We start from the raw sequence: 57,671 nt of genomic DNA, 5'->3' as shown, positions 1-57,671 counted from the left end.
TGTGCCAGACGCGGGCCCTGTCCCCCGAGGGCCGTTCCAAGTCGTTCCTCGCCTCGGCCGACGGTTACGGGCGCGGCGAGGGCGTGGGCGCGATCACCCTGATGCGGCTGGACGACGCGCTGCGCGAGCGGCGGCCGGTGCTGGCCGTGATCCGCGGTACGGCCGTCAACCACGACGGTGCCGCGTCCGCGCTGACGGCGCCCAACGGCAGCGCGCAGCAGGAGGTGATCCGGGCCGCGCTGGACGACGCCCGGATCGGCCCGGGGGAACTGGGCTGGGTCGAGGCGCACGGCACCGGGACCGTCCTGGGCGATCCGATCGAGATCGGGGCACTGACCGGTGTGCTGGGCGAGGCGGTGCGCGCACGGGGTGTCCCGCTCGGGCTGGGCAGCGTCAAGTCCCGGCTGGGCCACCTGGAGGCCGCCTCGGGAATCGCCGCGGTCATCAAGACCGTCCTCATGCTGCACCACGGGGAGATCCCGGCCGCACGCGACGCGTCCGACGGCGAGCTGAACCCCCACATCCCCTGGCAGGACCTGCCGTTGCGGGTGCCGTCGCGGGGCGCCCCGTGGCCTGCGGAGCTGCCCCGCAGGGTGGCGGGGGTCAACTCGTTCGGCATGAGCGGCACCAACGTGCACGTGGTGATCGAGGCGCACGACCACCGGGCGGCCGAGGGTCCCGCCGTACCGCCGGTCGGCGGGGCGGAGCTGCTGACCGTGTCGGCCCGGGACGAGCGGGCGCTCGCCGTACTCGCCGAGCGGCTGCGGGACCGCCTGCGGCACACACCGGAGGCGGAACTGCCCTCGCTGTGCCACACGCTGCGCAGCGGACGCGTCGCCTTCGCCCGGCGCCTGGCGGTGGTCGGCACGAGCGCGGCCGGACTCGCCGAGGCGCTCGAACGGGCGGAGCGCGCCGTCCCGGAGCCGGCCGGGGCGGGCGAAGCGGTCCGCTCGGTCGCGGTGCGGGTGGCGGACGACGCCGAGGGCCTGGCCCGGGCGCTCGCCGCGCTGACCGCCGCCTTCCCGCAACTGGCCGACGGCGGGGAGCGGGCGGCGGAAGACCCCACGGCCCTGCTGTGCCGGCTGCTCGCCCGGCTCGGGCTGCGCGCCGGCCCCGCGACCGGCTCGGCCGCGCCGGGAGCCCTGGCCTCGGTGCACTGGGGCGCCGAGGGCGACGTGTCGTACCCGCTGCTGGTCTCCGACACGGCCGAGGCGCCCGCCCGGTTCCTCCAGGCGCTGGCCGCCCTCTTCACCGCGGGTGCCGACCTGCGCTTCGACGCCCTGTGCGGGCCGTCGGCACGGCTGCTCGGCGATCTCCCCACCTATCCCTTCCAGCACCGGCGGTACTGGGTGGACGAACCGCTGACAGGCGTGCGCGGCGGGGCCTCGGAGGGCGGCCCGGCCGCCTCCCGCGACGGCCTGCCGGAGCCGCACGACCGGGCAGCCGTCCACACGTACCTCCAGACGCTGCTCACCGACGTCCTCCAGACCCCGGACCCCTCGGACGCCGGGACGTCCTTCCTGGACGCCGGCGGTGACTCCTTCACGGCGACGGTGTTCATCACCCAGGTCGAGGAGAACTACCGGGTGAGTCTGTCGCCCGCCGACCTGCCGCTCGACCTGCCGCTCGACGAGCTGTGCGGCCGGCTCGCCGACGACATCGCCGCGTCCGCCGACGCCACCGCCGCGGCCGGGCCCGTGCAGGCGGTCGGCGCATGAGCCCCTTCGTCCGGCCCCGGCGCCCGGCCGGCCCCGCCGTACGGCTGGCGGTGTTCCACCACGCCGGGGGTTCGGCCGCCGCGTACCACCCCCTCGGCCGGAAACTCCCGGCGGACTGGGACGTCCTGCTCGCCGACCTCCCGGAGCGGGCGACCGGCGAGGCCGCGCCTCTGCCGTGGGACCTTCCCGGCGCCGTCAAGGAGCTGGCGGAGGACCTGCTGCCGTGGGCCGACGGCACACCGCTCGCGCTGTTCGGCCACAGCCTGGGCGCGGTGGCGGCCTTCGAGACCGCCCACGCCCTGCGGGAGCGGGGCGTCCCGGTCGCCTGGCTCGGTGTCTCGGGACGCGTCGCGCCGGGCGGCCGGGTGCCGGTGCCCTGGCTCGACCCGCGCGGCACGGACGAGGAACTGAGCCGCGCCCTGGCCCGGGTGGGCGGTCTGCCGGCACGACTGGACGCGTATCCCGCTGTCCGCCGCCGGTTCCTGCGTCTCATCCGCAACGACCTGTGGGCGCTGGACGGCTACCGCGCCGACGTGTCCCGGCGGCCGCTGACCACGCCCCTGACCGCCTTCGGCGGGGCGGCCGATCCGCTCGCTCCCCCGGCGGCCCTCACCGCCTGGGCGCGGCAGACCACCGGCCGGTACGGACAGCGCACGCTGCCCGGCGGTCACTTCGGACTGTTCGCGGACGGGTTCGAGGAGTTCGCCGCCGTGCTGGCCGACGAGGTGCGCACGCACGTACCGGCACCGCCGTCCGCCGTCCCGGAAACCGCCGTCACCTACGAGAGGGCATGACATGACGACCGAACCGGCCGGCCTCACGGGCGACGACGGCCCGCCCGCCGACCTGCGCACTCTCATGGCGGCCTTCCCCACCGGGGTCTCCATCATCACCACGTCGGCCCGCGACGGCGCCAACTGGGGCATGACCTGCACCTCGCTGTGCAGCGTCTCGCTCGACCCGCCGGTGCTGCTGGTCTGCCTCCGCTGCGGCAGCCCCACGCTGGAGGCGGTGAGCGACAGCGGCCAGTTCGCCGTGAACCTGCTGCACGCGCAGGCCCGGCCGACGGCCGAACTGTTCGCCTCCGGCGCCCCGGACCGCTTCGAGCGGGTGGTCTGGCGCGCCCCGGCCGGCGCGGCCGGGCCGCACCTGACGTACGCGTCGCACACCATCGCCGACTGCTCCGTGCTCAGCACCCAGGTGGTCGGCGACCACACGGTGGTGCTCGGCAAGGTCGACGTGGTCACCCCGATCCGGCTCCAGCGGCCGCTGCTGTACGGGCTGCGCTCCTACGCCTCCTGGCCGGAGCCCGCCCCGGTGCCGTCCCGGGCGCCGTCCCGGGTGGCGTCCCCGGCGGCGTCCTCGGTGCCGTCAAGAATTTCGCCAGAGCGTCCGGCGAAGCTGAGCTCGGCCCCGACCCCGAGGAAGCACAGTGACCGCTGATCAGATGGTGGCCGAACGCGGCCTTGCGACAACCGTCCGGCCGCAGCCGGGCACCACGGTGCCCCGGACCGCCGGCCGGACGACCCTGGACGGCGCTTTCGCCGTGACCGCGCTGCGCCGCCCCGGCGCGGTCGCCGTGCAGGACGCGCGCGGCCCCCTCACCTACGGCCGGGCCGACGCACAGGCGGGCCTGCTCGGCTCCCTGCTCGTGCGCGGCGGCGTACAGCTCGGCGACCCGGTGATCGTGCACTGCGACGACCACCGGCAGTCCCTGGTGGCGCAGCTCGCGGTGCTCAAGGCGGGCGGCGTGTGCGTGCCCGTGCCGCCCGGCACGGACGAGCACCGGCTCACGGCGGTGGCCGCGCTCACCGGCGCGTCGGCCGTCGTGTGCAGCGCCGCCACCCGGGACCGGTGGCGTTACCGGCCGGTCCTGGTCCTCGACGACCCGCGGACCCTGCGGCTGACGGCGGCCCGCCGCCTGGAGCGGGCCCTGCCCCGCTCCGCGCCCCACGAGGCCGCCCACCTCCTGGTGTCCGGCACAGGCCGTTCCGTCACCGGTCAACTGGCGGACCACGTCGCCTGGCGGCTCGCCCTCACGGGGCGGAGCCGCGCGGCCGGGGTGCCGGTGCGCCAGGTGTCGGTGAGCGGGCCGCCGGGCACGCCGCACGCGCTGTCCGCCCTGTGGTGGGCGGTCGCCTGCGGCGGCACGCTGTACGCGCTGCCCGCTCCCGGGGCTCCGGTGCCCGTCTCCGTCCGGGCGGGCGTCATGGTGTCGAGCCCCGACGCGTACGCCGGGCTGGTGGCGGATCTGCCCATGCGGCCCCGGCTCGTGCAGCTCCTCGGCGGCGCCGTGCCCGGAGAACTGGCCGCCCGGCACTTCGCGGCGCTGCCCGGGACGCCGTTGCGGGCGGAGTTCGCCCCGGGAGGCGGTGCCTTCCCCTGGACCGTACGGGACATCACGTCCCCGGAAGACACCCTGGACGAGCGGGTGATCGGCCGCGCGGCGCCGGACGTACGCATTCGGGTGCTGGACGGGAACCACCGTGCGGTGCCCGCCCGGCGCTCGGGCGAACTGTGCGCCAAGGGCGCGGCGCTGCCCTTCGACACGATCCACCAGCTCGGCCGTGGGACGTCGCCCACGGGCCACCCGGGGCTGCCGGGCCACCCGGCACTGCTGCGGTCCGGGACGCCGGTCCTGCGGCGCGCGGACGGCCGGCTGGAGCTGGCCGGCACGGCCGCTCCGGCCGGCGCCACCGGCCGGAACGACACCGCCGACCGGCCCGCCCCGCCCCGCTGACCCGTACCGCCACGCACCACCCGAGCCCTTCGCGAAGCAGGTACCGCCCCCAGAGAGGAGACCGGCATGCCGACACGGCCCGGCCGGGGTTCAGACACAGTCGGTCAGCACGGCCTCGTCCTCGGCGGCGGGTTCGCCGGCATGCTGACGGCACAGGTCCTGGCCCAGTACATGGACTCCGTGACCGTCGTGGAGCGCGACGTCCCGCCCGACGGTCCCGAACCCCGCAAGGGGCTGCCCCAGGCGCGCCAGTCGCACCTGCTGATGGGCGCCGGTGCCCGTACGGTCGAAGAGCTGCTGCCCGGCACCCTGGCGGCCTGGGCCGAGGCGGGCGCCCATCTGCTGGGCGCGCCCGGCGACGTGGCCTTCCTGACCAAGTTCGGCTGGCTGCCCCGGGTGTGGCACGAGGAGTTCGTGGTGTCCTGCGGGCGCGACCTGCTCGACTGGGTGGTACGCCGCGAGGTCCTGCGGAACCCGAGGGTGCGCCTGCTGCCGCACACCGAGGTGGAGGGCCTGGTCGGCGATGCGGAGCGGGTGACGGGCGCCCGGGTGCGCGAGCGCGGTACGGGCCGGTCCACGACGGTCGGGGCGAGCCTCGTGGTGGCGGCCACCGGCCGCTCCTCGCACGTCGAGACCTGGCTGGCGGGGATCGGACTGCCGGCGGTCCCCGACGAGGTGATCGACGCGGGCACCGCCTACGCCACCCGGCTGTTCCGCCCGTCACCCGAGCAGCATCGCCGTACGCCGGGCATCGTCATGATCGCCAACGTCACCGGGGACGCCACCGGCGGCGTGCTGCTGCCCCTGGAGGACGGCCGCTGGTCGGCAACGGTGATCGGCATGCGCGGCTCCGAACCCCCGGCGGACGACGACGCGTTCCTCGACTTCACCAAGCGGCTGCCCCACCCGGCCCTGGCCGAGCTGCTGGCCGACGCGGCTCCGCTGGGGCCGAGCCGCGGCTTCCGCCGCCTGGTCAACCGGCGGCTGCGCTTCGACCGCCTCCCCCGGCACCCGGACGGGTTCGTCGCGCTGGGCGACGCCGCCTGCGTCCTGAACCCTTCGCACGCGCACGGCATGACGGTGGCGGCGTTCGGCGTGGCGGCGCTGCGGGACCTGCTGCGCCGGTACGGCAACATCCCCGGCGTCGCAGGGCGCGTCCAGCGCGCGGTCACCCGGGCCGCCGAGACCGCCTGGCAGCTCTCCGTCGGCGACGACCTGCGCCACCCCTCCGTGATCGGCCCCCGCCTCTCGGCGGCGGCCCGGGCACAGAACGCGTACGCCGACCGCGTCACGCGCGCCGCCACCACCGACCCGGCCGTGGCGCGCTCGCTGGTCGACGTCATCGCCCTGGCCCGGCCGGCGACATCGCTGGCCGCACCCCGAGTGCTGGTCCCGGCGCTGCTCGGTCGCGGCCGCCGGGCCACGGGGCACCCCGGCCCCGCCGACCCGCTGGCCCCTCGGGACGCCTGAACACCCTCCGTCGGACACGACCCGGCCCAGCCCGCGCCCGACGGCACACCCCACCCCTGGAAGGGAGCGACATGCCCCAGCACCGCACGGTCGAAGTCAACGGTCTCCGGCTGCATCTGGCCGAGGAGGGAGAAGGCCCCCTCGTCCTGCTGCTGCACGGCTTTCCGGAGTTCTGGTACGCCTGGCGCCACCAGCTGAGCCCCCTGGCCGCGGCCGGGTTCCGGGTCGTCGCGCCCGACCAGCGCGGCTACGGCGACAGTGACCGCCCGGCGGCTCCGGAGGCGTACTCCGTCCTGCACCTGGCCGGTGACGTGGTCGGACTGATCAAGGCGCTGGGCGAAGAGCGGGCGGTCGTGGTCGGGCACGACTGGGGAGCCCTGGTCGCCTGGCAGAGCGCGCTGCTGCGGCCGGACGTGGTGCGCGCGGTGGCCGGGCTGAGCATCCTGCCGATGCCCCGCGGCCCGGTGCCCCCGCTGCTCAGTACGCGGGAGAAGACGGGCGGCCGGTTCTACTGGAACTACTTCGAGGAACCCGGCGTCGCGGAGGCCGAGTTCGGCAAGGACCTGGACCGCACGTTCCGGCGTCTGCTCTACGGTGCCTCCGGCGACCGCCCGCAGCCCCCGGCCCCGCCCCTGGTGCCGCCGGGCGGCGGTTTCCTGGACCTCGCGGCCGACCCCGACCCGCTGCCCGGCTGGCTGACCGAGGAGGACATCGCCGCGTACGTGGCCGCGTTCGGCCGCTCCGGCTTCACCGGGGGCCTCAACTGGTACCGCAACCTCGACCGCAACTGGGAACTCACCGCCGCGTGGGAAGGCGCCCGCATCGAGGTACCGGCCCTGTACGTGGTGGGCGACCGCGACCGGGCCTTCCCCGGCGACGACGGAATCGTGCCCGCGCTGTCCGGCCCGGCCCCGCACCACCGCGCCCCGGTGGTCGTCCGGGGTGCGGGCCACTGGGTCCAGCAGGAGCGCCCCGAAGCCGTGAACACCGCGCTGCTCGGCTTCCTCCGCTCCCTCGCCTGACGGCCGGCATCCCTGTCGCCTGCACCTCAGGCCCCCGACGCCCGGCCTCAGACACTTCTGCCGCTCGGCCTCCGGCCCCTATCGAGGAGACACCTTGGCCACCGAAGCCCCTCTCGACCTCGCCGCGCTCGGCGACGACTTCGCCCGGGACCCCTACCCGACCTACGAACGGCTGCGGGCCCAAGGCCCGGTGCACCGGGTGTGGATGCCCGAGGGCGCCGAGGTCTGGCTCGTCGTGGGCCACGCCGAGGCCCGCGCCGCGCTCACCGACCCCCGGCTGTCCAAGCAGTGGAAGAACGCCGCGGCGGACTTCCCGATCAGCAGTCCCTCGGGCAGCCACATGATGAACTCCGACCCGCCGCAGCACACCCGGCTGCGCAAGCTGGTGGCGCGGGAGTTCACCCCGCGGCGCATCGAGGCACTGCGCCCCCGCGTGCAGGAGATCACGGACGAGTTGCTGGACAAGATGCTCGCCGCGCCGGACGGCCGGGCCGACCTGGTGGACTCGTTCTCGTTCCCGCTGCCCATCTCGGTCATCTGCGAGCTGATGGGCGTGCCGTTCCTGGACCAGGCGGAGGTACGCCGCTGGGCCGACGCGGCGATCTCCGCACCGGACCCGGCGGTACGGCGCGCGGCGGCCGCCGACGCCGCGAAGTTCATCGCCGCCCTGGTCGAGGAGAAGCGCAGCCGGCCCGGCGAGGACCTGCTCAGCGCCCTCATCCGCACCGTCGACGAGGAAGGTGACCGCCTCTCGCTGGACGAGCTGATGGGCACCGTCTTCCTGGTGATCGTGGCGGGACACGAGACCACCACCAACCTCATCGGCAACGGTGTCTGCGCGCTGCTGGAGAACCCGGACCAACTGGCGGATCTGCGTGCCGACTTCGCACTGCTGGAGGGCGCGGTGGAGGAGATGCTGCGCTACGACGGGGCAGTCGAGAGCGCGACGTTCCGCTTCGCCGTCGAGCCCCTGGAGATGGGCGGCCGCCGCATCGAGCGCGGGGAGGCGGTGATGGTGGACCTCAACGCCGCCAACCGGGACGGGGCGCGCTTCGCCGACCCGGACCGCTTCGACATCCGCCGCCCCACCGCCGGCCACGTCGCCTTCGGCCACGGCGTCCACCACTGCCTGGGCGCGCCGCTGGCCCGGATGGAGGCCCGGATCGCGATCCGCAGCCTCCTGGAGCGCTGTCCGCGGCTGGAGCTGGACGCGGACCCGCACCAGGTGCCGTGGCGGCACGGCATCCTGGTCCGGGGGCCGCACCACCTGCCGGTCCGCTTCGGCGCCGCCTGAGGCACCGGCGGTCCGGGCCGGGCGCGGTCCGGGCCGGGCACGGCCGGGGCCGCGGGGAGGGCTCCCCGCGGCGCGGCCGGCCCCCGGTCACGCGGGGGCGGCGCCGGCCCAGGCGGTGTCCCGGCCGGCGGCCGGCTCCGTCAGCGGCCCGGACACCCACTGCTCCGCCTCCAGCACCCGGGTCAGGGCCGCCTCGCGTAACGGCTGCGACTCCCGCTCGGCGCACTCCGCGGCGAAGATCCGGATCAGGTCGTGGAACCGGTACGTCTGCCGGTGCACCTCCTCCAGCAGGTGGCTGTCGACCAGCAGGTCCAGCAGCCGGCGGGCGGTGTCCCGGCCGGTGCCGGCGAGCGCCGCGGCGCAGCCGACCGTGATCGTGCCGCCCCGGTACAGGCCCAGGTAGCGGAACATCCGTGCGGCTTCGGCGGGCAGCGCCAGGTACGACGTCTCGAAGACGGTGCGTACGCTGGCGGCGGCGTCGTCCTCCACGGCGAGGCGGTCGAGCCGGCCGCGCTCGGCGCCGTACTGCTCGGCCAGCGAGGCCGGTGACACGTCCGGGCTCGCGGCCAGCTGTTCGGCGGCGATGCGCAGGGCCAGCGGCAGTCCGCCGCACAGCCGCACCAGCCGCCGGGCGACCGGGTCGTGGCCGTGCAGCCGGCCGCCGCTGAGGTCGGCCAGCAGCCGCACCGAATCCGCTTCGTCCAGCGCCCGGAGGCGGACCAGGTGCGCGCCGTCGCGCACCGCCAGGCCGGTCAGCCGTTGCCGGCTCGTCGCCAGCAGGCAGGACGGGCCGCGGGGGATGAGCGGACGTAACTGGTCGGCGTTGAGGACGTCGTCGAGCACCACCAGCATGCGCCGGCCGTGCAGCAGGCTGCGGTAGAGGGAGGCCCGTCCGGCCAGGTCGGCCGGGATGTGGCTGCTGTCGACGCCGAGGCCGTGCAGCAACTGCCCCAGGGCGTCCGCGGCGCTCAGCGGCCGGGCGCGCAGGCTGGTGCCGCACAGGTCGACGTAGAGCTGGCCGTCCGGGAAACGGTCCAGCAGCCGGTGTGCCAGGCGCAGCACGAACGCCGTCTTGCCGACACCGGCCGCCCCGTCCGCGACGACGACGGGTGTGGTGGCGCCCTGCTGGTCGCACGTCTCGTCCAGCAGGTGCTCCATCCGGGCCAGTTCCGTGGTGCGGCCGACGAACCCCCGGGCCAGCGCGGGCAGCTGGGCGGGCCGGGGAGGCGCCGTCACAGCGGTATCGGTGTCGGCGGACGGTGTTTCGGGGGCCGGGCGGCCCTCGGCGGGTGCCGTCCGCCCGGTGAGGATCTGCTGGTGCAGGCTGCGCAGCTCGGGGCTGGGCTCGATGCCCAGCTCCCGGTTGAGCAGCCGCCGGGTCTCGGTGTACACCGACAGCGCGTGGGCCTGCCGGTCGCTGCGGTACAGGGCGAGCATCAGCAGCCAGCGCAGCCGTTCCCGCAGCGGTTCCTCGGCCACGGCGGCGGACAGCTCGGCGACCGCCTCCGCGTACCGTCCGCCGGCCAGCATGCCCGCGGCCCACTCCTCGACGGCCGTGAGCCGGAGGTCGTGCAGGCGGGTGCGTTCCATGGCGGCGAACGGTCCGGGGACTCCGGAGTAGGCGGCGCCGCGCCACCGTGCCAGGGCGTCCGCGTACAGCGTCAGGGCCTTCGCCGTGTCGCCTTCGGCGTCCGCCCGGCGGGCGGCGGTGTGACAGCGGGTGAAGAGGGTGGCGTCCACGTCCTCGGCGGCCACGCTCAGACAGTAGCCGCCGGCGGCCGAGGTCAGGACCGAGCTGGTGCCCCTCCTGCCCCGTCCCGGGTCGAGGACGCGGCGCAGACCGGCCACGTAGGTGTGCACGCCGTTGGCGGCGCTCTGCGGGGTGTCGGTGCCCCAGACGGCGTCGATGATGTGCTCCACGCACACGACTTCGCCCGCGCGGCTGGCCAGCAGGCCCAGCACGGCGCGTTGTTTGGGCGGTCCGGTGTGCAGCTCCCTGCCGTGCCGCCAGGCCCTTATCGGCCCCAGGAGCTGGATTCGCAGGGTCTCCCCCGTACTCGACATGGGTCAGTCGCCTCCTGAAGTTGCGTCTTGCCTGTCTCTGCCGCCAAGGCCGTTCAGCAGTGCGACCGTCCGTCCGCCGCGGCGGCCAGCCGCAGCGGCTCCGCGGGGCTCTCCGCGCGCGCCACGAGCGTGTGGGCCACACACCGCAGCTTCTCCCTGGTCTCCTCCAGTTCGCGCTCCGGCTGGGAGTGTTCGACGACCCCCGCGCCGGCCCGCAGCCAGGTCCGGCCGCCTTGTGCGTAGACGCTGCGCAGGACCAGGGCGGCATCCATGCCGCCGTCCTGCGTCACTCTCATGACGGTGCCCGCGTACGGCCCGCGCGGCTCCGGCTCGTACTGCCGGATGGCCTCGTACGCGGGACGCTTGGGCACTCCGGAGGCGGTGACGGCGGGGAAGACGGCGGCGAACGCGTCCCAGGGGCCGGCCCCCTCGGGCATCCGCCCCACCACCCGGGACGCCAGGTGCTGGACCGAGCCGCGTTCCTTGACCGTCATGTACTCCTCGACCACCACGGTGTCGGGCTTGCAGGGGCCGGCGAGTTCGTCCACCGCCACCTTCACCGAGATGGCGTGCTCGTGCAGTTCCTTGGGGTCGGCGAGCAGGTCCTCGCGCAGCCGGCGGTCGGTGGCGGCGTCCCCGGTCAGCGCGCGGGTGCCGGCCAGCGGCTGGCTGGCGACCCGGCCCGTGGCGTCCACCTCCACCACCGTCTCCGGGCTGAAGCCGAAGCACTGCAGGTCCCCCATGCGCAGCAGGAAGGACCGGGCCGGGGTGTTGGCCCTGCGGCCGGCCGCGTAGCTCGCGGGGAAGTCGAGTTCGGCGTCGACGGGGACGACGCGGGAGAGCACCGCCTTGTGCAGAGCGCCCGCGCGGATGTCGCTCACGACGGACGTCACGGCGCCCCGGTAGGCGCCGGCGTTAGCGTCGAGATCGACTTCGACGGTCCGGCGGGCCGGGCGGGCCGGGGCCTCGGCGCGGGCGATGACGTTCTCCACGGCGGACAGCGTGCCGCTGTGGATGCTGCGCAGCAGGGCCCGGCCGCCGTCCAGCACGACTTCGGTCTCGGGCACCACCAGGTGCAGCAGGACACCACCGGCCAGGGGCATTCCCGCGACGGCGTAGGCGAGTTCGAAGGCGCACCAGCCGTACGCGGCCCAGCCGGCGACCGGCAGCGTGTCCAGGAACTGCTGCACCTTGGCGAGCGGGTCGCCGTACCAGGGCTCCTCGGTCGTGCTGCCCTGCCAGGTACATCGGACGCTGTCGGCGGTGACGACGACCTCCGCGACGATGCCGCCGGCGACGCACCACCCGGCGGCGTTCTCGTGGACCACGTAGGTGCCGAACAGTCCGGACTCCGCGAGAGCCACCGCGGTGTCCAGCGGTTCGTGGCCGGTTTCCGTCACGGCGGTTCGGTAATGGATCATTTTTCTCATCCCTCTGAGGCAGGGGCGACCGCACGGGACGGCAACCCATGAGTTTCGGCCGATTTCGCTTGATCGAAAAAGCGGATGCGGGCCGAGGAGGAACGCTGCCGAGAATGCCGCGGACGGCAGCACCGAACCGCGGCCAGCAGGCGTAGAACTGCGTGATCCCACCTGCAAAAAGCGCGCACAGCAAAGGAATGACGCAGCGGCCACCTACAGGCAAATGCGCGGCACAAAGAGGGCGACGCAGGGAGACGACTCCCTGCGGGAAAGCAGCCGAAGGCTGCTGACAATAGGCATCAGTAATCCGGAATACGCAATTCCGGTAAAGCCCTTGAGATACGGGCCATCACACGGACACCTGCCACGACCGACCGTCTGACCTGGGGTCGGGCATCCCTCGTGGTGCACGCACTGGCAACATCGCAAACCTCGGATTTGAAGATGCGCGTATCGGCCTGAAATGTCAGGCCGAGTGACCGAGGCTCAATCTACCCAGTGAATGTGACGGCAGCAATAAGTACAGGGGAAGGCTTCGAAAGAATTGCCGAGCGTAAAGCGCCCCTCACTCTCCGTTCTGGCGGGTGCACCCCGCGAAGATGTTTAGCGTTAATCGATCTGCCGGGAATCCCGGCGGCTGTTCTTGCGTGCCGTCGGCACCTTGTTGCAAAGTCTTCCGGCCAACTCGACAGACGCCCGAAAACTCATGGCGTTCCGGATGAACGCGCGGTGGCGGAGGCCGCACGGGGGATTCGAACCCCCGCCACCGCGTCCATCGGCTCCGGCGCGCGGGGCGCTTGCCGGAGCCGACACCCGCTCACCCCTTCGGGGTGATCCCGCCGGCCGCGACGTCCGGAGCCGGGGCACCGGCACCGGTGTCACCGGCATCGGCCGGAGTCCCGGCACCGGGCTGCGGTGCCGCCGCGGCCGGCGCGGCAGCCGGCCGGGGACGGCGCGGGAGCACGAAGACCGCCACCAGGACCGCCAGCACCAGGAACCCGCCCGCCAGCACGAAGCCGAGGGAGTACCCGTCGACCGCCGCCTGGTCCGGGGAGACACCGGCGGCCAGGCGGCTGTCGGTGCGTGTGGTCGCCGCGGTCACCAGCACCGCGAGGCCGAGCGCGCTGCCGACCTGCCGCGAGGCGTTCAGCAGGGCCGAGGCCGTACCGGCCTCCTGCGGCGGCAGCCCGACGGTGGCGGCGGCCGTCAGCGGCACGAAGGCGATACCCACTCCGAGACCCGCCAGCAGGGACGGCACGAGCACGTCACCCAGGTAGCTGCCCGAGGCGTCGGCCATGCCGCTCCAGGCGAACCCGGCGGCGGCGATCAGACCGGCCGGGATCAACAGGGTCTTGATTCCGGCCAGTTGCCGGCGCAGGACCCGGGTGGTGACCTGGATCGCGACCATCGCGGTCAGGCACAGGGGCAGGAAGGCGGCGCCCGCCTCGGCCGGACCCAGCTTCAGGATGCGCTGGAGATACAGCGACAGGAAGTAGAACACCGCGAGCTGTCCGGCCGCCAGCAGGGCCATGTACAGGTTGGCACCGGCGACGTTGCGCTTGGCCAGCAGTCCGAGCCGGATCAGCGGGTCGGTCATCGGGCCGTACTTCTCCCACAGCACGAAGGCGACGAGCAGGACGACGGCCGCCGCCAGCGTGACGACGGTGGTGGGCGACGTCCACGACAGTTCCTCGGTGCGCACCATGCCGAGGATCAGCAGGCCCACACCGCCCGTGGCGAGGATGGCGCCGAGCACGTCGAGCTTGCCCCGGCGGTTGCCGAAGGTGCCGGCCGGGACGCTGTGCAGGGCCAGCAGGACGACCGCGAGCGCCATCGGCAGGTTCACCAGCATCACCCAGCGCCAGCCGGCGTACTCGGTGAGCAGACCGCCGACCAGCACACCGGCGCCACCGCCGACCGCCGCGACGGCCGCGTACACGCCGAGCGCCTTGGTGCGCTCCTCGCCCTCGCGCTGGGTGAGGGTGAGGACGGCCAGCGCGGACGGCGCCATCACCGCGGCGCCCACGCCCTGGACCGCACGGGCGGCGATCATGTGCCACGGCTCCTGGGCCAGCCCGCCCGCGAGCGAGGCGATCGCGAAGGACCAGGTTCCCCACAGCAGCACGCGCCGCTGACCGAACAGGTCCGCCGCCCGGCCCCCCAGGAGCAGGAAGCCGCCGAAGAACAGGGCGTAGATGTTGACCACCCAGGGAAGCTGGGCGGGGTCGAAGCCCAGACCGGCTCCCATGTCGGGTAACGCCACGTTCACGACCGTCATGTCGAGGGTCACCATGAACTGGGCGAGGGCGACGGCCACCAACGCCTGTCCCCTGTTCAAGGCCGTTTCGGACATCCGCCCCTCCAGAGTTTTCTTACTTGTATTCAATACGCGTAAGATAACTCTAGCCGGGACCCGCTGGGTTGTCACCCGGTACCGGCCGGAGGCACTGTGCCCCGGCCGCGGGACACGTACGGAAGGCGGGTACTGATGCGGTCGGACGAACCGGTCGGCACGGCCCGGAAGCCGGTCACCACGGCCCGGAAGAAGGTCGGACGCCCCTCCCGGCTGTCCCAGCCGGCGATCGTCGAGGCGGCCCAGCGGATCGTGGACACCGAAGGCGACGGCAGCCTCTCGATGCGGCGGCTGGCGCGGGAGCTGTCCATCACGCCGATGGCGCTCTACCACCACGTACGCGACCGCGACCAGCTCCTGCGGCTGCTGCTGGAGACCAAGGCCCGGCACCAGCCACGGCCCACGCTGCCCGACGACCCCCGCGAACGGCTGACGGCCGCGGCCCAGCTGCTCTACGACGTTCTGGCCGAATGCCCGTTCCTCGGTGAGATCCTGACCTCCGAGGAGCTGCTGAACGCTTCCAGCCGGTGGGTCACCGAGGCGGTCCTGGAGGCGGCGCTCGGCTGCGGCTTCTCCCTGGAGGAGGCCGTCGCCCTCTACCGCGCCGTCGCCCACTACACCGGCGGCGAACTGCTGATCCGCCTCACCCGGGAGCGGCACCTCGCCCACCTCGACCACCCGCCCTACCGGTCGCACGCCATGGCCGCGCTCCAGCCGCAGACCCACCCCCGGCTGACCGCCCTGGCCGACCGCTGGCCCGTGCTCACCGCGCGCGACACGCACGAGGCCGGCCTCGAAGCCCTGCTCGACGGGTTCTTCCGCACCCTGGACCGGAGCGGGCCGCCACCCCCGGCGCCCTCCTGACCGCGCCCGCCGACGCCCCCGCACCGGCCCGGAAGGCGTCCAGAAACCGCCCAGACAGGTACGGGACAGTGAACGGGCCGGGCGGGACGACCGCGCGGCCGGTGCGCCGGGCGCCGTGGTGTCCCCGCGTACGCGCTGCGGAGCCCCGTACGCGCGGACCGGGGCGTGACGGAAGATGGACGGATGCAGCACCGAACCCGACGTGCCGGCAGGACCGGCCGCCCGCCCCGGCTGGCGCGCGAAGCGATCCTGGCCGCCGCCCAGCGCATTCTGGACGAGGAGGGCGCGGAGAACCTCTCCATGCGCCGTCTCGCCAAGGAGATGTCCAGCACGCCCATGGCCCTGTACCACTACGTACGGGACAAGGACGAGCTGCTGCTGCTCCTGTTGGAGGAGCACGCCGCGAAGTTCCCCCGGCCCGAGCTGCCGGCCGAGCCGCGCGCCCGGCTCCTGGCCGCCGCCCAGGTCCTGCACGACATCCTGGTGGACTGCCCGTGGATCGTCGAAGTCCTCGCCTCCGACGACCTCTTCGCCGTCTCGGCGATGTGGATCGTGGAGAGCATCCTGGACGCCGCCATCGAGAGCGGCATGACCCCCGAGGACGCCGTCTACGCCTACCGCGTCATCTGGTACTACACCGCCGGTGAACTGACCGTCCGCTTCAACCGCGAGCGCCGCCTGGCGCACCTGGACCGGCCGCCGCACCGCGACCAGATCACCGGCCTGGACCCCGGGGAGTTCCCCCTCATCACCTCGCTGGGCCCGCGCTGGAGCGAACTGACCGTCCGGGACACCCACCGCCGGGGCCTGGAGGCGGTCGTCGAGGGCCTGCTGGCCCAGGCCACCTGACCCGTCCCACCGCCGTACGCGCACACGGAACGGGCCCGGAGCGGGGACGCCCCGGGCCCTTCGTGCCGTACGGCCCTCAGTCCGCCAGGCCGTCCCGCAGCGCCCGCTTGTCGATCTTTCCGACGCCGGTGAGCGGCATCCTCGGCAGCGCGACGAGGCGGTCCGGCAGCTTGTACGCGGCGGCCCCGCGCTCCCGCAGGACGGCCTGCACCTGACGTAGCGTCAGTTCGGCCTCGGCGTCCCGGAACACCACACAGGCGCAGGTCTGCTCCCCCATCAGCGGGTGCGGCAGCGCCAGGACCGCGGCGGAGACGATCCGCGGGTCCGCCAGCAGATGCTCCTCCACCTCCTGGCAGGGCACCTTCTCCCCGCCGCGGTTGACCACGTCGTTCGTCCGGCCCACCACCTCGAAGTTGCCCGCGGCCGTACGGCGCACGAGGTCACCGCTGCGGTAGTGGCCCTCCTCGGTGAACCGCAGCCGGTTCAGCGCGTCGGCCCGGTAGTAGCCGCGTAGTGTGTACGGGCCCCGGGTGTACAGCTCACCCACCTCGCCGGGCGCGGCGTCCGTGCCGTCCTCCCGGACCACCCGCACCTCGTCCGCAGGCGACAGCGGGCGCCCCTGGGTGTGCAGCACCTCCTCCTCCGGGTCGCCGGGCCGGGTGAAGTTGAGCAGGCCCTCGGCCATGCCGTACACCTGCTGGAGGGCGCACCCGAGCCCGTCCGCCACCCGCCCGGCGGTGGCCGGGTCGAGCCGCGAGCCGCCGACCTGGAGGAGCGCGAGGGAGGACAGGTCGCTGTCGGTCCACTCGGCGGCGTCCAGCCACAGCGGCACCAGCGGCGGCACGAGCGAGGTGACGGTCACCCCGGCGCGTTCGATGAGCGGGAAGCACTCCTCCGGAGTGGGCGCCGGTGCGAGCACCGCCGTGCCGCCGGCCCGCAGCGTGCCGAGCACGCCGGGGCAGGCCAGGGCGAAGTTGTGGCCCATGGGCAGCGCGCACAGGTAGCGGCTGTGCGGGCCGACGCCGCACAGCGCCGCACTGGCCCGTAGCTGGTAGGTGTAGTCGGCGTGGGTGCGCGGGATGAGCTTGGGCGGCCCCGAGGTGCCCCCGGAGAGCAGGAACAGCGCCACGTCCTCCGGGTCCGGCAGCGGCAGCCCCACCGGGTCCGCGTCGGCGTCCGCCAGCGCGGTGAACGGGCCGGGGTCCCCGGCCACCAGGACGTGCTTGAGGGAGCCGGTACGGGCCAGGACCTGCCGGGCCAGCTCCCGGTGGTCGCAGTCCAGGTCCCGGTCGGCGCAGATGTAGGCCACCGCTTCGGCGGACTCCACGAGATGGGTGATCTCCGCGGCCCGGTGCGCGGGCAGCGCGAAGACAGGCAGCGCGCCGAGCCGGAACAGGGCCAGGCACACCACGGCCAGGTCGGCGCCGTTGGGCAACTGGACGACGATCCGGTCCCGCGGGGCGATGCCCAGGGCACCGAGCCCGGCGGCGAGCCGGTCGGCGGCCAGGTCGAGCCGGCCGTAGGTCAGGGTGCGGTCCGGGGTGACGACCGCGGTCCGGGCGGCCAGGCCGGTGTCGCCGGACCGGCGGCCCAGCAGTTCGCCGGTCCAGTACCCCTCGGCCCGGTACCGCGCGGCCAGGGTTTCGGGCCAGGGCGTACAGCCGTCGAGCATGGGAGGACCCCCGTTTCTGTGCGGTTCTCTGAAGCGGACGGTGAGACGGGCTGTGCGGTGGACGGCGGGCGCCGGGGTCAGGGCAGTGACGGCCAGGCCGCGCCCGCGGCGGGCAGCGCCGCGCGGACGCGGGCCACGACGCGGGCGAGGACGGCCTCCCGCTGCTGTTCCAGATAGAAGTGACCGCCGCTGAACACGCCGACGTCGCAGGGCCCGTCGGTGACCTCGCGCCAGGCCGCGGCCTCGGCGGCGTCGACCTCGGGGTCGTCGTCGGCGTACAGCACGGTCACCGGTGCGCCGAGGCGGCGGCCGGGGCGCGGGCGGTAGGTCTCGATGAGCCGGTAGTCGCTCCGGATCGTCGGCAGCAGCGCCCGCAGCAGAGCGTCGTGGCCCAGCACACCGGCCGATGTGCCGCCCAGCCTCTGCACGTCAGCCAGCAGTTCGGCGTCGCCCGCGCGGTGCAGGGCGCCGCCGCGCGTGCGGTGCGGGGCGGGCTGGCCCGAGACGACGAGGGCGGCCGGCGGGTGCCCGGCCGCGGTCAGCCGGCGGGCCGTCTCGTAGGCCACGGAAGCCCCCATGCTGTGGCCGAACAGGACGGTGACGCGTTCGGGCCGGGCCGTCGCCTCGCGGAGCAGGTCGGTCCCGATCGCGTCGGCCAGGTCGCTCATGACGGACACCGGCGGCTCCGCGAACCGGTCCTCGCGCCCCGGGTACTGCACCGCGGCGACCTCGACGTCCCAGGGCGCGTCGAAGCCCCACATCCGGTAGGCGCCGGCCCCGCCGCCCGCGTGCGGGAAGCACACCAGCCGGGCGCGGGACTGCGCCCGTACGGCGAAGGTCCGCAGACTGGATCGGGGGGCAGCGGCGGAGGGCACAGCGCTCACAGCGCACCTTCCTCGTACTCCTCGGCGGCCGGTGCCCCGGCCGCCGGGTGCAGACGCTCGATCAGTGCGCCCATGGCGGCCACCGTCGGCGCCCGCAGCACCTGACGCATCGGCAGTTCCACACCGAGCCGACGGCGGATGCCGGTGACCAGGCGCGTCGCCAGGACACTGTCCCCGCCCTGAACGAAGAAGTTGGCGTCGCGCCCGGCGGCGGGCGCGCCCAGCACCTCGGCCCAGAGCTCCGCCACGGTCTCCTCCACGGCGCCGCGCGGCGGGTCGCAGCTCGCGCCGGGCCGCTCGGCGCCGGACGTGAGCAGTTCCTGCACCCGGCGCCGGTCCACCTTGCCGTTGGCGTTCAGCGACAGCTCGGGCAGGCCCACCAGCCTGCCGGGGATCATGTGCGCGGGAAGCCGCTCGGCGAGCTGTTCCCGCAGCGTGGCGGCGTCCAGGCGAGGGGCGTCCGGGGAGCGCCGGGCGGTGAGCAGCACGGCGCCGTCCGGTTCGGTGTGCGCCCGGCGGACGTCGGTGAGGCCCTCGCGGGTCAGCAGGCCGGCCCACTGCCCGGCGTCGAGGCGGTCGCCGGTACGGCCCGCGGGCAGACCGAGCGGGGAGACGGCGGCGCGGGCGACCAGGAACAGGTGACCGCCCGGGGCCAGCAGCAGCGGCAGGGCGGCCGCGACCGCGTACGGGTCGGGCAGGCCGTGCAGTGCGTCGTTGACGGCCATCGCGTCGAACCGGTTCAGGCGCGCCTCGGGTATGCCCGGCGTGGTCTGGAGCACCGTGCGTGCCGGGTGGCCCGCCGCTGACAGCCGCGTGTCGGCAGCCGTACGCCGGGTGTCCGACTCCGCCAGCAGGAGGTAGTCGGCCGTGCCGGGCTTGAGTGCGTCGAGCAGCCGCACGGCGGTGCGGCCGCTGCCGGTGCCCCATTCGGCCACGGCGAGCGGCGCGGGCCGCTCCTCGGCGAGTTCTTGCAGCGCCCGGGCGGTCCGCTCCAGGCAGACGCGGGCTCCGGGCAGGGCGTCGGCCAGGGATTCGGGGGACAGCTCCGGGTCGTCGAGCAGGACGGTGGCGGACGTCTCGCCGCGCAGTACCGAGAGCAGCACCGGCATGGCCCGGGCCCAGGCGTCGGCCACGCTCTCCAGCCGGCCGCCGCTGATGTGCGCGCGCAGCCCGGCCGCGCGGTCCCCGTCGCGGACCTCGGCCCAACGCCGTCCGGGTGCGGACGTTCCCGCCGTGCGCACCAGGACGTCGCGCTCGACCAGTTCGCCGGCCATCTCCTCCAGCAGCAGCCGGTTCGCCTCGGGCAGGCCCGACGCGTCCCCGGTGCCGGGGAGGCCGGGCTGCCCCGCGGTGCCGTCGGACAAACCCGGGTCCAGGGCGGCGAAGAGCGCGGCAAGCACGGTTTCGGTGAGGGTGCGTTCCAGCTCCACCTCGGCCGGCACTTGAGAGGCCCGGTGGGTGCTCCCTGCGGCGTCCAGCTCCTCCCCGGCCGCCGGCCGCGCCGGTACGACGGCGACGGCGAGTTCCTTGCGCGGCTCGCCCACCACCGCGGCGACCGCGTGGGCCACGGCGGGGAGGCTCTGCAACGCCGCCTCGACCTCACCCAGTTCCACCCGGAAGCCGTTGATCTTCACCTGCTGGTCGGCGCGCCCGAGGAACTCCAGCGTGCCGTCGGGCCAGTAGCGGCCGAGGTCACCGGTGCGGTACCAGCGCTCGCCCGCCACCGTGGGGAAACGTTGCGCCGTCAGCGCGGGGTCACCTCGGTAGCCGAGCGCCACTCCCGTACCGCCGATCCACAGCTCGCCGGGCACCCAGTCCGGGCAGTCCCGGCCCTGCGGGTCGACGGTCCGGAACTTCTGGTTGCCCAAGGGGGTGCCGTACGGGATGGACCGCCAGTGCGGCGGCAGCTCGCCGACCTCGTGGAAGTTGGACCAGATCGCGGCCTCGGTGGCACCACCGAGCGCGACGCACCGGCACCGGCCGGCACCGGCCCGGGCCAGCCGCCCCGGCAGGTCCAGGCCGATCCAGTCGCCCGAGAGCAGCGCAAGGCGCAGGGACTCCGGAAGCGGCTCGGGCTCGGCCGCGGTCAGCAGCATGTCGAGGAGGGCGGGCACCGAGTTCCACACCGTCACGGCGTGCCGACGGCACAGGTCGAGCCAGCGCTGGGCGTCGCGCCGGTCCTCCTCGGCCACCAGCACGAGCGCGCCGCCCGCGCCGAGCAGCCCGAAGATGTCCCACACGGACAGGTCGAAGTCCAGTGCGGAGACGGCCAGTACGCGGTCCGCCGGGCCGATGCCGAAGCGTTCGCCGATGTCCTCGACGGTGTTGACCGCGGCCCGGTGGCTGATCTCGACGCCCTTGGGGACGCCGGTGGATCCCGAGGTGAAGATCGTGTACGCGGGGTCGTCCGGGGCCACCGGCACCGGCGCGGCCGGCGGGCGGAACCGTAACGCCTCGGCCAGCGGGAGCACTTCGGCCGGGGATTCGGCCGGTGCGGGCGTCCCGGTGCCGTCCAGGACGAGCCGCGCCCCGCTGACCGCGAGAATCCGCGCGCGCCGCTCGGCGGGCTGGTCGACGCCGACGGGTACGTAACTCCCGCCCGCCGCCAGCACGCCCAGGACGGCGGCGATCTGGTCGGGGCCCTTGGGCGCCGTGACGAGCACGGGGGCGCCGTCGCGGATGCCCCGGTCGGCGAGGGCACCGGCGATGCGCAACGCCCGCTCCGCCAGTCCGCCGTGGGTGAGAACTCCGTCCGCACCCCACAGCACCGCCGGAGCGTCCGCCCGCTTCCCGGCGCGGGCGAAGAACTCCTCGTGCAACGACCGGCCGCTCTCCGGGCGGTGCGTGGCGTTCACCTCGTGCCGCCGCCGCAGTTGCTCTGCGGGCAGCGGAAGGTCGGGTACCTCGGTCCAGTCGGCCGTGACGAGATGGTCCAGCAGGGCAGCGCAGGCGGCGGTCAGCGCGTCCATCAGCCCGGCCGGGAACAGTTCCTCCACCGCGTCCCAGGCGAGCAGCAGGCCGCCGTCGCGAGTGCGGTAGATCTGGTGGTCCAGCCAGACCTGCGGTGTCTGGGACACCATCCAGGACAGCTCGCCGAAGCGGTCGGCGAAGGCGTCGGGGACCAGCGGGGCGTCGATGTTGCAGGCGAATACCACCGGCGCGGTGCGCGGGTGGTCGGCGTCGGCGCGCGCCATGTCGCGCAGCACGTCGACGCCGGTGTAGGCGGCGTGGCCCACGTCGTCGTGCAAGCGCTGCTGCACGGCCCGGGCGCGCCCGGCAAAGCCCGTACCCCGGGTCAGGTCGATCTCCAGCAGGACGAGGCTCGTGAAGTCGGCGACGATCCGGGCCAGGTCGGGGTGGGCGTCGTGCTCACGGTCGAACAGCGGCACGTTGAGCAGGAAGTGCCGCTCACCGCTGAACCGGGCGAGCACCTCGGCGAAGGCGGTGGCGAGCAGCACGGAGGGCGTGACGCCGTGCTCGCCCGCTCGCGCGCACAGCCGCTCCCAGGTGTGCGGGGCCAGCGTGTGCGTACGGCGCACGAAGCGCGGCCGGACGACGTCCTCGGGGTCGGTGGCCAGCGGCAGCCGCGGCCCGCCGGGGAGGCCGGCCAGGCGGTCGGTCCAGTACTCCTTGGCCCGCCCCCGCTCGTCCGCGCGTGCCGTGGCCCGTGCGGCGAGGTGGCTCGGGAAGTCGTAAGCCGGCTCCCCCAGCGCGTCGGGGTCGTCGTACAGCTCCGCGAGGTCGGCGAGGAGCAGCCGGATGCTGTGCACGTCGGCGACGAGCAGGTCGACGCCGACGTGGATGCGGTCGACGGGGCGGGAGCCCGCGCCGGCCGGCAGACGGCTCAGCTGGATGTCGAAGACCTCGCCCTCGCCCACCCGCAGCCTGCGGTGGGACAGCCGCTCACGCAGGTCAGCGACCGCCCCGTCGGCCTCGGCGCGCGTCCCGGCCGTGTGGTCGTGGACGGTCAGGCCCGGCCAGGGCGAGGCGTCCAGGACGCGCTGGGTGCCGTCGTCGTCGATACGGGCCCGCAGCATCGGGTGCCGCCGGGTCAGGGCCCGTACGGCTTGTTCGAGGCGGCCGGGGTGCACGTCCGCCGCGTCGATCTCCAGGTAGGCGTGGCAGCCGACGCCGCCCAGCGGCCGGTCGTCGCCCCGGCCGATCCAGTAGGCCTGCTGGACCGGGGTGAGCGGGAACGGCTCCCGCCCCGCGGCGACGGACGCAGCCGTGGCGGGCGGGCGCGCCGGTCCGGGCCGCGCGCCGGCCGTCCCCGTACGGCTGCTCAGCAGCCGGTACCAGGAGCCGACCCGTGGGTCCCTGGCCAGTTCCGTGAACCCGGCCCGCCCGCCCGCGCGGTTGAGCCGGTTGGTGAACTGCATCAGCTGGAGCGACTGCAACCCCAGGGCGAACAGGTCGCCGTCGTCGTCCACCTCGGCCGGCTCGGCGCCGAGCAGCGCGGCGACCTCGGCGCGGAGCGCTTCCAGGGTCCATGCGGGAGCGGCCGTACCGGTACAGCCGGACGGGTCCGTCGACGTGCCCTTGCGTGCCATCCCTACCTCGGTTCCTCTCAGGCCGGCTGGTGCGTGGCGATCTTCCAGAACGCGGCGTACTTCCCGTCGCGTCCGAGGAGTTCCTGGTGGGTGCCGGACTCGACGATGCGGCCGTCCTCCAGGAAGGCGATGGTGTCGGCGTCCCGGACGGTGTGCAGCCGGTGCGCGACCATGACGACGGTGCGGCCGCGCATCAGCCGGTCCAGCCCTTCCTGGACGGCCTGCTCGCTCTCCGGGTCCAGCGCGGAGGTGGCCTCGTCGAGCAGCAGTACGGGGGCGTCCTTCAGCAGGGCGCGGGCGATCGACACCCGCTGGCGCTCACCGCCGGACAGGGCCGCGCCGCCTTCGCCGACCTCGGTGTCCCAGCCCTGCGGCAGCCGGGCGACCACCTCGTCCAGGCGGGCGGCGGTGGCCGCCCGGCGCACGTCGTCCTGGGTGGCGTCGGGACGGCCGAGCCGTACGTTGTCCTCGATGGTGCCCTCGAACAGGTAGACGTCCTGGAAGACGATGGACAGCCGGGACATCAGCTCGTCGCCGTCGATGTCCCGCACGTCGACCCCGCCGAGCCGCACCGCGCCCGCGTCCACGTCGTGGAACCGCGCGGCGAGCTGCAACAGCGTGGTCTTGCCGGCCCCGGAGGAACCGACGAGCGCCAGCCGCCGGCCGTCCTCCGCCTTCAGGCTCAGCCCGTCCAGTACGGTGCGGCCGCCGCGCCGGAAGGTGGCGCCGTCCAGTTCGAGGCTGTTGTCGACGGGCGTCTTCGGCTGCTCGGGCAGCGGCAGCGGCTTCTCCCGCAGCACCGCGTCGATGCGTTCCAGCTCGCCGCGCGAGGCCCGCATGACGCCGCCCAGGTCGGCCAGCGACAGCAGCGGGTCGACGCAGCGCGCGCTCAGCACGAGCAGGGCGAGTACGGACGCCGCGTCGGCGGAGCCGTCGAGGGCAAGGTAGGCGCCCAGCGCGAGGACCAGCGTGAACACGGTCTGCACGGTGAGACTCAGACCGAGGACGCCGGGCAGCCCCTTCACGGCGGCGCGCCGCTCGCTGCGCCACTGCGCGTGCAGCGCCTCGTCCAGCTGCTGGAAGCGCTCGCCGGTACGGCCACCGGCCCGCAGCACCGGCTGGGCGCGGACGTACTCCACCACCCGGGCGGAGGCGTCGTCACTGCGCCGCGCGCGCTCGGCGTCCTCGCGTGCGGTGGCCCGCGCGGTGGCGTGCTGCACCGCCGCGATCAGGGGCGCCGCGAGCAGCGCCGCCAGCGCCAGCCGCCAGTCGAAGAAGAACATGACCACGACGATCGTCAGGGGGACGAAGGTGGCGTCGACGAGCGGGCCGAGCCGGTGCGCGGGCACCGACATCACTTCCATCACGCTGCGGCTGGTCAGGCCGGAGACGTCCCCGATGCGCGAGGACGTGAACCAGCCCAGGGGCAGCCCGGCGAGCTGGTCGCCGAGGCGGTGGTGCAGTCCGCGGGACAGCTCACCACCCGTACGGAAACCCGTCAGGACACTGCGGTAGCCGAGGACGGCGCACAGCAGGAACGCGGCGGCGAAGGCGCCGAGCCACGGCCAGGCGCCGGCGGGCCGCGGCCCCAGCAGGGCGCGCAGCAGCGGCACGAGCAGCGCGTAGGACAGACCTTCCACGACGGCCCGAGCAGCCATCAGGACGAGCGTGCGGCGTACGGGGCGGCCGTGTGTCTCGCCCATGACCCGCAGGAGCAGTCGGATCATCGGCCGGTCCCTTCGTGCGTGCCGTTCCCGTGGCGGTGCTGGGCCCGCCACATCTGGGCGAGCTTGCCGCCCGCGCCCATGAGTTCCTGGTACGTTCCGCTCTCCACGATGCGGCCGCCCTCCATGACGACGATGCGGTCGGCGCGGGTGACGGTCTCCAGCCGGTGCGCGATGACGAGCTGGGTGCGTCCCGCGCGCAGCACGTCCAGGGCGCGCCGGAGCTCCGCCTGGGTCTTGGCGTCGGCGAAGGACATGGCCTCGTCGAGGACGAGCACGGGGGCGTCGATGAGCAGCGCGCGGGCGATGCCGAGCCGTTGCGCCTCGCCGCCGGACAGGCCGATGTCCTCGCCGAGCACGGAGTCGTACCCGTGCGGGAGGGCCGCGACGCGCTCGTGCAGGCCCGCCGCGCGGGCGGCGGCGACGACCGCGGAGCGATCGGCGTCCGGCACCGCCAGCGCGATGTTCTCGGCGACCGTGGCGCGCAGCACCCGGACGTCCTGGAAGATGAACGCGACCCGCTGGTAGAGCTGTTCGTCGCCGATGTCGCGGACGTCGACCCCGCCGAGCAGGACCGCGCCGCGCGTCGGGTCGAAGAAGCGGGGCAGCATCTGGGCGAGGGTGGACTTGCCCGCGCCGGACGGGCCGACGAGGGCGGTGGTGGTGCCGGGCTCCAGGACGAGGTCGATGTCGTGCAGCACCGGGTGGCCGTCGTCGTAGGCGAAGCCGACGCCCCGGTACTCCACGCGGTCCCCGTCCGGGAGAGCCGGGTGGTCCGGGACCGGCAGCGGCCGGGCGCTGAGCATCTCGTGGATGCGGTCGGCGGACCGCTCGGCGGCGTGGATGTTGTCCATGCCGTGGCCCAGCGCCGCGACCGGCGCCGTCAGCGCCACGGACAGCAGCAGGAAGGGCAGCAGTTCGGCGGGGGGCATGGCGCCCTGGGTGATCAGCAGGGTGCCGCCGGTCAGGATGAGCAGCAGCACGAACGGCGGTGCCAGGACGAGGGCGGACAGCGACGCCAGGCCCGCGCTCCCGGCGACGTAGCCGAGGAAGAAGTCGGCGAAGTCGTCGGCGGCCCGCCGGTAGCGCTGGTGGACCCGGCCCGCGCCGCCGAAGGTCTTCACGACGGAGATGCCCTGGACGAACTCCACGGACGAGGCGCCGATACGGCCCATGGCCTGGCCCACGGCCATGCCCTGGCGGCGCCGTTCCTCGCTCGACAGCAGGCGGTGCACGGCGATGCCGAACAGGACCGGGATCAGCGCGACGAGCGTCAGCCGCCAGTCCACCCAGGCCAGATAGGCCAGCGAGGCGACGGGGACGACGACGGCGGAGGTGAACTCGCCGGGTGTATGGGCGATCAGGTGGTGCAGCGTGTCGACGTCGCCCTGCACCACGCCGTTCACCTCGCCCGAGCTGCGGCGCGAGAACCAGCCCAGGGGCACCCGCCCGAGGCGCTGGGCCAGTGACTTGCGCAGCGACAGGTGCAGGTCCCCGTCGACGAGGTGGCCGCACCCTCCGGCGGCCGCGGTGAACAGGACCCGTACCAGCAGGCCCGCGGCGCCTGAGGCGACGGCGGTCCACACGGCGGTGCGGTCGGCCGGCCCGGGGGCGAGCAGTTCCCGGCCGATCTCGGCCAGGGCGAGCAGCGGGGCGAGGCCGGCCAGGGCACCGACCGCCTGTAGCACCAGGACGGCGACGAGCCGTCCCCGGTACGGGCGTAACAGCCGGACGAGCATCCGGCGGCCCTGTGCCGCCTGTTCCTCCGGGCCGCCGCGCGCCGCGCCGGGCGGCTCACCCGCCGCGGTGGGGTCGTCGGCCGCGCGGCCGCCGGTTCCGTCGGTGAGCGTGCTCACCTGTTCTGTCGTGGCCATAGAAAAGTCCCGCCCTCCAAGGCCGGGTCGGCGGCTCGCGCGGCGTACGGCCGCGTCGACAACCGCTCATGACTGGGCTCCACCCAGAAACTATACGCGTATAAGAACTGGAGTGGCAACCCGCCCCGGGGCCACCGGCGGCACCCGGGCCCCGGCGCCCGGCCACCGCCGGGGCCCGGGCCCGGTACCGCCCGTCACAGCGGATCGAGGCACAGCTCCCGGCCCTCGGGAGCCGGCTCGATCCCGACCGAACGCAGCTGGTCCAACTGGGTCCGCATGGCGTGCGCCCCCTCGTCCGGATCGGTGAAGTCACGCGGCGTCATGGCGAGCAGTTCCAGGCTCTTCTCGACCGCGAGGTTGGTCTTGCGGTCGTGCTGCGGCAGCAGCCAGTGCTGGTAGTTGTGCTGCCAGAACTTCAGCACCGCGCGGTCGTTGGTCCGCCGCACCTTGTCCAGGGTCTCGGTCAGCAACTGGCCCGCCCGGTCGCTGTCCATCCCGATGTGCGACCACGGCGACCCGGGGTCGTTGGGGTCCTCCGCCTCGATCCGGAACTTCTCCCGGTCCTGCCACATCGGCATGTTCTCGTCCGTGATGGTGAAGCGCGCCATGGAGAAGTGGCCGATGTACTCCTCCATCAGGAAGTCCTGGGTGTCCTGGAACGTCTCGGGGCTCTCCCCCGGATATCCGACGATGAACAGGCCGTAGGTGTTGATCTCGCTGCGGCTGAGCAGTTCGTGGGCCGTGAGATTCTGCTTCACCGACACCCGCTTGCTCATGTTCTTCAGCGTCTGGTCGTTCATGGACTCGAAGCCCACATGGATCTGGAAACAGTGCGCCGCTTCCAGACCCGCCACCACCGCTTCGGAGTTCAGCGTGTTCGCCCGGCTGAACCCCTCCCAGACCGGTATGCCGGAACCCGGCAAAATCTCCAGCAGCTTGCGGAAACGCACCGGCGGGATGGTGAACGTGGAGTCCATCGCGTACATCATCTCGGTGCCGTTGTCCGCGGCGTACCCGGCCCAGTCGTCCCGGATCTTCTCCGCCGACTTGTAGCGCCATTTCGGCGAAGCCGCGGGAAAGGAACAGAACTTGCAGTCGAAGGGACAGCCCCGCATCGACTCGTACGGCACCACCGCGGCCCGCCCGGAGACACTGGGCGAGGGGAACCCGTCGAGGTCCACGTACTCCACCGGATTGACCCGGACCCGGTCCCCGTCGCGCCAGACGACGTTGGGCACCGACTCCAGGCTCTTGCCGGCGGCGAGGGTGTCCAGCGTCAGGGGCAGCGAGACCTCCCCGTCGCCGCGCACGACCGCGACGATCTCCGGGTGGTCGCGCAGGGCCATCATGAACTTGAGGTTGGTGAACTGCCCGCCGGCCACGATGCCGGTGCCCGGCAGGTTCTCCCGTATCCAGGCGACCGCCTGCCGGAGGATCGGCTCGTTCCAGATGTAGGTCGTCGACAGCAGCACCAGATCGAAGTCCCCGGACGGCACCTGCGCCGCACCGGTCCACACCTCGGCCAGATCCACCCGGGCGAAATCGTAGTCGCCGGTCTCCAGGATCGAGTGCAGCGTCACCGTGGTCAGGTGCGGCCCCGCCGCGGCACGCGGGCGCAGCAGGGCGTAAGGGCGGCCCGACGACGCGAAACTCAGCCGGTCGAGCCGCAGTTCCTCGTGTCCGGCGCGGCGCAGCATCTCCCGGCCCAGTTCGCTCGGGTTGTCCCCGAAGAGCGTCCCGGCCATGTACGGGGAGTTGAAATGCGTCGGGCCGAGTTCTCCGGGGCCGAGCCCGCTCAAAAGTAGGAAACGCATGAGATCCCATTCCTGTGACGACACCGGGAGCGAGGACGAGGGCCGGCCGCACACCGGAATCCCCCGCCCGGAGAAGAGCGTGGCAGGCCCCTCTGCACGAAATCTGGCCGCCGCCTGCCGCTCAGTGGCCGTGCCGCTGTTCGATCAACGTCCCCTCGGCCCGCAGCACCACCAGCATCTCGGTGGGTGCCTCCAGCTCCACCCGGTGCCAGGCGTCCGACGGCACGACGAAGGCCTCCCCCGCGCCGACGCGGACCCGCAGTTCACCGTCGGTGTCCTCGGGGCCGCCCGTGCGGTAGTAGATCCGCATCGCGCCCGACAGGACGCACATCACCTCGTCGCCGTCGGGGTGACGCATCCAGTTGGCCGCCGACTTCAGGTCCGCCGTCGTCTCGGCACGCATGGTCACGGCCGTCCAGCCGTCCAGGTCGGGCCGCATGGTGAACTCCTCGGCATGGACGGTGCCGTCGTGTCGCAGCCGGAACATGGAGGAGAAGAGGTCTACGGCGGACATGGCGAATCCTCTCGGGGCAGTGCGCGGCGGCCGGGCCGCCCGGGCTCACCGGATGATGGCAGGGCCGACTGGACGGAATCTGGAGCTGCCGAAAGGCGCCCGCCGCGTCACAGAGCGCCCTCTTCCTCCGCCTCGTCCACGAGGTCCGCACCGGATGCCGCCCGCGCGTCCCGCTCGGCCACCACGAGACCGCCGGCGACCGCGCGCAGCCGGTCCACCACGCGCCGGGGCGAGAGCACCTCGGCCGCCCGGTGCACCCCGGCGGGCACCCTTCCGTCACACACCTCGGACACCGCGAACGCGCCGACCTCACCGGTCAGTTCCGACCCGTCCGCGCCCCTGATCAGTACGGTCCGGCGCATCTCGGCACCCTCGTGCCCGATACCGTCCAGGCTGCCCCACAGGGCGTGGTACGGCGTCCGCCCGGCCGCGTCCAGAGCGCCCGCCCGCACCAGTTCGGCCGCGCGGGTGTCGAGGTCCGGGCCGTCGCCGATCCGTACCCGGTTCAACGCGTCGTACAAGAAGTTGCCGTCGAAGGCGTTGTACCAGCGCGCCTCCACAAGCCCCAGCGCCTCGGCCCGCTCCACCACTTCGGCGGTGAGGAAGGGAACCGCCGTCACCGGCCGGGGCAGACCCGGTACCCGGACGCCGTCGTCGGTACGCAGCGCCCCGGGTACCGTACGGCCACGCCAGAGCCCCATCGGGACGCCGAAGCCCCGGTCCAGGCTCAGCAGGTAGTCGACGGCGCCCGTATGGGTGAGAGCGCCCAGCCCGGCGTAGCCGCCGGTGAACCGCAGCGGGCGGGCCATCGACCCGGCGAGCAGGCCGGGCAGCAGCCCGGACAGGCCGGGTACGAGGCCCGCCGACAGCACGGCGGTACGTGGGCCGCCCGGCGCGGAGGCCGTGCCGTCGTCCATCACGTCCACGTAGTCGGCACCGGCGGTGAACGCCGCCTGCCGGACGCGGTCCAGCAGCAGGTAGGCGGGCCCGGCGCAGTTGAGCACCACCCGACACCCTTCAGCGAACGCCGCCAGACTCTGTCCGTCCCGGGCATCCACCGCCCGCGCGCTGGCCAACGGCCCCAGCCCGGCCGCAAGCCGCCGGGCGGGCTCCAGGGCACGGCCTCCCAGACGCAGCCGGCAGCGGCCCTCGGCGGCCAGCCGACGCGCCGCGGCCGACCCCACCGCGCCGTACGCACCGAGAATGCCGACCAGCGGCGCGGCCATCAGCCCTGCCTCCGCGAGTCTCCGTCCGCCTGCGGCTCTCCGGCGAGCAGGGCCGCCACCGCCTGGGCATGCGGCGGACGCACACACGTGAAGTGGTCCCCCGGCACGTCCACGATCCGCAGGTCACCGGTGCACACCTGCTGCCAGTACTCGCCCATGTCCCGGTGCATGCCGGGGAAGACCTCGGCCTCACCGACCTGCCGTACCAGCGTGGCGCGTCCCTTGTACGGCGTCGCCTCGTGCAGGGCCACCGTCACCAGACTGTGCCGGACGGTGCGGTAGAGGCGGGTGAGCCGCTCCAGTGAGCTGAATTCCGCCTCGTCCTGGGACATGTGGGACCCGATGGCCCGCAGCCGTTCCTCCTGCGGCCGTTCGGCCAGCGTCCGCAGGGCGCGCTGGGCCGCCGCCGCGTCCGGCCCCAGTCCTTCGGCGCAGTGTCCGGTGAGGCTCCCGTGCGGCACCCGCCCGCCGTGCTCGGCGGCGACCGCCTCGACGAGGGCGCGGGTCGTCCCCTCGTCCTCCGGGTAGCCGAGCCGTACGGTGTCGGCGCGCATCATGCGGGCGAAGACGTACTCGGCCAGCAGATCGTCCTCCACCAGATAAGGCACCCGGTAACTGCTGACGACCGTCACATCGGTCACCTCGGTGCCCGCCCCGGCGAGCCGGTCGGCCAGTTCGGTGACCAGCAGACCACCCATGCAGTAGCCGACGAGATGGACCTTGGCGTACCCCTCCTCCAGCAGCACCCGCGCGTACCGGTCGGCCAGATCACCGACCAGCGTGCCGGGCGCGGCGGCGAGATAGGAGTCGAGGTCGTCCACGACGAGCCCCGCCAGCGGCAGCCGCCCGGCCAGTTCCTGGACCAGGGCGCGGTACGGCGCCACCGTCCCGGTGCCGTCGTGGACCAGGACGAGCACCGGCGCGTCGGCCGCGTCGGCGGGCCGCGGGGCGAGTTCCACCAGGGGCGAGTCCTTTGCGCCTCCGGGGGCCCCGGTGGCCCGCAGCCGGTCGGCGAGCGCCGCCACGCTGGGCCGGTTCAGCACCATCCGCAGCAGATCGTCCCAGGTCACCGCGGCCGCCTGCGGCAGTTGCCGGCGCGTCCGGCCGACGAGCTGGGCCACCAGCAGCGAGTCACCGCCGAGGGCGAAGAAGTCGGCGTCCCGGCCGACGGAGGGCACGTGCAGCACCTCGGCCCACAGCCCGGCCAGGGCACGCTCCAGCTCGTCCCGCGGTGCCGCCCCGCCGTCGGCGGCGGTGCCGGGCGCGGCCGGTCCGGCCAGGGCGGCCAGCCGGTTCCGGTCCACCTTGCCGTTGCCGGTCAGCGGGATCGCGTCGACCACCTGGAGGTCCGCCGGGATCATGTAGGCGGGCAGGCGTTCGGCGAGCCGGGCGTGCAGTTCGGCCGGGGTGACGGCGGCGCGGTCGGCCTTGAAGCGGGCCGCGAGGACCTGCTGGCCGATCTCGGCCAGCGCGCTGTCCGGCGCCGGCAGGCACAGCACGTCGGTGGCGCCGGCCGCGTCCAGCAGGCCCAGCCACTGCTCACGGGTGAAGAAGGTGGCCCCCGTACGGGCGCGTCCGTCGGTGAAGCCGGTCAGCCCGTCGTTGAACTCCATGGACGTCATGCCGCGGCAGGTGTCCCGGGTCGCGTCGATGAACACCATCCAGCCGCCCGGTGCCACCAGCTCGCGCAGCCGGTCGAACATCTCCCCCGCGTGCACGGCGTTGTGCAGCACGTTCGCGGCGACGACGACGTCCGCGCCGTTCGGCCGGAGCCCTTGGGCGTACGGCTCCGCGTTGAGGTCGAACAGCCCGTACCGCACCCACGGATACGCGGCGAAGGCTTCCTGTGCCGCGTTGAGGAAGAAGTGCGACACGTCCGTGAAGTGGTAGTCGACGGGCAGGTCCGCCAGGGCCGGGATCAGCTCGGCGCTGGTCCCGCCGATCCCGGCACCGATCTCCAGTACGCGCACGGGCCCCGGGCCGCCGTGCCCGGCCACGATCGCGCGGACCGCGGCGACGGCGGCCGCGTTGTTGTACCGGCTGATCAGATTGTCCCGGTAAGCCGCCGCCGCCGTCTCCAGACCACCCTCGGGAAAGAGCAGTTCGCGCAGCGGCAGTTCTCCACTGAGCAGCTCGCCCAGCCGCCGCTCGCAGTCCCGATGGAAGCGGACGAGGGCCGCGCCCCAGCCGGTCAGCGGCTCCAGCGCGTCGATGCGCTCATGTACGGCCCGGACGCGCTCCTCGTCGGCCGGCGCCAGCCCGTGCCAGCGGTCCCCCGACGGATCGTGCGTCAGGCGCCCGTCGGCGGCCAACGCGGCGAGCCAGCGCCGTACGAGGTAGTGATGGCCTGGGGAGGCACCGGAAGCAGCCATGATCTCGTCCGTGGAGTGCCCGTCGTCCGGAGCGCTGAACAGCCCACGGGCGCGCAGCAGCCGGGCCATGGACAGCAGCGCGGACTCGTCCAGCGCGGCGCACATCGCCCGTACGTCAGCGTCCCGGACGCCCTCCGCGACGCGCGCGGCCTGTTCGGTCACCGCGGCCGGCCAGCCGGCGGGCAGCGGACCCGGCTCCGTACGGGCGGTCTCCGCGAAGGCGACCAGCCGACGGCTGCCGCCCTCGCCGTGGACGACGGCCGCCGCCAGGTGTACGGCGGGGTGCCCCTGGAGCGCCGCCTCCACCTCGGCCAGTTCGACGCGGTGCCCGTTCAGCTTCACCTGGCCGTCCACCCGGCCCAGGAACTCGATCTCACCGTCGGCCAGACGGCGGCCCATGTCGCCGGTGCGGTACAGCCGTTCACCGTCGTGCGGATGCTTGACGAACCGCTCGGCGGTGCGCTGCTCGTCACCGAGGTATCCCAGCGCCAGCCCGGCTCCCCCGATGTACAGCTCGCCCGTGACGTGCTCCGGACAGTCCCGCATCAGCGGATCCAGCACCCGGAAGGTCTGGTTGGCCAACGGCCGCCCGTACGGAATGCTGCCCAGGCGGGAATCAACCGCACCCACCCGATGGTGGATGGACCAGATCGCGGCCTCGGTCGCCCCACCCAGACTGACCACACTCAGCCCCGGCACCCGGGCCCGTACGGCGTCCGGCAGCGTCACCGGAATCCAGTCGCCGGACAGCATCGCGAGCCGCAGCCGGCCCGTACCGGCGGCGGGCTCGGCACGCAGGTACTCGTGGAACATCACCAGCTGCGCGGGCACGGAGTTCCACACACTGACCCCGTGCTCGCGCACCAACTCAGCCCAGTGCACGGGGTCACCACGGCGCGCGGCATCGGGCAGCACGAGGGCGCCGCCCACTGCCAGGGGGCCGAAGATGTCGTACACCGACAGGTCGAAGCCCAGCTGGGCCAGGCCCAGGACCCGGTCGTCCGCACCCACGCCGAAACGGGAGTTGATGTCGTCCACGGTGTTGCGCGCGGCGCCGTGGCTGATCATCACGCCCTTCGGGGTACCGGTGGAGCCGGAGGTGTAGATCACGTAAGCGAGGTCGTCCGGATCCGCCACCACCTCGGCGACCGCCGGTGCGTCTTCCGGGGCGCCCGGCTCCACCATGTCCACCACGAGGGCCGTCATACCCGCCGGCAGACCGAGCCCAGGCTCCAGCCAGGACTGGGTGAGCACCCGCCGCACCCCGGCGTCCGCCAGCAGGGTGTCGCGGCGCAGCGGCGGCTGGGTGGTGTCGACCGGCAGGTAGGCACCCTGGGCGAGGAGCACGCCGAGGACGGCGACGACCTGCTCCCAGCCCTTGTCCATGACGACCGCCACCCGTTCCCCGCGAACGCTTCCGGAGGCGGTCAGTGCCGCCGCGACGGCTCGGGCCCGGGCGGCCAGTTCCGCGTAGTCCAGGGTGCGGCCGGGCGTGACGACGGCCGGGCGGCCCGGGGTGCGCCGCGCCTGGGCCATGACTTCGGCGTGCAGCGGGTCGGCGGAGCGGGGCGCCTCGGTGGCGTTGATCCGCGCCAGCCGCTCGCGCTGGTGGGCGGGCAGCTGCACGGGAACGGTCCGCTGCCAGGCCCCGTCCCCGCCCCCGTCGGCCAGCCCGGCAACCAGTCCGGCGAACGCGCCGAACATATCCTCGACCACACCGTCCGGGAACAGCCCCTCCCGGACGTCCCAGTGCACCAGGAGCCCGCCCGTGTCCTCCATGATCTGGCAGTCGATCCACACCTGGGGGGTCTGGGTGATCCCGTGCACCAGTTCCGCACCGCGCATCAGAGCCGCCGGTTCGAAAGCGCCGGGCCCGCCGGCTGTCGCTGTCGCGGCCGCGCTACGGGCCCCACTGACCGTACTGGTGAATGTCACCGGCATCAGGGCTTCGGCCCGCCCCCGTCGCCGAGCCAGTTCCCGCAGCACCTCGACCCCGGAACACAGCTTGTGATCCATGTCGTCCCAGAGCCGCGCCTGCGAAGCGCGCACCCGGTCCAGCAGGGTGTCCCCCTCGGTGAGGTCCACCGCGAGCAGGCTGGTGGAGCTGAAGTCACCGATCACCCGGTCGATCCCCGGGTGCAGCGGCAGCCGATTCTGCAGCGTCAGACTCAGTGAGAATCGCGGCTTACGACTCCACCGCCCCACAGTCTCCGCGAACGCCTGAAGCAGCACCACCGAGGCCGTCACACCCGCGTGGGCCGCACGCCGGTCCAGGGCCCGCCACTGCTCGGCGGTGAGCCGGGTGCCGTGCCGCCGGAACCTGGGCGGCGCTTGAAGGGAGTCGGTGCGCAGCGGCAGTTCGGGCGCCGGGGGCAGATCGTCGATACGACTCCACCAGTACTCACGGTCCCGCTGGTAACGGGTGCCCTCACGCGCGGCCCGCGCAGCCAGCACATAATCCCGGAACGTCGGAGCCTCTCCACCGGCCCCGTCGGAATCCGTGCCCGTGAGACCCGAACCGACCCACAACTCCCGCAACTCGCCGAGCAGCGTCCGAATACTGCCGTAGTCGCAAATGAGCAGATCAACCGCGACGTGCAGGAGAAGTCCGCCGACCGTACGAGTGGTACGCAGTTCGAACAACGGCCACTGGTCGGTCGCCCGCACCTGGTGGGACATCTCCGTACGGATCTCGTCAACGACCAGCCGCGCCCGCTCCCCATCCGCCTGCCGCGTATCCGTACGGCGTATCGCATAGCGCGGCACCTCGGCCAGCACCCGCTGGTACCCGTCGGCCGAGACCACCGCCCGCAGCATGTCGTGCCGCCGGACCAGGAGGTTCCAAGCATCTTCCAGCCGCTGCTCGTCCCCGTCCGGCAACGCCAGTTCCAGATACCCGTGACAGGCCACGCCCCCGTAGTCGAACGCCTCGCTGCGCCCGAGCAGGTACGCCGACTGGACATCGGTCAGCGGGAACGGCTCATGCCGGGCCGCCGCATCCACCACCAACCCCGGCCCGAACTCCTGGGCCCGCAGATGCGCCAGCACAGCATCCTTCCGGTCCTTCAGCTCCCGCAGCCGCTCCTCGGTGAGGATTCCCTTCGGGGCCCGGTACCGCAGCTTGCCGTCCTCCTCGTAGAGCGTGACACCCAGTGCGGTGAGCCCGTCCACGTACTCGCCGGCATTCATACCGCTGCTCCTCCTGCGCCTTCGTACCGAGACTCGGAACCGATGTACGGAGAACGCCCAGCGTGGCAGCACCGGCTGGCGAGAATCTGGATGCCGGTGCTGCGGACGGATTGTCAGTGGCAGGTGGTTACCTCGTAGGCAGGCGCCAAGCGAGCCCGCACCTGCCAAGGCGAGGAGACCGCCCATGACATCCGAGCCCGTAACCCATGAGACTCGCCCTGCCCGCTGGCGGCCGCTGGCCGGGGCGGCCGGCACCGCGACCGTCCTGGCCCTGACAGCGGCGGCCCTCAACACCACCTCACCGACACTGTTCCGAGGGCTGGCCACCCTCTCGGCTCTCCTGCTGCTCGGCTCGTACCGGGTCACGGCACCATGGTTCGTCGCCCGCTCGGAAACCTGGCACCGAGTGATCACGTTCCTACCGATGACGGCATACGTGGCGGCCGTCGGCCTGATCGTGGTGACGGCAGCCGCTTTCCTGCCGGACCAGCCCGTGACGTCCGGCTCGGCCTTACTGATGATCTGGATCTTCCACCACATCGGCGGCGGGATACGGGAACCCACGTCGTTCGCCTACGAGCGCCTGCGGGGACGTCTCACATGGGCGGCGGCCCTCCAGGTCGCCGCGACGTGCTGCGGCACGGTGGGCGCCGTCTGCCTGATCCGCACGTTGCCCGTCCCCGGGCGTTACGCGCCCGCGGTCTTCGCGACGTGCCTCAGCGTGGTGATCGGACTCGTGGTCTCGTCGAAGAAGGTGTTCGAGCGCGTCAGAAAGCTGGCCACACAACTGGACGACCGCGCCGAAAACTTGGAACGGTGCCTGACCCGCCTGTCCCACGGCGCGGCAGCAGACCGCGACCAGCTCCGAAACGCCGCCGAGGACGCCTGGGACGACCTGCACCGCACCCTCCGCAACAAGGTGGAAACCGGCTTCCACCTGTACGGGACGTTCGTCCTCCCGCCGGCAAGACTCAGGACGTTGGAGGCGTTGGTGACGGATGCGATCCGCAGCCCCGGCGGGCCGGCGTACCGGGAAGCGACCGCGCGGTTGACCGTGATACGCGCGGCGTGCGCTTCCAAGATCGACACTGTGGCGTGAGGAGGCACCCGTCGCCGCCTCGGCGGTTCACCTCAGTCTGAGCCCTGAGGTCCGTGACAGTCGCAACTCAAGATCTGCGTGAGCGGAGCAGCCAGTCGACGCTGGGAGGTATGCCAGGTATGCCGGTTCCCGTGAAAGTAAGTAAAATCCGCCGCCTTCACTGAGAGACGCGCTGGTCAGGGCCTGTGGTCCCCGCGTGTGCGGGGTCGACCCCGACTGATCGACCACATCTCGCCCCCCCGGCCATCCCACCACCCGCACCCCCTCAAGCAGCCGAAGCCACGCCCCCAGCCCCCACCCCCTCCACCTCCCGGCTCGTCTTGGTCCACCCCGTTTGGCCGCGCAGCATGCGGAACAGGGCTCTCCAGGCGCAGAGGAAGGACATGTAGTTCATGACGACGAAGGAGTGGCCGAGGAGCAGGGCGCGGGGTAGGCCGACGTTTTTGTCGCGGCGTAGATAGGTGCAGGAAGTGAGCAGGGCGGGGGCGAAGGCCAGTAGGTACCAGGCCAGGAGGTTCAGGGGGAGGCGTAGGCAAGTGCCGTTGACCGCGGTGGCTGGTTTGCCTCGTAGGACCAGGACGTCTGGGCTGCGGAGGAAGAAGTACAGGCAGTACTGGAAGAGGAGGGACCAGGGCAGGTCCAGCGCCCACGGCACCAGCAGGTAGGCGAACATCTCCAGGGCCGCCAGGTGTCCCATGCGCGGGGCGTGCCAGATCTCGCCCATGCGGCCGATTGCGGTCATGTGGCCCTGGTACCAGCGGGTGCGCTGGCGAATGAGGCGGCGCAAGTCGCTCACGCCCTGCTGGTCGACGGAGGCGTGGGCGGTGGTGCGCAGGCGCCAGCCGCGTACGGCGAGGCTGATGGCCAGGTCGAGGTCTTCGGTGAGGGACTGGGACCAGGGGCGTTCGCCGAGGGCGTCGAGGGCGGAGAGGCGGGTGAACTGACCGTTGCCGCCGAGGCTGACGGTTCTGGTGAGGTTGCGGCCGAACTGGGTGACGGCGGCCATCGCCCAGAACTGGTAGTCCTGGAACCAGGTCAGGAAGTTGGCGCGGCGGTTGCGGATGCGGACGCCGAGTTGGACCCCGCCGACCCGTGGGTCGTCGAAGAGCGGCAGGACGTGGGACAGTGCCCGGTCGGAGAGGCGGCCGTCGGCGTCCATGACGCACACCACGGTGTGTGAAGGGTCTTGGCCACGTGCCGTGACGCGTTCGCGCACCAGGCGAATGGCGTGGTTGAGGGCCTCGCCCTTGCCCTGCCGGGCGTTGGGCGGCTCCCGTCGCAGTACGGTCACTTCGCCCTGGTGACCGGCCTCGCGGGCCGCCGCGCCGGCCTGCGAGGCGGTCGCCCCGGTGGCGTCGTCCGAGCCGTCGTCGACGACCACGACGGTGGTACGCGGGCCGAGGAGGCCGCTGACCGTGGTGCCGATCACCGACTCCTCGTTGAGGCAGGGAACGAGGACGTAGAGGTGGTGGCGGTCGTGGCGGCCGAGGTGGGGCCGGCCGTAGGAGGTGTCGCCCTGGACCCGTAACTTGGCTCGCTGGCGGCGTAGTTCGAGCAGGCCCGCGCCCATGGCCAGGGCGAGGTAGCCGACGGAAAGTCCGATGACGGTGCTGCCGACGGCGTCGACGGTCCTGAGCAGAGCGTGTTTCACCTGGACGTGCTTCAGGGGGTGTCTCATCCGGGGGACTTTCATCTGGGCGCCTTCCCTTGTGGCCCCCTGTGGCGACGGGGCGTGGCGGCTCCGGCAAGCGTGGGAAGAGCCGGCCGGGGGCGGACGGGTGCCGTCGGGCGGCCGGGCCGGGGTGGCTGCGCGGAGGGCACGGGCACAGGTGCGGGCAGGGGCATGGGGACGGGCCGGGCGCCGCGGCCCAGTCTGCGCTGGAGTTCTCGTCCCAGGACGAAACCCAGCGGTACCACGGCCGCGCCGATGGCGGCGGTGAGGACTCCCCGTCCACCGGACGTTCCGGCGCGTGCCGCTGCCACGCCGCCGGCCAACGGCCAGGTGGGTCCCAGGTACATGGAAGGGCGGCACCTCCGGGTGGCAGGACAGGAAGGGCAGGGAGGGCAGGGAGGGCAGGGAGGGCAGGGAGGGCAGAAAAAGGGGTGTGCGCGGTCGGCGGGTGGGCAGGCCGGGCACCCGGGCGGACTGCGGGGTGCGGGCAGTGACCACTGTGAATGATCAGGCGGGCGATGGCCAGACCCCTCCGTAGCGTTCCGACGATGCCCGGAGACGGGCAGAGACGGTTTTGCGTCGATGGCTCGGGCGGGAGAAACCACGGGCGGCCTGGGACACCTGGGTTTTTACATTCTCTCAACAGTCACATTGTTCCGATCCGGCCAATCACATGACTCGGGAACCATTGCCCACGGCATGTTCCTACGCCTAGCGTCAGCGGACGCGAATGGTTGCCGGATCACACCTGCATTCCCCCGCGCCATCACCTGCCACAGGTGTAACACGTCGCTCGTTCAACGTCTGTGGACCGCCTCGCCCTTACGTGAACCTGTCGTATACCGACGCGATGAACGGTGTCTCTATGCCCCTGATCTTTTCTCCTGCCCCCGCCACGGAAACGACCCGGCATTGAGCGGCCGCCGGCGCATCGCCATTGTCGTGGGCACCCGCCCCGAAGCCGTCAAACTCGCCCCGGTCGTCCGGGAATTGCAGCGCACGCGGTGGGCCGAGCCGGCCGTGCTCACCACCGGCCAGCACGGCACGGTGGTACGGAACACCCTCGCCTGCTTCGGGCTGCGCCCCGAGGCCGAACTCGCCCCGCCCGCAAATGCGCGCGGCCCGGCCCCGGTCACCGAGCTGACCGCCGGTCTGCTCAGCGGGCTCGGCAGCCGGCTGCGCGCGACCGACGTGCACGCGGTGCTCGTCCAGGGAGACACCTCGTCCGCCCTGGCCGGGGCGATGGCCGCCTTCTTCGCCAAGATTCCTGTCGTGCACGTGGAGGCGGGGCTGCGTTCCGGCGACGCGCGCAGCCCGTTCCCGGAGGAGGCCCACCGCCGGATGATCGCCGAACTGAGCGATCTCCACCTGGCGCCCACCCGGGCCGCCCGCCGGAACCTGCGCGACCAGGGGGTGGCGGCCGACCGGATCGTGGTGACGGGGAACACCGTGATCGACGCCGTCGTCGCCGCGAGCCGGAACCCGTGCCACCGCACCGTACCCGAACTCCGGGAAATCGAACAGGATTCCGCTCCACTGGTCGTCGTGACCGCGCACCGGCGGGAGAACTGGGGCGAGCCGATCCGGCGGGTGGGCCGGGCGGTGGCGGCACTGAGCCGGCAATACCCCGACGTGACGTTCGTCGTCGCCGCGCACATGAATCCCGCGGTCCGGACCGCGATCGAGGAATCCCTGCGGGACCGGCCCAATGTCCGGCTGCCGGGCCCCATTCCGTACGACGCCTTCGCCCGCCTGCTGTCCCGGTCCGTTCTGGCCATCACCGACTCCGGCGGAATTCAGGAGGAGGCGGCGGCCTTCGGCCTGCCGATTCTGGTGACACGGGACAACACCGAGCGGACCGAAGGGATCGATTCCGGTCTGGCCCGGCTCGTCGGTACGGACGAGACGGAGATCGTGGCGGCGGCGGAAAAGGAATTCGCCCGCGAGGGGGTGCTGGACGTCCGGAAGCCGAATCTGCCTTTGCCCCGGCCCAACCCGTACGGCGACGGACGGGCCGCCCGGCGCTGCGCCGCCGCCTGCGGCTGGCTGCTGGGCCTGGCCCCCAGGCCGTCCGACCTCACCGATCAGGAGACGTGATGACCACTCCCGCCAGCGTGCCCGTCGGCACGATCGTCACGGTCGCCGGCACCGGCGCGGCCGGCTTCGAGGGGGACGGCGGACCCGCCGTCCAGGCGAGACTCAACGGCCCGCGGATCGCCTTGGACCGGGCCGGGAACCTCTATGTCTCAGAGGTCAACAACCACCGCGTGCGCAAGGTCGGCACCGACGGCGTCATCTCCACGATCGCGGGAACCGGCACGTATGGTTTGAGCGGTGACGGTGGCCCCGCCACCGCCGCCCAGCTCGCCCAGCCACTGGGCATCGCGGTGGACGGCGCCGGCAACGTGTACGTAGCGGAGTGGGCCAACGGCCGGGTGCGCAAAGTGACGCCGCAGGGGATCATCACCACCCTGGCGGGCGGCGGGTCGGGCGGGGACGGCGGACGCGCCGTGGACGCCTCGCTCAGCTATCCCTTCGCCGTGGCCGTGGACACGGCCGGGAATGTGTACGTCACCGAGCGGTTCGGCCAGCGGGTCCGGAAGATCACGGCGGACGGCGGCATCCACACGGTCGCGGGCTCCGGCACGGCCGGATTCAGCGGGGACGGAGGGCCCGCCACCGCCGCCCAGCTCAACAGCCCCAAGGGACTGGGCGTGGACAGCGCGGGCAATCTCTACATCGGCGACCAGGACAACCAACGGCTGCGCAAGGTCGATACGCGAGGCGTCATCACCACCGTCGCGGGCACCGGGTCGCCCGGCTACGTCCGGGACGGCGGCCCGGCCGCCGACACGCGGGTGAACACCCCCGAGGGCTCGGTGGTGGACAGCGCCGGCAACCTCTACTTCGCCGACGGCGGCAACCACCGCGTCCGCAAGATCCGTACCGACGGCACCGTCGTCACCATCGCGGGCAACGGCACGGGCGGCTACGAGGGGGACGAGGTACCCGCCGACTCCACCACGCTCTACTTCCCCACCACGCTGGCGCTGGACGACGCCGGCGACCTGTACGTGGCCGACGGCGGCAACCAGCGCATCCGCAAGATCGTGGGAGCGACCCGGTACGACCCCGCCGCCCCCGCGGTCGCCGACCTCTTCGGCGAGGTCGTCAGCCCGCACACCGTCCAGCGCGGCCGGCAGTTCGACCTCGGTGCCCGGATCAGGAACCGGGGCCCGGCCACCGTCGACGGGCAGCAGGTCACGGTCGTCCTCACCCTGGCCGACGGTCTGGCCGGCGGCCCCGGCACCACCGGGCCGCGCCTGACCCGCACCTTTCCCGGCGCCCGGCTCATCCCGCACTACGCCTCGCTGGACGGGGTGTTCCGTGTCTCCGCGCCCGAGACCACGCCCCCCGGCTCGTACGAGTCCACCCTGGAGATCCAGTACGCCGGGGAACTGAACCTGAAGGACAACACCTTCACCCTGCCCGTCGTGGTCGTCGCACCGGCTCCCGTGACGGACGAGACCGCGCTGGTCATCCGCCAGGAGAGCGTCCCGCGGGCGGCGGCGGGCCAGGCCGCCAAGTTCAACGTCGTCCTCGACTCGCCCACCGGCGAGCCGGTCAACCCCGGGGACATCGTCCAGCGGTTCTCCGCGCCCACCGGCTTCGTCTTCACCGGCCAGCCGTCGTACGGCTACTACAACACCATCCACGGTGTGATCGCCGGAAACCTGCCGTACGAGATCGAGGACGCCGGCCGGACCCTGGTCGTCACGGCCAACCCGCACGTCAACACCACGTCCAGCGACACCGGACCGCTCGTCTACACGCTCGGGGTCCGGGCCCTCGCCGACGCCCGGCCCGGCGTCCACCACGACGGCACCGCCGTCGTCGGCAAGCACGCGCCCGTCCAGCTCTCGGCCGAGGTCACCGGCGACTCCCAGGACGAGCTGGCGCTGCGTCCGGCTCAGGAGAGCGTGCCCGAGGCGAAACCGGGCGACACCGTCTCGTTCAACGTCGAGATCCGCTCACTGGGCGACCAGCCGGTCAACCCCGGCACCATCGGACAGCGCTTCACCGCTCCCACCGGTTTCGCGTTCACCGGTGGCGCCTCGTACGGCTATTACTACGTCCAGCCCGCTGTGACCGGGAACCTCCAGACGCAGCTCGAAGACGGCGGCCGGACGCTGGTCATCACCTCCAACCCGCACCTGAACACCGGCGCCACCGACCGGACCGCGTTGCTCTACACGATCGGCATCCGCGCCCTGCCCGACGCCGCACCCGGCTCACGGCCCGCCGACGGCAGCGCCGTCATCGGACGCCTGGCACCCGTACCGCTGTCCGCCCACGTCCTCTGACCCACGACAGGAGCAGCGATCATGACCACCGCATCCAGCACCGGAACCGGCCCGCAGCCGGCGGGCCTGCTCGACGGCTCGATAGCCACCGTCGCGGGCAACGGCGTGGCCGGATTCATCTCCGACGGAGGGCACGGCGCGCTGACCCGGCTCCACTACCCCCACGCGCTGACCGTCGACAAGAACGGCAATCTCTTCATCGCCGACCGGTACAACCACCGCATCCGCAAGGTCACCCCGAACGGCATCATCACCACCGTCGCCGGGGACGGCACCGCCGGATACGTCTCCGACGGCGGACCCGCGCTCGCCACCCGGCTCCACTATCCCTCGGACGTGGCCGTGGACGACGCGGGCAACCTCTACATCGCGGACACCAACAACCACCGGGTCCGCAAGGTCACCCCGAACGGCATCATCACCACCGTCGCGGGCAACGGCGAGGCCGGGTACATCTCCGACGGCGGACCGGCCCTCGGCACCCGGCTCCACTACCCCCACGCGCTGACCGTCGACGGCTCGGGCAACCTCTACATCGCGGACTACGGCAACCACCGGGTCCGCAAGGTCACTCCCAACGGCATCATCACCACCGTCGCGGGCAACGGCACCGCCGGATACATCTCCGACGGCGGACCCGCGATCTCGACCCGGCTCCACTACCCCATGGGGCTGGCGGTGGACGGCGAAGGAAGCCTGTACATCGCCGACCGGCACAACCACCGCATCCGCAAGGTCACCCCCAACGGCATCATCACCACCGTCGCGGGCAACGGCACCGCCGGATACATCTCCGACGGCGGACCCGCCCTCGGCACCCGGCTCCACTACCCGTGGGGCCTGGCGCTGGACGAGGCCGGGAGCCTGTACATCGGCGACGGACACAACCACCGCGTCCGCAAGGTCACCTCGGACGGCATCATCACCACCGTCGCGGGCAACGGCACCGCCGGGTACGTGGACGACGGCGGGCCCGCCGTCGGCACCCGGCTGTTCCACCCCTACGGCATCGCCCTGGACCGGGCCGGCAATCTGTACATCGCGGACAGCCACAACCACCGCGTACGCGGCGTGACGGCCGTGGCGCAGATGACGCCGCCGCCCCCGCCGGCCGCCGACCTGTACGGCGAGGTCGTCAGCCCCTACCGCGTGCAGCGCGAGCAGGAGTTCGACCTCGGCGCGCGGATCCGCAACCGCGGCCCCAACCCGGCCGACGGGCAGTACGTGACCGTGGTGCTGAACCTGGCCGACGGTCTCGTCGGCGGCCCCGGCACCAGCGGCCGGCGCCTCACCCGCACCTTCTCCGGGCAACGGCTGCAGCCCCAGCAGGGCACGCTGGACGGCGTGTTCCGGATCAGCGCGCCGACGAGCACCCCGCCCGGCACGTACCTCTCCACGCTGGAGATCCAGTACGGCAGCGACCTCAACCTCAAGGACAACGCGTACACCCTGCCCGTCACGGTCGTGGTGCCCGACCCCGTGGCGGACGAGACCGCACTGACGATCTTCCAGGACACCGTCCCGCAGGTGGCGCCGGGCCAGCGCAGCGCCTTCAACGTGCGGTACACCTCGCCCGCCGGGCAGCCGGTCAACCCCGGCACCATCGTCCAGCGCTTCACCGCACCGACCGGGTTCGTCTTCACCGGCCAGCCCACCTACGCGTACTACGAGACCATCCACGGCGTCATCTCGGGCAACCTGAGCCACAGTGTCCTGGACGAGGGGCGGACGCTGCTCATCACCGCCAACCCGCACGTCAACACCACCACCAGCGACACCGGTTCGGTGATCTACACCATCCCGGTGCAGGCCCGCGCCGACGCCGTGCCCGGACGGTACGACAACGGCTCGGCGAGCGTCGGCCGGCACGCCCCGGTCCAGCTCTCCGGCGTCGTCTCGGGAACCGCGCAGGACGAGACGGCGCTGCGGGTGGTGCAGGAGTCGGTGCCCGCGGCCGCGCCCGGCCAGCACACCACGTTCAACCTGGAGCTGCGGTCGCTGGGCAACCAGCCGGTCAACCCCGGCACCGTCGAGCAGCGCTTCACCGCCCCCACCGGTTTCGTCTTCACCGGCAGTGCCTCCTACGGCTACTACTTCGTGACGCCGTACGTGACCGGGAACCTCGACGGCCGGCTGGAGGACGGCGGCAAGGTCCTCGTCATCTCCTCCAACCCGCACCTCAACACCGGGACCACCGACAAGACGGCGCTGATCTACACCCTCGGCATCCGTGCCCTGGCCAACGCGACGCCCGGCGCTCAGTCCGACGACGGCCAGGCCGTCATCGGCCGCCTCGCGCCCGTACCGCTGTCCGCCCGCGTGCTCTGACCCACGGAAGGAGTTCCCATGACAGCCGAGAACAGCCCTGGAAGCGGGCCGCAGCCCGGGGGCCTCGCCCAGGGCGCCATCGCCACGGTGGCAGGCAACGGGCAGGCCGGGTACGTGTCCGACGGCGGGCCCGCGACCGCCACCCAGCTCAACAGGCCCGCCAACGTCGCCCTGGACCGCGACGGCAACCTCTACATCGCCGACCGGTTCAACCACCGGGTCCGCAAGGTGACGCCTCAGGGCGTCATCACCACGGTGGCGGGCAACGGCACCGCCGGATACGTGTCCGACGGCGGTCCTGCCACCGCCACGCGGCTCAACGGGCCGCTCGACGTCGCGGTGGACGAAAGCGGCAACCTCTACATCGTCGAGTACGACGGGAACCGGGTCCGCAAGGTGGACACCCGGGGTGTCATCACCACCGTCGCCGGCAACGGCCAGGCCGGGTACATGTCGGACGGCGGACCCGCCACCGCCACGCGGCTCAACTGGCCGTCCGGCGTGACAGTCGACACGGCCGGGAACCTCTACATCGCCGACTGCTTCAACCACCGGGTCCGCAAGGTGGACGCCCGGGGGATCATCACCACCGTCGCCGGAAACGGCCAGGCCGGGTACGTCTCCGACGGCGGACCCGCCACCGCCACCCAGCTCAACCAGCCGACCGGCGTGGCGCTCGACGCAGCCGGAAACCTCTACGTCACCGAGTACGCCAGCCACCGGGTCCGCAAGGTGGACACCCGGGGCATCATCACCACCGTCGCCGGAAACGGCCAGGCCGGGTACGTCTCGGACGGCGGACCCGCCACCGCCACCCAGCTCAACCAGCCCTACTTCGTCACGCTCGACGACGCGGGCAGCCTCTACGTCGCGGACCAGTCGAACCACCGTATCCGCAAGGTCACTCCGGACGGCATCATCACCACCGTCGCGGGCAACGGCACCGCCGGATACGTCGACGACGGCGGACCCGCCGTCGCCACCCGCCTCTACTACCCTTCAGGCGTCGCCCTGGACCGCGCCGGCAACCTCTACATCGCCGACGCGTACAACAACCGGGTCCGCGGCGTGACCGCCGTCGCCACCATGACCCCGCCACCCCCGCCCACCGCCGACCTGTACGGCGAGGTCGTCAGCTCCCCCTCCGTCCAGACCGGCCAGGAGTTCGACCTCGGCGTCCGGGTCAAGAACCGCGGCCCCAACCCGGCCGACGGCCAGTACGTGACCGTCGTGCTCACCCTCGCGGACGGGCTGCGCGGCCCCGTGGGCACCACCGGGCAGCGCCTGACCCGCACGTTCGCCGGACAGCTGCTCCAGCCCCAGCAGGGCTCGCTCGACGGCGTGTTCCGCATCACCGTCCCCGGCGACACGCCCCCTGGCCAGTACACCTCCACCGTGGAGATCCAGTACGGCGGCGACCTCAACCTCAAGGACAACACCTGCACGCTGCCGGTGATCGTCGTCGTCCCGCAGCCGCCCACCGACGAGCGGGCGCTGACCATCACCCAGGACACCGTCCCCCAGGCGGCTCCCGGGCAGCGCACGGTGTTCAACGTGAAGTTCGACGCGGCCGACAGCCGGCCCGTCAACCCCGGCGACATCGTCCAGCGCTACACCGCCCCGAGCGGCTTCACCTTCCCCGGCCAGCCCACCTACGCCTACTACAACACGGCCCAGGGCGTGATCTCCGGCAATCTCGACTACCGCGTCGAGGACGGCGGACGGGCCCTGATCGTCACCGCCAACCCGCACGTCAACACCACCAGCAGCGACACCGGCCCGCTGTACTACACCCTCCCGGTCCAGGCCCGGCCGGACGCCGCGGCCGGCACGTACCAGAACGGCTCGGCCAGCATCGGCAGGCACACGCCCGTCCAGCTCACCGGCACCGTCACCGGCTCCGCGCACAACGAGACCGCGCTGCGTGCCCGCCAGGAGAGCGTGCCGCAGGCCGCCCCCGGCCAGTCCACCACCTTCAATCTGGAGATCCGCTCGCTCAACGATCAGCCGGTCAACCCCGGCACCATCGAGCAGCGCTTCACCGCCCCCACCGGTTTCGCGTTCACCGGCGGCGCCTCGTACGGCTACTACCACGTCCAGCCCGCCGTCACCGGAAACCTCGACACCCGCCTGGAGGACAGCGGCCGGACGCTGCTCATCTCCTCCAACCCGCACGTCAACACCGGAAGCACGGACAAGACCGCGCTGATCTACACCATCGGCATCCGCGCGCTGGCCGACGCCAGTCCGGGCACCCGGTCCGACGACGGCTCGGCCGCCCTCGGCCGCCTGACACCCGTACCGCTGAGCGCCGTCGTCATCTGACCACCGCCGCACCACAGGCCAGGGCCCCGACCGCAACGCGGTCGGGGCCTTCGGGCTGAGCCGCCGACCTCATGTAGAACGGACCGGTCGAGGTACCGAGGAGAGGGTGAGCGTGAACGCGTCGGTGGACAGCGGCAGCGGCAGTGAGCCGAGCGACGGACAGTTGGCAGCACGCCAGGCGGAACTGCAGGCCGAGGCCGACGCGGTGAGTGCCGACCTGGGTCTGGCGCGGCTGCTGTCGGAGCAGGGCGAGGCCGTCCGGGTGGGGAGCGCGGCCCTGGGGCTGATGGTGGTGCCGGATCTCGACATCACGGTGATCTGCCGGGAGCTGACGGACCGCACGAAGCGGGCCGTGGCCGAGGTGGGGGCCCGGCTGGCCGTGCACGACCGGGTGCGGCAGGTGTGCTTCCGCGACGACACCGGGCACTGGAACACCGATCCCGGCTATCCGGACGGGCTGTACCTCAAGGTCGACTGCCGCTCCGCTGCCGGGCGGGAGTGGACCCTGGACATCTGGTTCGTGGACGAGCCCGACCGCCAGCCCGACCTGGCACACGTCCGTACGCTGCCGCCACGGCTGACCGACGACCGCCGGGCGCACATCCTGCGGATCAAACACGCGCTGGCCCTACGGCCCGACGGCGGCGGACGGGTTCCCAGTTACGAGGTCTACCGCGCCGTGCTGGACGGCGGGGCCACGACGGCCGAGGAGTTCGACCGGTGGTACGCCCGCACGTAGGCTGCGGGCGGAGACCGCCGCCGACCACCGGAGACCGCCCGCGTCAACCAGCCGTCCCACCCCCTCTGACCTGCAACATCACAGCTCACCGCCGATTCCTTCGAGCAGCCGAGGAGCCCCCGTGAAGATGCTCATGAACGTCCCCGAAACCGTCGTCGCCGACGCGCTGCGCGGGATGGCCGCGGCTCATCCCGAGTTGGTGGTGGACGTCGACAACCGGGTGGTGGTGCGGCGGGACGCGCCGGTCGCCGGGAAGGTGGCGCTGGTTTCGGGCGGGGGCAGTGGGCACGAGCCGCTGCACGGGGGGTATGTCGGGCCGGGCATGCTGGACGCCGCCTGTCCCGGTGAGGTGTTCACCTCGCCCGTGCCCGATCAGATGGTGCGGGCCGCCGCGGCCGTGGACAGTGGCGAGGGCGTGCTGTTCGTCGTGAAGAACTACACCGGTGACGTGCTGAACTTCCAGATGGCCGCCGAGCTGGCGGAGGACGAGGGCGTACAGGTCGCCAGTGTGCTCGTCAACGACGACGTGGCGGTGACGGACTCGCTGCACACGGCCGGGCGCCGGGGTACCGGGGCCACCCTGTTCGTGGAGAAGATCGCGGGGGCGGCGGCCGAGGAGGGCGCGCCGCTGGACCGGGTGGCGGCCCTGGCGCGCCGGGTCGTCGAGTCCTCGCGCAGTTTCGGCGTCGCGCTCAGCGCGTGTGCGACACCGGCCAAGGGCGGCCCGATGTTCGACCTGCCCGCCGGTGAGCTGGAGCTGGGCGTCGGGATCCACGGGGAGCCGGGGCGGGAGCGGCGGCCGATGATGACCGCGCGCGAGATCGCGGACTACGCGGTGGACGCCGTGCTGGCCGACCTGAACCCCCGCCAGCCGGTGCTGGCGCTGGTCAACGGGATGGGCGGCACCCCGCTGCTGGAGCTGTACGGGTTCGGCGCCGAGGTGCACCGGGTGCTCGGCGAGCGGGGTGTGCCGGTCGCCCGTACGCTGCTCGGCAACTACGTCACCTCGCTGGACATGGCCGGCTGCTCGGTGACGCTGTGCCAGGCCGACGCGGAGCTGCTGCGGCTGTGGGACGCGCCGGTGCAGACCGCGGCGCTGCGGTGGGGGCGCTGAGGGCGCGCGGGCGGTGCCGGTCCGGGGAGACGCTGGTGCGGCGGAGAGACTGGTGGACGTACACACTGGTGGAGACGTTCACCCGGGCAGGTGAGCCTGTGCCGGGACGTCGCACGCGCACGTACGACCAGAGGAGCAGTTCGTGTCCGAAACGGCACTGGATGCCGGGTTCTTCCTGCGCTGGATGACGGCGGTCGCCGCCTCCGTCGACCGGGAAGCGGCCCGCCTGACCGACCTGGATTCCGCCATCGGCGACGCCGACCACGGCAGCAACCTCCAGCGCGGCTTCGCGGCCGTCGTCAAGACCCTCGAAACCGAGCCGCCGCAGACGCCGGGCGCCGTGCTGACGACGGCCGGACGGCAGTTGATCTCCACGGTGGGCGGTGCGTCGGGGCCGCTGTACGGGACGCTGCTGCGGCGTACGGGCAAGGCGCTCGGCGAGGCCGGCAGCGTCACCGTCGGCGAACTGCGGACGGCGCTGCGCGCCGGGGTGGACGCCGTCGCCCAGCTGGGCGGGTCCGCTCCCGGTGACGCGACCATGCTCGACGCGCTGGACCCCGCCGTCGAGGCGCTGGCCACGTCCTTCGGGGCGGCCGCCGAGGCGGCCGGGCAGGGCGCGGAGGCCACCGTGCCGCTCCAGGCCCGCAAGGGCCGGGCGAGCTATCTCGGGGAACGCAGCATCGGCCACCAGGATCCGGGGGCGACCTCGTCGGCCCTGCTGTTCGCGGCGCTCGCGCAGACCGCGGACGGCGAGGAGGGGGCGAAGTGAGCGGCGCGGACACGTCTTACGTGGGCATCGTGCTGGTGTCGCACAGCGGTCCGGTGGCCGAGTCGGTGGCGCGGCTGGCGGCCGGTCTGGCGGGCGGTGACGTCAAGGCGCCCGTCGCGGCGGCGGGCGGCACTCCGGACGGCGGTCTCGGGACCAGCGCGGAGCTGATCACGGAAGCGGCGCGGACGGTGGACCAGGGCGCGGGTGTCGCGGTCCTGGTGGACCTCGGGAGCGCCGTCCTGACCGTCAAGGCGCTGCTGGCCGAGGGGGGCGAACTCCCCGAAGGTACGCGGCTGGTGGACGCGCCGTTCGTCGAGGGTGCGGTGGCTGCCGTGGTGACCGCGTCGACGGGTGCGGACGTGGACGCGGTCGCGGCGGCTGCCGGGGAGGCGTACGCGTACCGGAAGGACTGAGGAGCGGGTGCTGCCCAGGCCCCGGCGGTCGCTGCCGGGGCCTCAGCGGAGTGACGGCAGCAGCAGCGCCGCCACGAGGGCGATTCCCGCCAGGACGAAGGCGACGTAGTCCCCGATGTGTCCGGAGTGCAGGCGACGCACGGGGGCTGCCCAGCGGGCGGGGTGGGCCGGAGCGGTGCGGCGTACGGCCCACCGGGCGAGGAGGCAGGCCAGGGCGGCGGACAGCAGGCCGAGGCCCACGCCCGCCACGGACCAGTGCGGTCCGGGTGACGGTACGGACGCGGCCGGGGGCGTGTGCACGACGGCGGCCGCGTAACCCGACCGGTCGAGGAAGGCGTCCGCCGCGCGGCCGACCGCCGCGTGCAGCCCGGGTACGACGCCGACGGCCAGGGCGCCCGCCAGCAGCACGACCGGGACCGCCAGCATGGTGTCCGGAATGCGGCTCAGCGGGCCGGCGGTCTCGGGCTCCTCGTCCTTACCGCTGGTCTCGTCCGCGCGGGCCTCCGCCTGGCCGGCGGCTTCGGGCCGTACCCCCATTCCCAGAAAGACCCGGGCGACGGCGCGCAGCACCGCTCCCCCGGTGACCGCCGACACCACCACGAACAGCGCCGCCTGCCAGCCGCCCGCCGCTTCTTCGGTGACGGCCTTGCCCAGTGCCGTACCGAAGGGCGGCAGCCCGGCCAGGGCCAGTCCGCCGACGGCGCAGACCACACCGACCAGGGGCAGTTCGCGGCCCCGGCCGTGGAGTTCGAGTTCGTCGACGCTGCGGAAGCGGTCGAGAAGGATGCCCATGGCGGCGAACAGCGCGGCCTTCACGCCCGCGTGCGCGAGGACGTAGAGCGCCGTGCCGCCCGTACCCTCAGGAGTCATGACGGCGAGCCCGACCAGGAACAGGCCGGTGTGCGCGACGGTGGAGAAGGCCAGCATCCGCTTGAGGTGACGCTGCTGCCAGCACAGGAACGCGCCGACGACGGCGGTGAGCGTGCCGAGGGTGAGCAGCATCCGGTGCGCGTCGGCGGTGGGAATGCCGCCGGGGCCCGCGAAGACCGTCCAGTAGACGCGTGCCGTGCCGTAGACGCCCAGTTCGACCATGACGCCGGACAGCAGCATGCACACCGGGGTGGGGGCCACCGCGTGGGCGTCCGGGAGCCAGAAGTGGAAGGGGACCGCCGCGGCCTTGACGAGCAGGCCGGTCAGGACGAGGACGAAGGCGGTGAGGACGAGGAAGTCGGGGCCGCCGGAGGGGCGGTCGGCCAGCCGGGCGCCGATCTGGGCGAAGCCGAGTTCGCCGGTCCGTCCGTACAGCAGGCCGACGCCGAGCAGCGTCGCGTAGCCGCCGAGGGAGTTGACGACGCCGAAGGTGAGGGCGCCCTGGACGGCGCGTTTCTCCTCGACGCGGTAGCCGGTGAGGGCGTACGCGACGACGCCCATCAGCTCGAAGAAGACGAACGCGTTGAAGAGGTCGCCGGTGAGCGCGAAGCCGCACATGCCTGCCTGGAAGATCAGGACGAGGGCGGGGAAGGTGCCTGCCTGGCGGTTCGGCGGCTCGTCGAAGTAGCGCCAGGAGTAGGCGAGGACGGCGACGACGAGCAGCGAGGTGACGGCGGCGAGGCCGACGCCGGTCCGGTCGCCGACCAGGACGATGCCGACACCCGCGCCGCCGTGCGGGTGCCAGCCGCCCAGCCATGCGACGGCGCGTGCGCCCGGCGCGTCCGGGGCGGTGCCGCGCAGCAGCACGGAGAGGGCGAGGACGGCGGTGGCCGCGGCGAAGACGGTGCCCGCGGTCTCGGCGGCCCGGCGCGGCATCCGGCGTCCGGCGGCCACCAGGAAGGCGGCGCCGAGCAGGGGGGTGGCCACGATCAGCGGGAGGGTGGCGGCGGGCGTGAGGGGCATGGCGGCGGGGACGAGCGTGCCGGTCGCGGTCACCCGCGCAGCTCCGAGAGTTCGTCCGGGTCCACGGTGCCGTGCCGTTTGCCCACCTGGACGACGAGGGCCAGCAGCAGCGCGGTGACCGTCGCGCCCACCACCACGTCGGTGAGGGTCAGGGCCTGGACGACGGGATCGACGACCGGACGGGTGCCGGGCCGCAGGTCGGAGAAGACCGGCGCGGTGCCGCCGTCCCGGTAGCCGACGGCGAGCAGCAGGACGTACGTGGACGCCTGGCAGACGGCGAGGCAGCCGACGGCGTGGATGAGGTTGCGGCTGGTGGCCAGTCCGTAACAGCCGATCAGGAAGATCCAGCCGGCGACGAGATACGGCAGCACGCTCATGTCGGCTTCTCCTCGGACGGGGACGGAGGGGCGGGGTGGCGGGTCTCTCCGGGGCCGGCGCGCTCCGCCGCGTCCTCGATCTCCACCGCCTGGTCGAGGAAGGAGGCCAGCAGCACCACGACCCCGCCGGCGACCTCCACCCCGACGGCCGCGTTGAGCAGCGGGGCCGTGCCGCCGGAGGCGAGCGTGCCGAAGGTGCCGTACGGGAGGAAGTTCGTCAGGTAGGCGGTTCCGGCGATCAGGCCGGCGGCGCCCAGCAGGAGGTAGGCGGCCTCCCCGGCCGCGTCCGCCGTCGCGTACAGGCCGACCGGTCTGATCCGCTCCAGCGCGCGGTAGTCCACGGCGATGTAGAGCAGGTGCAGGGCGGTGGCGACCACCACCCCGCCCTGGAAGCCGCCGCCGGGGCTGAGCTGGCCGTGGGCGACGACGTACAGGCCGATGAGCAGGGTGACCGGGAGCGCGACGAGCGCGTACCGGCGTACGGGCGGGGCGACGCGCGCCGGTTCGGGGCGTACCCGGTGCTCGTCGCGGGTCTGGCGGAGCAGCACGACGGTGCCGAGCGCCGCACAGAAGAGGATCGATTCCTCGCCGAGGGTGTCGAACGCCCGCTGGTCGAAGTTGACCGCCGCGACGGTGTTGGCGGTGTGCCGGGCGAGGGCGGCCTCGACGGCCCGCGCGCCGTACGGGTGCCGGTCGCCGCCGAACTCCGGCAGGTCCAGGCTCGCGGCGAACAGCAGGGCCGCCACGCCCAGGCCGCCGAGGACCAGCACCCACATCCGGACCCGCCTGCTCACCGCCGTTCCCCCTCCCCCGCGCTTCCGGTCTCCCCCGCGCCTCCGGTGTCCCGCTCACGGCCGTCCGCCCGGCCCTTGCGCCGCACCTTCCGCACCGAGAGCAGCAGCATCAGCGGGGTGAGGACGGAGCCGACCGCGAGTTGGGAGAGCGCGACGTCCGGCGCCTGGAGGACGGTGAAGAGGAGCGCGAGGGCGAGGCCGAGCAGGGCCAGTACGGTCGACTGCCGTACCGGGTCGCGGGCCAGTACGGCGGCGGTCGCGGCCGCCGCCGTCAGCGCCAGGGCCAGCACGATCAGGACGTCATTCATCGGCTGCCGCACCGGCCTTGTCTCCGGGGCGCTGCCCGGGTTGCTTCCCGGCTTTCTCCCCGGCCCGCCGCCCGGACAGCGCGCGCGAGGACACGATGTTCCCGCCGACCAGCAACACCCCGATGACCAGCAGCTTCACCATCGCCCGGCCGGGCCCGGCCGCGACGCACAGCGGCAGCACCACCAGGGGAACGGAGAGGGCGGCGAGCGGCGTCATGGCGCGATCGAGGGCGCGGGCGACCCGGTCGCGCACCGGTTGTCCGGCCAGTTCGTCGGCGAGCAGCCGGGCGTAGACGAGCGTTCCGGCGGGGCCGAGGACGGCGAGGACGAGGCCCAGGTCGACGTACGAGGGCCGTGCGTAACCCTGGGCGAGCAGCAGCACGGCGAGGCAGGCGACGAGCGTCGCGAGGTTCTGCGCCATGATCCGCCGCCGTACGGGCCCGCTCGCCGCGCCCCACACCGTGGGGGCGAAGCCGACGAGGAGCAGCAGCGCGGCCGCGAGCAGCCAGCCGTTCACCGCTGACGCCCTTCCGCCGGGCCGGTGTGTGCGGCACCGTCGGCACCGGCACCGCTGACGGCGGCCCTGCGGGCCGCGCGGGCGGCGCACGCGCCGAGCAGCGCGGCCGCCGCGCCGACCAGGCATTCCAGCAGGTCGAGGCTGCTGACCAGCACCAGCCACAGCGCGGCCAGGACGGCCCACCAGACGGCCAGTTCGACGACCGCCGCCGTCGCCCCGGACGGTTTCGCCGCACCGGACATGCGCTCACCTCCGGCCTCGCCGGTACCCGGCCGTCAGGCTCTCATGCGGCACACCCCGTACCGGCAAACCGCGCCGAACGGACCTTCCGGACGAGACGCCGGCAGCGCGGAACGCCCGTCGAGAGCGCAGCGCCCGTCAGGAGCGCAGCGCCGCGGCGGCCTTCGCGCGCTCCCCCACGACCACCTCGGGGTCGCCCCCGGCGGCCGCCAGCACCACGTCCAGCAGCCCCGGGAAGCGCGCCTCCAAGTCCTCGCGCCGCAGGTGCATCACCAGGCGACGGCCCTCCCGCCGCTGGTGGAGCACGCCGCTCTCACGCAGTACGCGCCAGTGGTGGCTGGCGGTGGATTTGGACACTTCGGGCAGCAGCTCGCCGCAGGACCGTTCGGCCCCGTGGGCGAGCCGGTGCACGATGCGCAGCCGGATCGGGTGCGCGAACGCCTCCAGGACGTCCGCGATGCGTAGTTCGGCACGGTCGGGGTGACTCAGTACGGCCATGCCCCGAGCGTACGCGGACGGACCGGCACGCTGCCCGCCTCCCTCCGCTCCCCGTCACATCTTTCCCACTCCCATTTTGCTACTGTTCTAGAACATACGAACTGACGGGCCGGCCGGTCCGCCCGGACCGGCCCGCCCGCACCCTCTCGCGTGAAGGAGCCCTCATGACCGTCCACGAGGACAACTACTCCCTCGGCAAGCAGTTCCACGCCGCGCTCGTCACCGCCGACTGGGACACGATCCGCTCCCTGCTGCACGAGGACGCGACCTGGGAGCTGCCCGGCGACAACACGATCTCCGGGACGGCGTACGGAGCGGACGGCGTCGTCGAACGCGCCCGCAAGATCGCCGGGTACGGCCTGAACTTCACCCTCCTGCACATCCTCGTCAGCCCCCGCAACATGGCGCTGTCCCTGCACAACACCGCGCAGCGCGGCGACCTGGTCCTGGACGAGCACCTGTCCACGGTGTGCACCGTGCGCGACGGGAAGATCGCGGCCATCGAGACCTACCTGTCCGACGTGGACGGCATGAACGCCTTCTTCGTCTGAGACCGCGCCCGCTCCGCCCCGTCCACCCCCTCCGTTTCAGGACCGGCCTCCGGCAGCACCAGCGCCGACGGGTGATGCAGCGAGATCACGACGGGCACCAGCCGGGTGGCCGTCGACGGGGGCTCACCCGTCCCGGTGTTGCGGGCGAAGCGCGGATGGGCACCGCCGCTGACCTGGAGGCGGACGCGGTGTCCGGCGGCGAAGGAGTGGGCGGTGGGGCTCATCGCCACCGTCACCTCCGCCGGGCCGGGCGCGCCGTCGGCCGTGGCGGGGTCCAGGCGCCGTATCCCGTCGCAGACATTGACCGACCGCCCCCGCTCGTCCACGTCGCAGAGCCGGGCGAAGACATCGGCGTGCCCCGTGTCCGTCGTGACCCGCAGTTCCACGGCGACCGCACCGAGGACGTCGAGCGGCTCGGTGAGCGGCGGGGTGGTGAAGGTCAGGACGTCGGCGCGGGACTCCAAGGCGGCGTTGTCCTGGGGGCCGACGGCCCTGCTCAGCAGGAGTCCGCCGACCGAGGGCGTCGGGTCGGCCGGGTCGTAGCGGAAGGAGAGCGGTGGCGCGCCCTCGGGAGCCTTGGCGGTCAGCGCGCCACCGTCACCCCCGTCGAGATACCAGCGCCGCTCCATCGCCACCGGAGGCCAGTCGGACAGGTCCCGCCACTCCTGGCGCCCTCCCACATGGACGCGCACCCGCGTGTCGCGCAAGCCTGACGCGTCGTCGCACAGGTGGGCCCGGAGCCAGCCGAGGGTCTCGGCGAAGACTTCCGGCCAGCCACGCTCCATCGCGGAGTTGTGCGTCCAGGGGCCGACGAGCAGGGAGGTCTCGCAGCCGGCGCGGCGCAGCCGGTCGTACTGCTGGAGCGTCTGGTCGAGGCACACGTCGTGCCAGCCGGTGATCAGGCTGGTCGGTACGGCCGCCCGCGCGCCCGCCGCACCGGCGTCCGCGCCCCGCCAGTAGGCGTCCTCCGGATCGGGCCGGGCCATCGCCTCGTCCAGGAACGGCACCCTGCCGCCGAAGCCGGGTACGTACGCCTCACCGAGCGGCAGCTTCCGGGCGATCCCCCGGAGGTTGCGCTGCAAGCGCAGCCCGGCTCGCGCCAAGGCGACGACACCCCGGCCGTAGTGCAGTCGGCCGACAGCCGAGACCAGGGAGCTCTCCAGGGCGAACGGACCCGGGTGGCCCGAGGGGTAGAAGAAGCCGTGCCAATCGTGCACGCCGACCTGGACCACCATCGCCCGCAGCTCCGGCGGCGGGTCGGTGGCGAGGGCCCACTGCGTGTATCCCAGGGCACTGGGCCCCAGCGTGCCGAGGACGCCGGTGAACCAGGGCTGCCGGCGCAGCCACGCGACGGCCGCCCGGCCGTCGGCGGCCTCGTGCTGCCACAGGGCGTCGGTGCCGCCGGAGCCTCCGGTACCGCGGCTGCTCTGCAGGACGACGTGGAAGCCCTGCTCGGCGAAGAGGATGCCGAACATCGGCGCCCACGGGATGCCGCGGCCGTACGGCGAGCGGACCAGCAGGGTGGGGAAGTCACCGGCGGCGCGGGGGAAGTAGTGGTCGGTCAGCAGTGGGCTGCCGTCGGCGGCGGGCACCACGAGCCCGGACGCGAAGCCCACGTCGTGGCGCCGGGCGGGCATGCCGCGCAGGGTGCGCCGCAGCACCCGGGCCGACAGGGGCGGCTGCTTCGCGGTGGGGTGGTGCGTCGTTGCCGTCACGGTGCCTCGATTCCTGGTGCGGACCGCTCGTCCCGGTGCGGACTCCATTCCCGTACTGCGTACGAGAATAGCGGATGATTGGATGGCGGCGGACAGCAGAGAGAGGTTGCCGTGACCCGTACAGGCACATCCGGCCGTACCGCCGGACTGGACCCGGAGGCGCTCTGGGCACCGGCCGAACGCCCCCGGCGCGGTCGCCCCCCGGCGCACAGCCGGGCCGAGATCACCGCCGCGGCCGTCGCCCTCGCCGACGCCGAAGGACTCGGCGCGGTCACCATGCGCGCGGTCGCGGCCCGGATCGGGGCCGGCACCATGTCGCTCTACAGCTACGTCCCCGACAA

At 73.3% G+C, this 57,671-nt stretch carries 41 protein-coding genes (2 of these 41 cut by a window edge); 20 read left to right on the top strand and 21 right to left on the bottom strand.

Annotation, left to right across the window (positions count from 1 at the left end; translation table 11 throughout):
- From OEIGOIKO_RS35850 to OEIGOIKO_RS35820, 7 genes are all read left to right on the top strand, one after another.
- Positions 1–1,718: the 3' portion of a type I polyketide synthase gene (locus OEIGOIKO_RS35850; RefSeq protein ID WP_125057525.1), read on the top strand. Its footprint begins 748 nt before the window's first position; the window shows 1,718 of its 2,466 coding nt (coding positions 749–2,466); the start codon falls outside the window, past its left edge; the stop codon is at positions 1,716–1,718.
- The gene (locus OEIGOIKO_RS35845) at positions 1,715–2,512 is read left to right on the top strand and encodes a thioesterase II family protein (RefSeq protein WP_125057524.1); all 798 of its coding nucleotides are present in this window, start codon (positions 1,715–1,717) and stop codon (positions 2,510–2,512) included. The genes OEIGOIKO_RS35850 and OEIGOIKO_RS35845 overlap by 4 nt, the downstream gene beginning before the upstream one ends.
- A 1-nt stretch (position 2,513) precedes the next feature.
- The gene (locus OEIGOIKO_RS35840) at positions 2,514–3,161 is read left to right on the top strand and encodes a flavin reductase family protein (RefSeq protein ID WP_125057523.1); all 648 of its coding nucleotides are present in this window, start codon (positions 2,514–2,516) and stop codon (positions 3,159–3,161) included.
- Positions 3,151–4,458 (top strand): AMP-binding protein, encoded by a 1,308-nt coding sequence (locus OEIGOIKO_RS35835; RefSeq protein ID WP_125057522.1) that lies wholly within the window; start codon positions 3,151–3,153, stop codon positions 4,456–4,458. Before OEIGOIKO_RS35840 ends, OEIGOIKO_RS35835 begins: the two co-directional genes overlap by 11 nt.
- Positions 4,459–4,524: 66 nt before the next feature.
- Positions 4,525–5,928: an NAD(P)/FAD-dependent oxidoreductase gene (locus OEIGOIKO_RS35830; RefSeq protein WP_125057521.1), complete on the top strand. Its 1,404-nt coding sequence runs from the start codon at positions 4,525–4,527 to the stop codon at positions 5,926–5,928.
- Between the two features lie 71 nt (positions 5,929–5,999).
- Positions 6,000–6,950, top strand: a complete 951-nt coding sequence (locus tag OEIGOIKO_RS35825) for an alpha/beta fold hydrolase (RefSeq protein ID WP_125057520.1) — start codon at positions 6,000–6,002, stop codon at positions 6,948–6,950.
- 94 nt (positions 6,951–7,044) lie between these two features.
- Entirely contained in the window at positions 7,045–8,244 is a 1,200-nt protein-coding gene (locus OEIGOIKO_RS35820; RefSeq protein ID WP_125057519.1) for a cytochrome P450 family protein, read from the top strand.
- A gap of 87 nt (positions 8,245–8,331) precedes the next feature.
- Here OEIGOIKO_RS35820 and OEIGOIKO_RS35815 read toward each other — a convergent pair whose 3' ends face one another.
- From OEIGOIKO_RS35815 to OEIGOIKO_RS35805, 3 genes are all read right to left on the bottom strand, one after another.
- Positions 8,332–10,308, bottom strand: coding sequence for an AfsR/SARP family transcriptional regulator (locus OEIGOIKO_RS35815; RefSeq protein WP_125057518.1), 1,977 nt, complete (start codon positions 10,306–10,308; stop codon positions 8,332–8,334).
- Between the two features lie 53 nt (positions 10,309–10,361).
- Positions 10,362–11,729, bottom strand: a complete 1,368-nt coding sequence (locus OEIGOIKO_RS35810) for a salicylate synthase (RefSeq protein ID WP_125057517.1) — start codon at positions 11,727–11,729, stop codon at positions 10,362–10,364.
- Positions 11,730–12,546: 817 nt separating this feature from the next.
- Positions 12,547–14,082 carry an MFS transporter gene (locus OEIGOIKO_RS35805; RefSeq protein WP_125057516.1) on the bottom strand — a complete coding sequence of 512 codons (1,536 nt, stop codon included), beginning with the start codon at positions 14,080–14,082 and terminating at the stop codon, positions 12,547–12,549.
- Between the two features lie 135 nt (positions 14,083–14,217).
- On the opposite strand from OEIGOIKO_RS35805, the gene OEIGOIKO_RS35800 reads away from it, so the two are divergent.
- Both OEIGOIKO_RS35800 and OEIGOIKO_RS35795 read left to right on the top strand, forming a co-directional pair.
- A complete protein-coding gene (locus OEIGOIKO_RS35800) occupies positions 14,218–14,946 on the top strand; it encodes a TetR/AcrR family transcriptional regulator (protein ID WP_125057515.1) in 729 nt (242 codons plus the stop codon).
- 183 nt (positions 14,947–15,129) lie between these two features.
- On the top strand, positions 15,130–15,795 hold the full coding sequence (locus tag OEIGOIKO_RS35795; RefSeq protein WP_125057514.1) for a TetR/AcrR family transcriptional regulator: 666 nt from the start codon (positions 15,130–15,132) through the stop codon (positions 15,793–15,795).
- Between the two features lie 76 nt (positions 15,796–15,871).
- On the opposite strand, the gene OEIGOIKO_RS35790 is transcribed toward OEIGOIKO_RS35795, so the two are convergent.
- From OEIGOIKO_RS35790 to OEIGOIKO_RS35750, 9 genes are all read right to left on the bottom strand, one after another.
- Entirely contained in the window at positions 15,872–17,467 is a 1,596-nt protein-coding gene (locus OEIGOIKO_RS35790) for a (2,3-dihydroxybenzoyl)adenylate synthase (protein WP_125057513.1), read from the bottom strand.
- A 77-nt stretch (positions 17,468–17,544) separates the two neighbouring features.
- A complete protein-coding gene (locus tag OEIGOIKO_RS35785) occupies positions 17,545–18,351 on the bottom strand; it encodes a thioesterase II family protein (RefSeq protein ID WP_281288421.1) in 807 nt (268 codons plus the stop codon).
- Entirely contained in the window at positions 18,348–22,901 is a 4,554-nt protein-coding gene (locus OEIGOIKO_RS35780) for a non-ribosomal peptide synthetase (protein ID WP_125057512.1), read from the bottom strand. The genes OEIGOIKO_RS35785 and OEIGOIKO_RS35780 overlap by 4 nt, the downstream gene beginning before the upstream one ends.
- 17 nt (positions 22,902–22,918) lie before the next feature.
- The gene (locus tag OEIGOIKO_RS35775; RefSeq protein WP_125057511.1) at positions 22,919–24,628 is read right to left on the bottom strand and encodes an ABC transporter ATP-binding protein; all 1,710 of its coding nucleotides are present in this window, start codon (positions 24,626–24,628) and stop codon (positions 22,919–22,921) included.
- A complete protein-coding gene (locus tag OEIGOIKO_RS35770; RefSeq protein ID WP_125057510.1) occupies positions 24,625–26,499 on the bottom strand; it encodes an ABC transporter ATP-binding protein in 1,875 nt (624 codons plus the stop codon). Before OEIGOIKO_RS35770 ends, OEIGOIKO_RS35775 begins: the two co-directional genes overlap by 4 nt.
- 194 nt (positions 26,500–26,693) lie before the next feature.
- Entirely contained in the window at positions 26,694–28,313 is a 1,620-nt protein-coding gene (locus OEIGOIKO_RS35765; RefSeq protein ID WP_125057509.1) for a B12-binding domain-containing radical SAM protein, read from the bottom strand.
- Positions 28,314–28,434: 121 nt separating this feature from the next.
- Entirely contained in the window at positions 28,435–28,827 is a 393-nt protein-coding gene (locus tag OEIGOIKO_RS35760) for a cupin domain-containing protein (protein ID WP_125048283.1), read from the bottom strand.
- Positions 28,828–28,934: 107 nt separating this feature from the next.
- Positions 28,935–30,053 carry a saccharopine dehydrogenase family protein gene (locus tag OEIGOIKO_RS42215; protein ID WP_125057508.1) on the bottom strand — a complete coding sequence of 373 codons (1,119 nt, stop codon included), beginning with the start codon at positions 30,051–30,053 and terminating at the stop codon, positions 28,935–28,937.
- A complete protein-coding gene (locus OEIGOIKO_RS35750; protein ID WP_125057507.1) occupies positions 30,053–35,614 on the bottom strand; it encodes a non-ribosomal peptide synthetase in 5,562 nt (1,853 codons plus the stop codon). Before OEIGOIKO_RS35750 ends, OEIGOIKO_RS42215 begins: the two co-directional genes overlap by 1 nt.
- Positions 35,615–35,798: 184 nt before the next feature.
- Between OEIGOIKO_RS35750 and OEIGOIKO_RS35745 the strand changes: the two genes are divergently transcribed.
- Entirely contained in the window at positions 35,799–36,713 is a 915-nt protein-coding gene (locus OEIGOIKO_RS35745) for a hypothetical protein (RefSeq protein WP_125057506.1), read from the top strand.
- Positions 36,714–36,978: 265 nt separating this feature from the next.
- Here the strand turns inward: OEIGOIKO_RS35745 and OEIGOIKO_RS35740 are convergent, their stop codons facing one another.
- On the bottom strand, positions 36,979–38,391 hold the full coding sequence (locus tag OEIGOIKO_RS35740) for a glycosyltransferase family 2 protein (protein WP_246177756.1): 1,413 nt from the start codon (positions 38,389–38,391) through the stop codon (positions 36,979–36,981).
- A gap of 906 nt (positions 38,392–39,297) precedes the next feature.
- On the opposite strand from OEIGOIKO_RS35740, the gene wecB reads away from it, so the two are divergent.
- The 8 genes from wecB to OEIGOIKO_RS35695 all read left to right on the top strand — a co-directional run bounded on the left by wecB (position 39,298) and on the right by OEIGOIKO_RS35695 (position 50,437).
- Positions 39,298–40,482 carry a non-hydrolyzing UDP-N-acetylglucosamine 2-epimerase gene (gene wecB, locus OEIGOIKO_RS35735; RefSeq protein WP_170251954.1) on the top strand — a complete coding sequence of 395 codons (1,185 nt, stop codon included), beginning with the start codon at positions 39,298–39,300 and terminating at the stop codon, positions 40,480–40,482.
- The gene (locus OEIGOIKO_RS35730; RefSeq protein ID WP_246177754.1) at positions 40,482–42,749 is read left to right on the top strand and encodes an NHL repeat-containing protein; all 2,268 of its coding nucleotides are present in this window, start codon (positions 40,482–40,484) and stop codon (positions 42,747–42,749) included. Before wecB ends, OEIGOIKO_RS35730 begins: the two co-directional genes overlap by 1 nt.
- A 21-nt stretch (positions 42,750–42,770) precedes the next feature.
- Positions 42,771–45,077, top strand: a complete 2,307-nt coding sequence (locus OEIGOIKO_RS43630; RefSeq protein WP_281288420.1) for an NHL repeat-containing protein — start codon at positions 42,771–42,773, stop codon at positions 45,075–45,077.
- A gap of 18 nt (positions 45,078–45,095) precedes the next feature.
- Positions 45,096–47,402 carry an NHL repeat-containing protein gene (locus tag OEIGOIKO_RS35715; RefSeq protein WP_125057504.1) on the top strand — a complete coding sequence of 769 codons (2,307 nt, stop codon included), beginning with the start codon at positions 45,096–45,098 and terminating at the stop codon, positions 47,400–47,402.
- 112 nt (positions 47,403–47,514) lie between these two features.
- The gene (locus OEIGOIKO_RS35710; RefSeq protein WP_246177753.1) at positions 47,515–48,141 is read left to right on the top strand and encodes a hypothetical protein; all 627 of its coding nucleotides are present in this window, start codon (positions 47,515–47,517) and stop codon (positions 48,139–48,141) included.
- A 127-nt stretch (positions 48,142–48,268) separates the two neighbouring features.
- Positions 48,269–49,255, top strand: a complete 987-nt coding sequence (gene dhaK, locus OEIGOIKO_RS35705; protein WP_125059390.1) for a dihydroxyacetone kinase subunit DhaK — start codon at positions 48,269–48,271, stop codon at positions 49,253–49,255.
- A 142-nt stretch (positions 49,256–49,397) separates the two neighbouring features.
- Complete coding sequence (gene dhaL, locus OEIGOIKO_RS35700) at positions 49,398–50,024, top strand: dihydroxyacetone kinase subunit DhaL (protein ID WP_174857267.1); 627 nt, start codon at positions 49,398–49,400, stop codon at positions 50,022–50,024.
- Complete coding sequence (locus OEIGOIKO_RS35695; RefSeq protein WP_125057502.1) at positions 50,021–50,437, top strand: PTS-dependent dihydroxyacetone kinase phosphotransferase subunit DhaM; 417 nt, start codon at positions 50,021–50,023, stop codon at positions 50,435–50,437. The genes dhaL and OEIGOIKO_RS35695 overlap by 4 nt, the downstream gene beginning before the upstream one ends.
- Before the next feature lie 42 nt (positions 50,438–50,479).
- Here the strand turns inward: OEIGOIKO_RS35695 and OEIGOIKO_RS35690 are convergent, their stop codons facing one another.
- The 7 genes from OEIGOIKO_RS35690 to OEIGOIKO_RS35660 form a co-directional block, all read right to left on the bottom strand.
- Entirely contained in the window at positions 50,480–52,330 is a 1,851-nt protein-coding gene (locus OEIGOIKO_RS35690; protein ID WP_125059386.1) for a complex I subunit 5 family protein, read from the bottom strand.
- Between the two features lie 29 nt (positions 52,331–52,359).
- Entirely contained in the window at positions 52,360–52,707 is a 348-nt protein-coding gene (locus OEIGOIKO_RS35685; protein WP_030598094.1) for a sodium:proton antiporter, read from the bottom strand.
- Positions 52,704–53,501, bottom strand: coding sequence for an MnhB domain-containing protein (locus tag OEIGOIKO_RS35680; RefSeq protein WP_174857266.1), 798 nt, complete (start codon positions 53,499–53,501; stop codon positions 52,704–52,706). The genes OEIGOIKO_RS35685 and OEIGOIKO_RS35680 overlap by 4 nt, the downstream gene beginning before the upstream one ends.
- Positions 53,498–53,809 (bottom strand): Na(+)/H(+) antiporter subunit B, encoded by a 312-nt coding sequence (locus OEIGOIKO_RS35675; RefSeq protein WP_125057501.1) that lies wholly within the window; start codon positions 53,807–53,809, stop codon positions 53,498–53,500. Before OEIGOIKO_RS35675 ends, OEIGOIKO_RS35680 begins: the two co-directional genes overlap by 4 nt.
- Positions 53,802–54,326: a monovalent cation/H+ antiporter complex subunit F gene (locus OEIGOIKO_RS35670; protein WP_170251952.1), complete on the bottom strand. Its 525-nt coding sequence runs from the start codon at positions 54,324–54,326 to the stop codon at positions 53,802–53,804. The genes OEIGOIKO_RS35675 and OEIGOIKO_RS35670 overlap by 8 nt, the downstream gene beginning before the upstream one ends.
- Positions 54,323–54,568 (bottom strand): hypothetical protein, encoded by a 246-nt coding sequence (locus OEIGOIKO_RS35665; RefSeq protein WP_170251951.1) that lies wholly within the window; start codon positions 54,566–54,568, stop codon positions 54,323–54,325. The genes OEIGOIKO_RS35670 and OEIGOIKO_RS35665 overlap by 4 nt, the downstream gene beginning before the upstream one ends.
- 136 nt (positions 54,569–54,704) lie before the next feature.
- Entirely contained in the window at positions 54,705–55,064 is a 360-nt protein-coding gene (locus OEIGOIKO_RS35660; protein ID WP_125057499.1) for an ArsR/SmtB family transcription factor, read from the bottom strand.
- Between the two features lie 164 nt (positions 55,065–55,228).
- Between OEIGOIKO_RS35660 and OEIGOIKO_RS35655 the strand changes: the two genes are divergently transcribed.
- Positions 55,229–55,615 carry a nuclear transport factor 2 family protein gene (locus tag OEIGOIKO_RS35655; protein ID WP_125057498.1) on the top strand — a complete coding sequence of 129 codons (387 nt, stop codon included), beginning with the start codon at positions 55,229–55,231 and terminating at the stop codon, positions 55,613–55,615.
- Here the strand turns inward: OEIGOIKO_RS35655 and OEIGOIKO_RS35650 are convergent.
- A complete protein-coding gene (locus tag OEIGOIKO_RS35650) occupies positions 55,573–57,378 on the bottom strand; it encodes a CocE/NonD family hydrolase (protein ID WP_218040025.1) in 1,806 nt (601 codons plus the stop codon). The two genes, OEIGOIKO_RS35655 and OEIGOIKO_RS35650, sit on opposite strands and share 43 nt — an antisense overlap.
- A gap of 63 nt (positions 57,379–57,441) precedes the next feature.
- Here OEIGOIKO_RS35650 and OEIGOIKO_RS35645 point away from each other — a divergent pair, with 63 nt between their 5' ends.
- Positions 57,442–57,671, top strand: partial view of a TetR/AcrR family transcriptional regulator C-terminal domain-containing protein gene (locus tag OEIGOIKO_RS35645; RefSeq protein ID WP_371858998.1) — the 5' portion only. Its footprint extends 499 nt past the window's final position; the window shows 230 of its 729 coding nt (coding positions 1–230); it begins with the start codon at positions 57,442–57,444; the stop codon falls past the right edge of the window.

The organism is Streptomyces paromomycinus (assembly GCF_003865155.1).
Taxonomy (GTDB): domain Bacteria; phylum Actinomycetota; class Actinomycetes; order Streptomycetales; family Streptomycetaceae; genus Streptomyces; species Streptomyces chrestomyceticus.
This window is presented reverse-complemented; position numbering and strand designations above follow the sequence as displayed.

Bases quoted from the DNA above. Each gene is read 5' to 3' on its own strand.
- OEIGOIKO_RS35800 (WP_125057515.1), top strand. From the start codon at position 14,218: ATGCGGTCGGACGAACCGGTCGGCACGGCCCGGAAGCCGGTCACCACG.
- OEIGOIKO_RS35780 (WP_125057512.1), bottom strand. From the start codon at position 22,901: ATGGCACGCAAGGGCACGTCGACGGACCCGTCCGGCTGTACCGGTACG.
- OEIGOIKO_RS35655 (WP_125057498.1), top strand. From the start codon at position 55,229: ATGACCGTCCACGAGGACAACTACTCCCTCGGCAAGCAGTTCCACGCC.
- OEIGOIKO_RS35830 (WP_125057521.1), top strand. From the start codon at position 4,525: ATGCCGACACGGCCCGGCCGGGGTTCAGACACAGTCGGTCAGCACGGC.
- OEIGOIKO_RS35770 (WP_125057510.1), bottom strand. From the start codon at position 26,499: ATGGCCACGACAGAACAGGTGAGCACGCTCACCGACGGAACCGGCGGC.
- OEIGOIKO_RS35760 (WP_125048283.1), bottom strand. From the start codon at position 28,827: ATGTCCGCCGTAGACCTCTTCTCCTCCATGTTCCGGCTGCGACACGAC.
- OEIGOIKO_RS35795 (WP_125057514.1), top strand. From the start codon at position 15,130: ATGCAGCACCGAACCCGACGTGCCGGCAGGACCGGCCGCCCGCCCCGG.
- OEIGOIKO_RS42215 (WP_125057508.1), bottom strand. From the start codon at position 30,053: ATGGCCGCGCCGCTGGTCGGCATTCTCGGTGCGTACGGCGCGGTGGGG.
- OEIGOIKO_RS35765 (WP_125057509.1), bottom strand. From the start codon at position 28,313: ATGCGTTTCCTACTTTTGAGCGGGCTCGGCCCCGGAGAACTCGGCCCG.
- OEIGOIKO_RS35685 (WP_030598094.1), bottom strand. From the start codon at position 52,707: ATGAGCGTGCTGCCGTATCTCGTCGCCGGCTGGATCTTCCTGATCGGC.
- OEIGOIKO_RS35790 (WP_125057513.1), bottom strand. From the start codon at position 17,467: ATGCTCGACGGCTGTACGCCCTGGCCCGAAACCCTGGCCGCGCGGTAC.
- OEIGOIKO_RS35660 (WP_125057499.1), bottom strand. From the start codon at position 55,064: ATGGCCGTACTGAGTCACCCCGACCGTGCCGAACTACGCATCGCGGAC.
- OEIGOIKO_RS35825 (WP_125057520.1), top strand. From the start codon at position 6,000: ATGCCCCAGCACCGCACGGTCGAAGTCAACGGTCTCCGGCTGCATCTG.
- OEIGOIKO_RS35750 (WP_125057507.1), bottom strand. From the start codon at position 35,614: ATGAATGCCGGCGAGTACGTGGACGGGCTCACCGCACTGGGTGTCACG.
- OEIGOIKO_RS35665 (WP_170251951.1), bottom strand. From the start codon at position 54,568: ATGTCCGGTGCGGCGAAACCGTCCGGGGCGACGGCGGCGGTCGTCGAA.
- OEIGOIKO_RS35650 (WP_218040025.1), bottom strand. From the start codon at position 57,378: ATGGAGTCCGCACCGGGACGAGCGGTCCGCACCAGGAATCGAGGCACC.
- OEIGOIKO_RS35745 (WP_125057506.1), top strand. From the start codon at position 35,799: ATGACATCCGAGCCCGTAACCCATGAGACTCGCCCTGCCCGCTGGCGG.
- OEIGOIKO_RS35715 (WP_125057504.1), top strand. From the start codon at position 45,096: ATGACAGCCGAGAACAGCCCTGGAAGCGGGCCGCAGCCCGGGGGCCTC.
- OEIGOIKO_RS35690 (WP_125059386.1), bottom strand. From the start codon at position 52,330: ATGCCCCTCACGCCCGCCGCCACCCTCCCGCTGATCGTGGCCACCCCC.
- dhaK (WP_125059390.1), top strand. From the start codon at position 48,269: ATGCTCATGAACGTCCCCGAAACCGTCGTCGCCGACGCGCTGCGCGGG.
- OEIGOIKO_RS43630 (WP_281288420.1), top strand. From the start codon at position 42,771: ATGACCACCGCATCCAGCACCGGAACCGGCCCGCAGCCGGCGGGCCTG.
- OEIGOIKO_RS35740 (WP_246177756.1), bottom strand. From the start codon at position 38,391: ATGAGACACCCCCTGAAGCACGTCCAGGTGAAACACGCTCTGCTCAGG.
- OEIGOIKO_RS35845 (WP_125057524.1), top strand. From the start codon at position 1,715: ATGAGCCCCTTCGTCCGGCCCCGGCGCCCGGCCGGCCCCGCCGTACGG.
- OEIGOIKO_RS35810 (WP_125057517.1), bottom strand. From the start codon at position 11,729: ATGATCCATTACCGAACCGCCGTGACGGAAACCGGCCACGAACCGCTG.
- OEIGOIKO_RS35805 (WP_125057516.1), bottom strand. From the start codon at position 14,082: ATGTCCGAAACGGCCTTGAACAGGGGACAGGCGTTGGTGGCCGTCGCC.
- OEIGOIKO_RS35675 (WP_125057501.1), bottom strand. From the start codon at position 53,809: ATGAATGACGTCCTGATCGTGCTGGCCCTGGCGCTGACGGCGGCGGCC.
- OEIGOIKO_RS35775 (WP_125057511.1), bottom strand. From the start codon at position 24,628: ATGATCCGACTGCTCCTGCGGGTCATGGGCGAGACACACGGCCGCCCC.
- OEIGOIKO_RS35840 (WP_125057523.1), top strand. From the start codon at position 2,514: ATGACGACCGAACCGGCCGGCCTCACGGGCGACGACGGCCCGCCCGCC.
- OEIGOIKO_RS35815 (WP_125057518.1), bottom strand. From the start codon at position 10,308: ATGTCGAGTACGGGGGAGACCCTGCGAATCCAGCTCCTGGGGCCGATA.
- OEIGOIKO_RS35730 (WP_246177754.1), top strand. From the start codon at position 40,482: ATGACCACTCCCGCCAGCGTGCCCGTCGGCACGATCGTCACGGTCGCC.